Source organism: Actinoplanes sp. NPDC048967 (assembly GCF_040649415.1).
In the GTDB taxonomy this organism is placed as follows: domain Bacteria; phylum Actinomycetota; class Actinomycetes; order Mycobacteriales; family Micromonosporaceae; genus Actinoplanes.
This window is the reverse complement of record NZ_JBEZFL010000010.1, coordinates 114,497-172,167: the sequence shown is the minus strand read 5'-3', so window position 1 is coordinate 172,167 and position 57,671 is coordinate 114,497. Positions and strand designations below refer to the sequence as shown.

Below are 57,671 nucleotides of genomic sequence, written 5' to 3'. Positions count from 1 at the left end.
CCAGCAGCCGAGTGACCCGGCTCAGCGCGGCCGGGGCGTGACCAGCCCGGCGTCGTAGGCGGCGATCACCAGGTGGGCGCGGTCGCGGGCGGCCAGCTTGGTCAGCAGGTGCGACACGTGCGTCTTCACCGTCTTGATCGAGATGGTCAGCCGCGCGGCGATCTGGTCGTTGGACAGCCCGCGCCCGATCAGCGTCAGCACCTCGGTCTCGCGGGCGGTGAGCGGCCGGGGCACCGGCGCCCGGGGTGTGCGGGGGACCGCGACGTAGTGCTCGACGAGCCGGGTCAGGATGGACGGGGCGAACAGCGACTCGCCGGCGTGGGTCCGGCGGATCGCGGTGATCAGCTCCTCCGGCCGGGCGTCCTTGAGCAGAAAGCCGGAGGCGCCGGCGTGCAGCGCCTCGTGGACGTACTCGTCCAGCTCGAACATGCTCAGCACGACCACCCGGGTCGCCGCCAGCTCCGGGGCGGCACAGATGCGCCGGGTCGCTTGCAGGCCGTCGAGCCGGGGCATCCGGACGTCCATCAGCACCACGTCGGGCCGGGTGCGCCGGGCCACCTCCAGCGCCTCGGCGCCGTCACCGGCCTGGCCGACCACCGCCAGGTCCGGCGCGCTGCCGATGATCATCGCGAGGCTGTGCCGCAGCAACGGCTGGTCGTCGACGAGCAGCACCCGTACGGCGCTCATCCGGGCTCCCGGTCGGGGATCCGCGCGACCACCCGGAACCCCTGCTCGACCGGCCCGGCGTGCAGGGTGCCGCCGAGACCGGTGACCCGTTCCCGGACGCCGGTCAGCCCGTGCCCGGAGCCGGGTGTGCCGGGCCATGGTCCGTCCGGCCCGCTGTCGTGCACGCTCGCCACCACGGTGTCGCCGTCGCGGTACACGTGCACCCGCACGTCGCTGAGACCGGCGTGACGGGCCACGTTGTGCAGGGCCTCCCGCACGGTCCGGCAGATCGCCACCTGGACGCCCGGCGAGACCGGGCCCAGCGGTGCGAGCGTCAGGCGCGCCCGCACCCCGGTGGCCCCGGCGTCGGACACGATCGCGGGCAGCCGGCTGAGATCGTCGGTCGGCAGCCGCGGCCCGGCGTCGCCGGCGGTGCGCAGGACGGTGAGCATCCGGCGCAACTCGGCGGTGGCCTCGCGGCCGGCGGACTCGATGTCGGACAGCGCCTCCCGGGCCTCGCCGGGGTCGCCCGAGAGCCGGGCCGCGGCGGCCCGCACGGTGATCAGGCCCAGGCCGTGCGAGACGATGTCGTGCAGGTCCCCGGCCAGGCGCAGGCGCTCGGCCAGCACCGCCTCCGAAGCCGCCCAGCGGGTCAGCCGGGCCTCGTAGGCCACGCGGTCGGTGTGGCTGCGCCAGCTCGCCCAGGCCGCCAGGACCACTGCGCCCACGGCGATCAGTGACGGCATCACCACGGCCGGCACGCCGTCCGCCCCGACCAGCAGCAGCATCAGCACCAGCGCGAGCAGAGTCGCCCCGGTGACCGGCCGGACCCGGGACCGGCGGGCGGGTCGCTGCCGTACCTCCTGCACTCCCGCACCCTACGTGCGGTCCGCGCGGCCGGCGTCGGACCACGGTCCGATATCGCGGTCCCGACCACGGTCCGATGTGGCCGGCCCGGCGGGCGCCTTGACTGGCGGGGTGATCACCATCGAGCACGTCCACAAACGGCGCGGCCGGACCACGATCCTCACCGACGTCGGCTTCACGGCCCGCCCCGGCCGGGTCACCGGCTTCCTCGGGCCCAACGGCGCCGGCAAGTCCTCCACCCTGCGCATCCTGCTCGGCCTGGACCGCGCCCAGCAGGGCACGGCGCTGGTCGCCGGGCGGCCGTACGGGCAGTGGCGGCGGCCGCTGACGGTCGTCGGCGCGCTGCTCGACGGCAGCGGGGCGCACCGCTCGCGGACCGGCCGCGCGCACCTGCGCTGGGTGGCCGCCAGCAACGGCCTGCCGCGCTCGCGGGTCGACGAGGTGCTCGAGCTGGTCGACCTGACCGTGGTGGCGGGCCAACGGGTCGGCACGTACTCGCTGGGCCTGGGCCGGCGGCTGGGGCTGGCGGCGGCGCTGCTCGGGGACCCGGCGGTCCTGGTGCTCGACGAGCCGGTGAACGGGCTGGACGCGGGCGGCATCCGGTGGATGCGGGAGTTCCTGCGCCGGCGGGCCGCCGAGGGCGCGACGGTGCTGCTCTCCAGCCACCTGATGGGTGAGCTCGCCGAGACGGTCGACGACGTCGTGGTCATCGACCGGGGCCGGATCATCGCCGCCGGGACCCTGGCCGGGGTCACCGGCGACCATCCGACCCTGGAGGACGCCTACTTCGCGCTCACCTCGACCGGGACGCGGGGCCGGTGGTGAGGGCCGAACTGCTGAAGCTGGCCGGGCTGCCGTCGGTGTGGGTGGCGGTCGCGCTGAGCCTGCTCCTGCCGCCGGTCGTGGTGCTGCTCAACGCGCGGGCGGCGAGCTCGCCCGACACCGGTTTCCTGGAGCTGACCGCCGGGGTGCTCGGGCCGCTGGTACTGGGCACGGTCGCCGCCGGCAGCGAGTACCGGGGTGGGCAGATCGCGACGAGCCTGGTCTGTGTGCCGTCACGGATGCGTCTGCTGGCCGCCAAGACCGGGGCGCTGGTGCTGAGCGTGGCGGTGACGGCGGCGGTCGGCGCGGTGGTGACGCCGGCGGTGGCCGGGGTGCTCACCGGCGGGACCGGGCCGCGGATCGCCGGGGTCGTCGTCTACTGGGTGCTGGACGCGCTGCTGGCGTACGGGATCACCCTGCTGACCCGCAGCGGCGTCCTGCCGCTCACGGTCCTGATAGTGAACTCCACCGTCGTCTCGGTCAGTTTCCTGCTCACCAGGCTCACCCCGCTGGCGGCCTACCTTCCGGACCTGGCCGGTGCGCAGATGTTCATCGAGCCCCACGACGTCGGGACCGATCTGACCCCGGTGACGGCCGGCCTGGTCATGGGCGCCTGGGTCGCCGTCCTGCTCGGGGTCGCCGCGTACGTCTTCCACCGGCGCGACGCGTGAACACGGCCCGCGCCGAGCTGCTGAAGCTGGCGACGCTGCCCGCCCTGGCCCTGACCGTGGTCCTGACCTGGGCCGTGACCACGCTGATCGCGTTGGTCGCCCCGGACGGCCCGGATCCGATCCCGGTGGTCCGTGCGGGCTTCCTGGTCCTCGGCGTGCTCGCCGCCACCTCCGAGTACGACGGCGGCCACATCCACACCACGCTGCTCTGCACGCCCCGCCGGGGCCGGCTGCAGTTCACCAGGACGCTCGTCCTCACCCTGGCCACCGTCCCGGTCGCGGTCGTGACCGTGCTCATCGCCGGCACCGGCGATCCGGTCCACCTCGTCCTGACCACCGTGCTGGCGGCGGCCGTGGGCACCCTGCTGCGGCACGCCCCGGCGGCGGTCGTGGTCCTGCTCGGCTACTACTACGTGCTGGGGCCGTTCGTCCGGGACCGCGTCGACGACAGCATGTGGCTCCCGGCCGGATGGACGGTGGTCGCGGTGCTCGCCGCCACGGTCGCGGTCGTCCGCCGGGACGCCTGACCCCCTGATCGTGGTCGGACGGGAGCCGCGTGGCGGGGGAGACTTCCGCACCCGGTTTGCGTCACGATGGGGGAGGCGGAAGGAGGCCCGGCGATGTCGCTGGTGCACGGAACAGTCGCCCCGGGTTACGAGAAGGTCCGGGAGGTCTTCGCCGCCGAGCTGGCCCGGCTCGGGGAGGTCGGCGCCCAGCTCGCCGTGTACCGGCACGGCAAGCAGGTCGTCGATCTCTGGACCATCGACCCGGAAGCGCTGATGGGCCTGCTGTCGGTGACCAAGGGCGCCGCCTTCCTGGTGGTGGCGCTGCTCGCGCAGGACGGCGTCATCGACGTCAACCGCTCGGTCCGGCACTACTGGCCGCAGTTCACCCCCGACGTGACCGTGCGTGAGCTGCTCGGGCACCGGGCCGGGCTGATCGGGGTGGACGGCGGCTTCGGGCCGGCCGAGCTCGCCGACGACCGGATCATCGCCGAGCGGCTGGCCAAGCAGCGGCCGTACTGGCCGCGCGGCTCCGGGTACGGCTACCACGCGCTGGTGATCGGGGCCCTCGTCGGGGAGATCGTGCGCCGGGTGACCGGCCGCTCCCTGCAGCAGACGTACGAGCACCGCGTCCGCGTCCCGTACGACATCGACCTGTTCCTCGGTCTGCCCGCGGAGCTGGAGCCGCGCTTCCGCCCGCTCGCCCCGCCGGTCGGGCGTGAGCCGGGACCGGATCCGGGCAGCCTGACCGGCATCGCGCTGAACCTGCACGCCGACCCGCCGACCGACCTGACCGTCTTCGCCAACAGCCGGATGGTCCGGGCCCACGGTCAGGCCTCGGCCGGCGGTGTCGGCACCGCCCGCGGCGTCGCGCGGTTGTATGCTGCGGCCGTGTCGGGCCTCAACGGCAGGGAACCGCTGCTGCGCCCGGCGACCACCGCCGATTTCGGCACCGCCGGCGGCACCGCGCCCGACCTGTTGTCCGGCGGCTCCGGTGCCCAGTTCGGCCTCGGCTTCGAGGCCATGTCGACCCCCTATCCGTTTCTCGGCCCGGCCGCGTTCGGCCACTTCGGCGCGGCCGGCTCGCTCGGCTTCGCGGATCCGCGCAGCGGACTCGCGTACGGCTACGCCCGTGACCGCCTCGCCCAGCCCCACGGTGGTGGTGCGGTGGAGAACGACCAGTTCGTGACGGCTGTCGTTCAGGCCGCCGACGCCTGATCGCCGTCTGTCGCCCGCCCGCCCGATACCCCGTACTCTCATGATCCACAGCGGCGCCGCCGGCTCGGCGGGCGCCGATGAGATGGAGGAACCCAAGTGCGGACCCTTGCCCGTACCGCCGCGGCCCTGCTGGCGGTCACGACCTTCGCCGGTCTCACGGCCTGCTCCCCGCCCGAGAAGGAGAGCGCTTCCAGCGGCACCGGCGCGGCCACCGCCGCCAGCGCCGCCGACCTCGGTGGCATGGACGTGCTCGTCGCCGCGGCCAAGAAGGAGGGCCAGCTCAACGTCATCGCGCTGCCGCCGGACTGGGCCAACTACGGCGAGATCATCAAGGCCTTCGGCACCAAGTACGGCATCAAGGTCAACTCAGCCCAGCCGGACGCGTCCAGCCAGGACGAGATCAACGCCGCGGACCAGCTCAAGGGCCAGGACAAGGCGCCCGACGTGTTCGACCTGGGCAGTGCCGTCGCGACCGCCAACGTGGCCAAGTTCGCCCCGTACAAGGTGGCGACCTGGGCCGACATCCCGGACGCGCTCAAGGAGGCCGGCGGCACCTGGACCAACGACTACGGCGGCTACATGTCGATCGGCTACGACAGCGCCAAGGTGCCCGCCCCGGCGAGCGTGGCCGATCTGCTCAAGCCCGAGTACAAGGGCAAGGTCGCGCTCAACGGCGACCCGACCCAGGCCGGGGCCGCGTTCGCCGGCGTCGCGATGGCCGCGCTCGGCAACGGCGGCTCCGCCGACGACATCAAGCCCGGCGTCGACTTCTTCGGCAAACTGAAGAAGGCCGGCAATTTCCTGCCGGTCGACCCGACCCCGGCCACCGTCGAGTCCGGCCAGACGCCGGTCGTCATCGACTGGGACTACCTCAACGTCGCGCAGGGCGCCAAGCTCAGCGGCAAGATCCAGTGGAAGACCGTGGTGCCGGCCGGTGCGGTGCTCGGCTCGTACTACGTGCAGGCCATCAGCAAGGACGCCCCGCACCCGGCGGCCGCCCGGCTGTGGGAGGAGTTCCTGTACTCCGACGAGGGCCAGAACCTGTGGCTCAAGGGCGGCGCCCGGCCGGTGCGCGCCGACGCGATGGTCAAGGCGGGCACGATCGACGCCACCGCGTTCGCGGCCCTGCCCAAGGTTGAGGGCACCCCGGTCTTCCAGACCGAGGCGCAGACCACCAAGGCCAAGGAGTACCTGGCGGCCAACTGGGCCAAGGCCATCGGCTGAGCATGGCCACCGTCCTCGACGGCCCGGAACTGGCGGCACCCGTGCCGCCGGTCCGGGCCCCCCGGGGCCGGCTGCGCCTGAACCAGCTGCGCAGCCTGCTCGGCACTCTGCCGTTCTTCGCCTACGTCACCGTCTTCCTGGTCATCCCCACCCTGGTGGTGGCGATCGGGGCGTTCGCCGGTGACGGCGGCTTCACCCTGGCCAACGTGAGCGCGCTGGGTGACTCCTACGTGCTGGACGCGTTCGGGCGCAGCATCCTGCTGTCGGCGGTCACCGCGCTCATCGGCGCGGTGCTCGGGGCGGTGCTGGCGTACGCGCTGGCCACCGCCCGGCCCGGCGGGCTGCTGCGCCGCGTCGTCACCGCGGCGTCCGGGGTGCTGGCCCAGTTCGGCGGCGTCACCCTGGCGTTCGCCTTCATCGCCACCATCGGCCTGTCCGGTTTCGTCACCGTGTTCCTGCGCGACAACCTCGGCGTCGACATCTACTCCGGCGGCGTCTGGCTCTTCGAGCTGCCGGGCCTCGTGCTGGTCTACACGTACTTCCAGATCCCGCTCATGGTGATCGTCTTCCTGCCCGCGCTCGACGGGATCCGGCCGCAGTGGCGCGAGGCGACCGAGAGCCTCGGCGGTTCCACCTGGCAGTACTGGACCAAGGTGGCGGGACCGTTGCTGGCGCCCGCGTTCCTCGGTTCCACGCTCCTGCTGTTCGCCAACGCGTTCTCCGCGTACGCGACCGCGGCGGCCCTGGTCAGCCAGGGCAACCCGATCGTGCCGCTGCAGATCCGCAGCGCCCTGACCAGCGAGGTCGTCCTGGGCCAGCAGAACCTCGGCAAGGCGATGGCGCTGGGCATGGTCGTGGTGGTGGCCGTGGTGATGACCCTGTACGCCCTGCTGCAGAAGCGGACCGCACGATGGCTGGGCTGAGGGCGCGCCGGGCCCGCCGGCAGTCCGCGTTCCGCTGGACGGTCCTGGCCGTCATGGGGATCTTCTTCCTGCTGCCGCTCGCGGCGATGGTGGAGTTCACCACCCGCGGGGACAGCGGCACCTGGTCGTTGCTCGCCGACTGGCCGAAGCTCAGCGAGACCTACCCCGACCTGGCCGACGGGATCGTCGCGTCCCTGGGCCAGGCCCTGCTCACCGCCCTGCTCATGCTGGTGCTGCTGGTGCCGACGGCGATCTGGGTCCGGCTGCGGCTGCCCGGCCTGCGCCCGCTGGTCGAGTTCATCTGCCTGCTGCCGCTGACCATCCCGGCGATCGTGCTGGTCGTCGGCCTGGCCCCGGTGTACGCGTGGGTCAACTACTTCCTCGGCGGCTCGTCGCTGACGCTCACGTTCGCGTACACGATCCTGGTCCTGCCCTACGCCTACCGGGCGATCGACGCCGGCCTGTCGGCGATCGACGTCAGGACGCTGGCCGAGGCCGCCCGCGGGCTGGGCGCGAGCTGGTTCACCGTGATGGCCCGGGTGGTGCTGCCGAACATCCGCTCGGCCGTGCTGTCCGCCGCGTTCCTCACGGTGGCCCTGGTGCTGGGCGAGTTCACCATCGCCTCGCTGCTGAACCGCACCAACCTGCAGGTCGCGATCAACCTGCTCGGCAAGAGCAGCGCGACCATGTCGGTGGCCGTGTCGCTGGCCGCGCTCATCCTCGCGTTCGTGCTGCTGCTGCTCCTGTCCCTGTTCGGCGATCGCAGAAAGGCGTCCCGATGAACGGTGTCGCCGTCCACCTCAACGACCTGCGCCGCACCTTCGGCGCCGTGCACGCCCTGGACGGGCTGGATCTGCACATCGAGCCCGGCGAACTGATCGCCCTGCTCGGCCCGTCCGGCTGCGGCAAGACCACCGCGCTGCGCATCCTGGCCGGGCTGGAGGACGCGGACAGCGGCCGGGTGCTGGTCGGCGGCAAGGACATCACCGGCCTGCCGGCCAACCGGCGGGACATGGGCATGGTGTTCCAGGCGTACAGCCTCTTCCCGCACCTGACCGCGCTGGAGAACGTCCAGTTCGGTCTCAAGCTGCGCCGGCGCGCCGGCGGTGACCGGGCCGCGGCGATGCTGGACCTGGTCGGCATCAGCGAGCACGCCGGCCGCTACCCGCACCAGCTCTCCGGTGGCCAGCAGCAGCGGGTGGCGCTGGCCCGGGCACTGGCCATCGAGCCGCAGGTGCTGCTGCTCGACGAGCCGCTGTCCGCACTGGACGCCAAGGTCCGGGTGCAGCTGCGCGACGAGATCCGCCGGATCCAGACCGAGGTCGGCACCACCACCCTGTTCGTCACCCACGACCAGGAGGAGGCGCTGGCCATCGCCGACCGGGTCGGGGTGATGCGCTCCGGCCGGCTGGAGCAGCTCGCCGCGCCGGCCGAGGTGTACCTGCGCCCGGCGAGCGCGTTCGTCGCGGACTTCGTCGGGCTCAGCAACCGGCTGCCCGGCCACGTCGACGGCGACACGGTCACCGTGCTCGGCACCCGGCTGCCCCTGGTCAAGCCGGCCACCGGCGGTCCGCAGGTGACCGCCCTGGTGCGCCCGGAGGCGGTCGGCGTCGTGCCCGACCCGGACGGCCCGGCCCGGGTGCTGTCCACGGCGTTCCTCGGCCCGACCAGCCGGGTCACCGTCGAGGCCGGCGACAGCATCGTGGTGGCCCAGGTCAGCGGGGAGCTGCTGGCTTCGCTCAGTGCCGGCAGCCCGGTCCGGCTGGAGCTGCGTCCCGTGCCGGTGTCCCTCGACGACTGAGACGATGGCGATCACGCCGCGCGCCTTGCTCTACTGACATGTGCGCACCTACTACCGCGGGCCCGACGCCGCCGTCACCGACGAACTGCTCATCTGGCAGGCGGGGACGACGAAGGTCTTCGTGGTGGCCGAGCTGCGCCAGGTCGCCCGGGTGCGCCAGGACGGCGGCCGGCTCGGCCGGGTGGTCGCCGCGGTCCTGCTCGCCGTCGCCGGTGCCGGCTGGACGCGACTCGCGCTGCCGGGCCGATGGTACGTCGCGATCGGCGCGCTCCTGGCCGCCCTGGTGCTGGCGGGCTGGCCGTCGCACACCCGGTCCTGGGCGCTGCGGGCGGCGTACCGCGGTGACGCCGAGGTGACGGTCTACCGCTCGGCCGACCCGCGCGTGTTCAACCAGGTGAGCCGGGCGCTGCAACGCGCGATCGAGGACGCCCGCCTCTGACGTTCTTGTCCCGCGGCCGGGTCGTGCCGGTCCGGCGGGGCGGCCGGGTGCGAAGATCAGCGGATGCGTGAAGTGGTCGACGGGGTCTTCGAGGTCGGTATCGGGTACGTCAACGTGCATCTGGTGGTGACCGACGACGGGGTGGTGCTCGTCGACACCGGGCTGCCGCGCCGGTCCGTGAAGATCGCCCAGGTGCTGCACGGGATGCGCCGTGCGATCGGTGACGTGCACACGGTGCTGCTCACCCATCACCATCCGGACCACTCCGGCGGCCTCGCCGAGGTGCGTCGCCGGTCCGGCGCGCGGATCGTCGCCCATCAGGCCGACGTGCCGTACGTGACGGGCGCCGAGCGGGCCGTGTACAGCCATCCGCTCCTGAAGCTGTCCTCGCTGCTGATGGGCACTCCGGAACCCGCCCCGGTCGACGACGTCGTGACCACCGACGGCTACTCACCGCTGCCCGGCTTCACCGCCGTGCACACGCCCGGTCACACCGCCGGACACCTGTCGTTCCTGCTCGACCGCTCCGGCGGCATCCTCTTCGCCGGGGACGCCGCGGCCGGCAAGCGCGGCGGCCGGGTCGGCCGCACGCCCAAGATGGTCACGGCGGATCTCGACGAGCAGGCCCGGAGCGTGGCCAAGCTGGCCGGGCTGGAGTTCGAGCACGCGGTCTTCGGGCACGGGCGGGCCATCTCCGGCCGGGCGGTGGACCGGTTCCGCGAGTTCGCCGCCGTCTGATCGACCGGTGACGCACAGCGCGCCGGCCGGAACCCCGTGGTTTCCGGCCGGCGCGTCCCGTACTGGTCAGCGGGCGCCGATCAGCTCCGGGGTCTGCTCGTCCCGCGCCGGGCTGTCACCGGTGCCGGTCGCCGGTCCGCCGGCCGCGTGCCGGCCGCGTCCCCGCAGCAGGCGCGGCGCCCACCAGTTGGCCGGGCCGAGCAGCGTCATCAGCGACGGCAGCACGACCGCCCGGATCAGCGTCGCGTCCAGCAGGATCGCCGCGGCCAGGCCGACGCCGAGCTGCTTCATGTCGATGGTGGACAGGGTCGCGAAGATCGAGAAGACCGCGACCATCACGATGGCGGCGCTGGTGACCACGCCCGCCGAGCCGGTGATGCCCTCGGCCACCGCCTCGCGGTTGGGCACCCCGCGCAGCACCGCCTCGCGGATCCGGCTCACCACGAAGACGTGGTAGTCCATCGACAGCCCGAACAGCACCACGAACAGGAACAGCGGCAGCCAGGTGACGATGGCGCCCATCGAGGTGAAGCCCAGCACGCCCTCGGCCCAGGTGTGCTGGAAGACCAGCACCAGCAGGCCGTACGCGGCGCCGGCGGAGAGCAGGTTGAGCAGGATGGAGGTCAGCGCCACCACCACCGAACGGAACGTCCACGCCATCACCAGGAACGTCAGCAGCAGGACGAAGCCGACGACGACGGGCAGCTTGTCCCACACGTGGGCGGCGTAGTCCTCGCTCTCGGCGACGCCACCGCCGACCGCGTACGAGGCGCCGCTGAGCCCGCCCAGGGCGGCCGGCACCAGGGTTTCCCGCAGCCGGTGCAGTGACTGCTCGGCCTCGTTGCTGCGCGAGGAGAACGGCGTGGCGATCTCCAGCACGGTCACCCGGGAATCGGGGGACACCTCGATCTCCGGTCCGGTCTGCTCCGGCGCGGCGAACAGCCGGTCGCCCTCGGTGCTCGCGGCCAGCTGGGTCAGGGCCGCCTTGACGGCGGGCGCCTGCTCGGCGGAGGCCCGCACGGCCACGAGGTGGGTGGTGCCGTTGCTCGGGTACGCGGCCGCCAGCCGGTCGTACGCCTGCATCGCCGGCGTGGTGCGCGGCAGGTCCTCGGTGCCGGGGAACTTGAGCTGCATGCCGAGCGCGGGGGCGGCCAGGGCGAGCAGCAGCCCGACGCTGATCAGCAGGGTCGGCAGCGGGCGGCGCAGGGCCGGGCGCAGGACGAGCGACCAGAAGCGGCTGGGCTGCACGAGGCCGTCGGCTCCGGTGCGGCGGGCGGTGAGGCGCCACAGCAGCGGCACCCGCGGCCGGTCGACCCAGCGGCCCAGCTTGGCCAGCAGGGCGGGCAGCACGGTCAACGAGCCGATGACGGCGACGGCGACCACCAGGATGGAACCCACGGCCAGCGAGGAGAAGATGGCGTCCTGGGCCAGGAAGAGCCCGGCCATGGCGATGACGACGGCCGTGCCGGAGACGACGACCGCGTGCCCGGAGGTCTCGGCGGCGATCTCCACCGCGTCGACGTGGCCGCGGCCCTTGGCGCGTTCCTCGCGTTCGCGGCGGACGTAGAACAGCGAGTAGTCGATGCCGACCGCCATGCCGATCAGCAGGATGACGCTGGAGGTGGAGTCGTTGGCCGGCACCAGGTGTGAGGCCAGGGTGGACAAGCCGATCGCGGCGGCCACCGAGGACAGGGCCAGCAGCACCGGGATGCCCGCGGCGATCAGCGCGCCGAACGCGACGATCAGGATGGCCAGGGTCACCGGCAGGCTGAGGATCTCGGCCCGCTTGAAGTCGGCGCCCAGGGTGTCGTCGAGGGCCTTGTTGATCGACGGCCCGCCGACCTGCTCGACGCGCAGGGCCGGGTGTTGCTCCTGGACCCGCGCGGTGGCCGTACGCAGCGGCTCCACCCGCTCGGCGGCGGTCTCCGGGTCACCGCTCATGGTGATCGGCAGCAGCAGCGCGGTGCCGTCGACGGCCTTGACCGGCGCGCCGACCTCCGCGACGCCCGGGACGGTCCGCAGCTGGGCCGCCGCGGCGGTGGCCGCGGCCCCGGCGGCTTTCTGGTCCAGCGGGCCGGAACGCGAGGTGATCAGGACATTGTCGACGGCCGGCTCGTCGGGGAACTTACCCTCCTCGATCATCACGCCGGCGCGTCCTGACTCGCCGACGGCCTGGTCCTGTGCCGTGGCTTCCTGCAGGCCGGCCGCGTTGCCCCCGACGAAGCAGACCGCGACGAACACGACCCACAGCGCCACCGCCCGCCATGGGTGCTCGGCACTCCACCGGGCCACCCGAACCGTCACCGGTCGCTTGCTCATCGCTGGTTCCCCCTGCGTCGATTCCTGTGTCGAACCTGAACCTAGGCAGAGGGGGAGCTGGGAACATCCGGGTCGGACCCGCGCCGGACCCGGAGCCGGCCGGACGCCCGGCTCGGGTCGCCCCGGGTCACCGGAATGCGGCGAAACGGCGGTACCGGACGCCGGTCGGGGTCAGGGCTCAGTCCGGGGGAGGAGCCGGCCGCCGGTGACCCCGAGGCGGCCTCAGGGTTTGCCCGGGGCCGCGGGCCGCGCCGCGGACCAGCCGATGGCCGGGGCGATGTGTCGGGTAATTGTCTCGAGGATGCGGGCGTTGTAGGCGACGCCGAGCTGGTTGGGCACGGTGAACAGCACGGTGTCGGCCGCCTGGACGGCCGCGTCGGCCGCGAGTTCCTCCGCGATGCGGTCGGGCTCCCCGGCGTACGTGCGCCCGAAGCGCGACCGCACCCCCTCCAGCAGGCCCACCTGGTCGTCGTGGGCCTGCTCGCCGAAGTAGATCCGGTCGATCTCCTCGGTGATCGGCAGCACGCTGCGCGACACGGACACCCGCGGCTCCCAGTCGTGGCCCTGCTCGCGCCACGCCTGCCGGTACAGCTCGATCTGCTCGGCCTGGAGCTGGTCGAACGGCACCCCGGTGTCCTCGGACAGCAGGGTGGAGCTCTGCAGGTTCATGCCGGCGCGGGCGGCCCACTGCGCGGTGGCCCGGGTGCCCGAGCCCCACCAGATCCGCCGGCGCAGACCCGGTGACTGCGGCTGCACGGCCAGGCCACCACTGAAGCCGGTCCGGGCCGGGTCGGTCCGGGCCACCTTGCCGCCGTCGATGGCGGTCAGGAAGATCTCGGTCTTCTGCCGGGCGGCGTCGGCGGCGTTCTGCCCCTCGGCCGGCCGGTAGCCGAACACCTCGGCGCCGCGCAGCACGGTTTCCGGCGATCCCCGGCTCACGCCCAGCTGCAACCGGCCGCCGCTGATCAGGTCGGCCGCCGCGGCCTCCTCGGCCATGTAGAGCGGGTTCTCGTAGCGCATGTCGATGACGCCGGTGCCGATCTCGATCCGCGACGTACGCGCGCCGATCGCCGCCAGCAGCGGGAACGGCGAGGCCAGCTGCCGTTCGAAGTGGTGCACCCGGACGAACGCGCCGTCCACGCCGAGCTCCTCGGCCGCCTCGGCCAGCTCGATGGTCTGCAGCAGGGCGTCGGCGCCGCTGCGGGTCTGCGACCCGGCCGCGTCCCGCCAGTGCCCGAAGGACAGGAAACCGATCTTCTTCACCCCGGTGCGAACCACCCGCGATGGCGCCGGATTCCCGATGCCGGGGTTTCAGCGCAGCAGCCGGACCAGGGTGTCGGCCAGTACGGCGGCCGTCTGCTCGGCCGGGGCGGACGGCAGCACGACGTGGCTGAGCACCAGCCGGACGATGGACTCGGCGGCGGCGGCCACGGTGGCCTCGCCGGCTTCCGGGACGTGTGCGGACGCCCAGTCCCGGACGACCGCGCTCGCCGTCGTCAGCACCAGCTCGGAGCGGGTGGTCAGGTACGGCAGCAGGCCGTCGTCGCCGTCCGTACCGGTCAGGATGGCCTTGACCAGCGGGTTGTCGGCGGCTTCGGTGAGCGTGCGCAGGATGGCGGCCTCGCCCGCGGCCCGGATGTCGCCGCCGTGGGCGAGCAGCTCGGCCCGGACCGCGTCGACGAACCGGCTCACCTCTCGGGCGGTCAGGGCCTCGGCGACCCCGGCCTTGTTGCCGAACTCGTTGTAGACGGTCTGCCGGCTCACCCCGACCGCGTCGGCGACGTCGGCCATCTTCACCGCCGCCCAGCCCTGCGACACGGCGGCCGCCCGGGCGGCGTCCACGATCGCCTCGCGCAGCTGCCGGCTCTTTTCCTTGCGGTAACTCATCGCGGCAAATCTTAGACGTGGGGCACAGTCATGTCCAAAATATTGACACGAGAGCAGCTCGTGTAAAGGATGACGGCATGGCTTCCACCGTCGCCGCCTCCGCCTGGCGGGACACCAAGCGCCCGCTGTGGCCGCTCGCCCTGGTGATCCCCGCGCTGCCGTTCGTCTCGCTCGCCGTGGCCGCCCGCTGGGACACCGGCTGGGCCTGGCTGCTCACCCCGGTCGTCGTCTTCGGCCTGATCCCCGCCGTCGACCTGCTCATCGGCGAGGACCGGGCCAACCCGCCCGAGGACCTGGTGCCGGCGCTGCAACGCTCGCCCTACTACCGCTGGATCACCTACCTCTACCTGCCCGCCCAGTACGCCGCGCTGATCGTGGCCGGCGCTGTGTGGACGCGCGGACCGGGCCTGGTCGGCGGCCTCGGCCTGGTGCTGACCATCGGCATCGTCAACGGCGTGGCCATCAACACGGCTCACGAACTGGGCCACAAGCGCGAGCACGTGGAACGCTGGCTCTCCAAGATCGCTCTGGCGCCGACCGGCTACGGCCACTTCTTCGTCGAGCACAACCGGGGACACCACGTGCGGGTCGCCACCCCGGAGGATCCGGCCAGTTCGCGGCTCGGGGAGAGTTTCTGGCGGTTCTGGCCGCGTACGGTGCTGGGCAGCCTGCGCTCGGCGTGGCGGCTGGAGACCCAGCGCTTCCGGATCCGCTCGCACAGTCCGTGGACGCCGCGCAACGACGTCCTCAACGCGTGGGCGATGACGGTCGTGCTGGTCGTCGCGCTCACTGTCGCGTACGGTCCGGGCGTCCTGCCGTTCCTGCTCGCCCAGGCCGTCGTCGGCTTCTCGCTGCTGGAGGCGGTCAACTACCTGGAGCACTACGGCCTGCGCCGGCAGCGCAACCCGGCCGGGCGCTACGAGAAGGTCGACCCGCGGCACAGCTGGAACAGCGACCGCCTGGTCACCAACGTCTTCCTGTTCCAGTTGCAGCGCCACAGCGACCACCACGCCAACCCGCTGCGCCGCTACCAGGTGCTGCGCAGCTTCGACGTGTCCCCGCAACTGCCGGCGGGCTACGCCACGATGCTGGTCGCGGCGCTGGTGCCCCCGGTGTGGCGGCGTCTGATGGACCGCCGGGTGCTGGCCCACTACGGCGGCGACGCGAGCCTGGCCAACACCGGCCCGCGCGGTCAGGCGAGCGCGTAGTAGTCCTCGGTGATCACCGGCCGGAAGCCGAGCGACGTGTAGAGGTTCAGGGCCCGGTCGTTGTCGGTGGCCACCTCCAGGTGGACGACAGCAGCGCCGTCGCCCTGGGCCGTACGGCACATGCGGTGCAGTACGTCCCGCCCGATGCCGCGTCCCTGGAGGTCGGGGTGGATGACAAAGCCGTAGATGCCGGCCCGGTCGCCTTCGCGACTGACCCGGGCGGTGCCGACCACCCGGTCGTCCCGTTCGACCACGAGGGCACGGGGATCGTGGCCGGCGGACTCCGGCGGCTCCCAGCCGAAGCCCAGGCGCAGCAGCTCCCGGACGGCGTCCGTGTCGGCGGGAGTCGCCGGGCGGACGGTGACCCGCGGGTCGGCGGGCACCTCGGCCGGCTCGGCGAGCAGCTGGAGAGCATGCTCGGAGTGGTCGAGGCGGCCGCCGCGCCGCCGCACGAGCGACAGTCCCGCCGCCGAGTGCCGGGGCACGACCAGCAGCACGGACTCGGCCCGGCGTCGCCGGCACAGCTCCAGCGCGGCGTCCAGCAGCGCGGTGCCGATGCCGCGGCGCCGCGCGGCGGGATCGACCATGCCGGCCAGCTCGATGGTGGGTGCGCTGTGCGCGTAGAGGCCCAGGAAGCCGAGCAGCCGCTCGCCGTCCCACCACAGCACGTCCTCGACGTCCTGCCCGGTGCGGTGGCGCAGCGCGTCCCACTCCAGTTTGAGCCGGCCGCCGTCGGCTGAGACGACCCGGCGTTCCAGGTCCTCGATGGCGCTGAGAGCTGCCGGCGCCAGCCCGCGAGAAAGGTCGATCACGGTTCCACCCGATCACGCCGGTCAACCGGATTTCGTCGTCACGATCCGGAGTGGACGTGGGTCGCCCACAGCGCCGGCCGGTCCGGGTAACGGCGGCGCAGCTCGCGGACCGCGTGGTGCAGGGCCACGGGCGCGGCGTCTGCGGTACCGGCTGCGGAGATGCCGTCGTAGACCGGGCCGGTGACGCGGCCGGCGACGGCGTCCCGTACCGGCCACAGGGTGCCGATCACGTGCCGGTAGCCGGCCAGCTGGAAGGCCGACGCCAGGTGGATGGCCTCGTCGGCGAGGGCTTCGCCCGCGTCGGCGGTGGAGCAGGCGGAGAGGAACGCGAGCTCACCGGTGAGCCGCAGCCGGGTCACGTCGAGCACGCTCAGCGGCCGGCCCCGGCCGTCGGTGACCTCCAGTGCGGCGGCCGACGGGTGCCGCGGGTCCGGGTTGGTGGCGTGGCAGGCGAAATGGACCCGGGCGTGCCGCGGCAGCTCCGCGAGGATCCGGTCCCGGTGCGCGTCGGCCGGCGCCAGGACTGTCGTCCCGGCCGGCCGCAACCCCGCGATCAGTGCGGTCTCCGCTTCCGATCCGGGCAGATCCGACCCGCCACGGGTACGCGGCATCGGCACCACCAGCGTCGACGCGTCCCCATCGGTCTCGGCCCCGCGCGCGTACGCGAGCGCCCGCACCGTCGGGGTGTAGGACGACACCACCCGGTCCAGGACCGTGCGGTGCCCGCCCGGCTCAGGCCGTCCGGCGGCGTGCAGTGGCAGCAGGCCCAGCACGCCGGTCGCCGACCACCACAGCCGCGGCCAGTCGTCCACCGGGGCGCCGGTGATGCCGAGCTCCGTGAGCACCGGCTCGGCCACGTGGTCCCACAGCCAGGCCAGCACCGTCCTGGTCACCTCGTGCGCCCCGGTGCGGATCGCCTGGTGGTACTCCCGGGTCAGCCGGCCCACCTCGTACGCGCTGACGGCCGGCAACGGCACGGACCGGATCTCCCGCGCGGTCACCAGCAGGGCGTACGAGCCCAGATCGCTGACGCAGACCATCACCACCACACCCGGCCCGCACTGCCGGCGCAGACCGGCGACGCTCGACGGGTACAGGAAGTCGCGGAAGCCGGGCAGCTGCCGGATCGCCGCGATGGTCGTGTCGAGCTCGCGGACCTGGGTGCGGCGCACCGCCACCAGCCGGGCCACGTCAGCCGGGCCCGGCCGGGCCGCCGGATCCGGCCGGGGCGCGACGCCGGAGTCGACGGCGGCCCGCAGGTCCTCGTACCGGCCGGCCAGCTCGGGATGGCGGCGCCGCAGCTCGGTCAGGTCGGTCCGCGAGTCCAGCAGCCGGGCGAGCAACGTGGCGCGTCCGCTCTCCAGCAGGACGGCCGCCGTGCCGGGCCGGTCGAGTTCCGCCGCGCAGGCCGCCGCGTCGGAGGCGATGCCGGCGAACTGCGCGAGCTGGTCCTCCTGGCTGGTCCGGTCCAGCTCCGGCGCGGACACCGACACCAGATCCCGCACCGCGGCCGTCAGCCCGCGCAGGCCCTCCCGCGGATCACCGGCCCGGGCCGCGAGCCGTCCCCAGGCGGCGGCCGCCCGGACCCGCATCGAGGGCGTGGCCGTGCGCACGCGGGCGGCCGACCGGAACGCGGCGACAGCCTCCCTGACACCGGCCGCGTCCATCGTCGGCCCGTGGTACGTCTCCAGAGCGTCGCCCAGGGCGTACCAGGCGACGGCCCGGTCGGGGTGACCGTCCGGCAGCAGCTCGAGGGCCCGCCGGGCCGCGTTGATCGCCTCCAGCAGCACGTCCGGATCGCCGGTGCGTTCGTGCAGGCTCTCGACCGTGACGCTCAGGTTCACCAGGCGGGTGGCCAGATCCGGGTGGTCAACCGGCGTCAGCTCGGCCGCCCGGCGCAGGTGCCGGGCCGCCTCCGCCAGCGCCGGGACTCCGGCTCCCGCCGTGTAGGCCAGGTGCAGGGCGGCCGCCAGACCGTCGAGGAACATCGGCCGCTGCTGGTGGCCCTCCGGGATGCCGGCCAGCGCGGACCGGGCGGCCTCGACCGCCTCGGTCAGCACGGCCGGGTCGCGATGACAGGCGAAGTGCGCCTGGAGAGCGTTGTTCAGACCGTGGAAAGCCATGGCCTGCCCGGCTTCGCGGCCGGCACCGGGCACCGCGGCGGCCGAGCGGGCCGCTTCCACCGCGGCGTCGAGGCCGGCCCGGGAGCCGGTACGGCCGAAGTGCGCCTGGAGGGCGGCGCTGAGGTTGAGCAGGTAACGGGTGCGGTCGCGCGGCCCGGCACCGGTCGCCTCCACCGCTTGCCGCTGGGCCTCGATCGCGGCGTCCAGGTCGGCCAGTGAGCCCGCCCGCACGTAACGGTCCTGCAGCACGTTGCCCAGGTTCGACAGGTACCCGGCCCGCCCGGGATGTCCGGGCGGCGCGGACGCCAGCGCCTCGCGGGCCCGCCGTACGGCTTCGCCGGTGAGCTCCCGGTCGCCGGTGCGGTCGGCCAGGTCGGCCAGGGCCAGCCCGAGATTGCTCAGGTAGCCCGGCCGGTCGGGGTGGCCGTCCGGGGTGAGCCGCACTGCCTGCCGGGCCCGCTCGACCGCCTCGGTGAGATCGGCCAGGTCGTCCACGGCCGAGCACCGGGCCCGCAACGCCAGCGACAGGTTGGACAGCACGCCGGGCCGGGCGATGTCCTCGGGCGGGGTCACCGCGAGCGCTGTCCGCGCGGCGTCGACGGCGTCGGTGATGTCCTGCGGCCGGGCGTACCGCTGGTACCGGGTGAGCAGGGCGAGACCCAGGTTGGTGGCGGCCGGGCCGAGGCTGTGCGGCCAGTCGGTGGCGGCCCGTACCGCCTGGCGGCCGGCTGCCACCGCCTCGTCGAGGTCGGTCGCGGACCCAGCGTGCTCGGCGCGGGCGAGCAGCGCCGCACTGAGATTGGACCAGTACACCCGCTGGTCGGGATGGGCCGGTCCCGTGCCGTCGACGGCCTGCCGGGCGGTCTCCACAGCCCGGTGCAGCCCTTCCGCCGCACCGGACCACTCGGCCGAGATCCGCAGGGTGACACTGACCGTGGACAGCAGGGCGGGAAGGTCGGCGTGGTCGTCCGGGGTCCGGGCGACGGTGTCCTCGGCCAGCCGCAGTGCCGCGGTCAGCGCCCCGGCCCGGATCTCACCGTGGTCGGCCAGGGTCAGCAGAGCGTCGAGCAGGCCCGACACGGCGGTGGGCCGGTCCGGGCTGCCCGGCGGCAATCGGGCCACGACCGTTTCGCACAGCGACACCGCCCGGCGCAGACTGTTCAGGTCGCCGAGCCTGCCGCGCGCCTTCAACGCCAGGGCGAGATTCGGTGCCAGCGCGGTGAACCCGCCGGCCGGGTCGGCCTCCTCCACCATGCCGAACGCCGCCAGCGCCGCCGTCAGCCGGGCCGGATCGGCCGAGCGCTCGTAGTCCGCGAACAGCATCACGCCGAGGTTGGTGTGCACCGCCGGGAACAGCGAGGACCCGGGCGGGATGAGGGTGGCCGCCTCCTCGACGGCGGCGACGGCGTCGTCGAGCAGCCGGGACTCGCCGGTCAGTTCGTAGCCGGTGCGCAGGGCCGAAGCCAGGTTGGACAGCCGCAGCGCGCGCGTCGGGGGGCCGGCCGCCCGTTCGACGGCGGCCCGGTGGGCGCCGGCCGACTCCCGGGCGGCGCCGGCGTCGCCGCACCGGTCGGCGCGGTCGCGCAGGAGGAGCCCGAGCGTGGCGAACGTGGTGCCGTCCTCATCGGACCCGGTGGCCCGGCGGGCGACGGCGATCGCGCGATCCAGCTGGTCCAGCTCGCCGGTGGCCCCGAAGCGGGAGCCGAGCACCAGCGCGTGGTTGGACAGCAGGTCGGCCGAGGCGGCCTCGAGTGAGACCGCCGTGCACACGACGTCCGCCTCGGTGAGCAGGTCGACATCGCCGGTCTGCTCGTAGGCGTGCAGCAGGGCGCCGGCCAGGTTCGTCGCGACCACCGCGCGACGGCGATCGCCGGCCGGGAGTGCGGTCAGGGCCAGCCGGAGCAGCAAGGTCCCGGACAACCGCTGCCGCTCCGGTACGTCCACAGCAACGTCGACCCAGGCCGCGGGCGAGCGCAACTCCTCGGCCGCCGCAGCGTCGTCGGTGATCAGTGACAGCACCCGCCGCGCCCGGCCACCCCCGTCGGACAGAACCGCGCAGGCGATCGCGGTCACCGGATCGATGTACCCGACGTCCTCCGCGGAGCCGGCCGATGCCCGGCACAGGTACAGATCTCCGACGACGGTCAGCACCTCGCGCAGCGACGCCTCGTCGGCGCCGATCGGCGGGCCCAGTGTGTGACGCACGAGCTTCGCGGCCGCCTCGACCAGCGGGACGGCCAGCACCGCGGCGCGATCCCCGGTGTCGGTGTACCGCTGCACGGCCTGCCGCAGACCCGCGACCAGCTGCTGGAGAGCCGCCGCGTCCGGCCGGTCGCCATCGTCCATGCCGGGACGGTACCGCCGCCGGGCGCGGAGTTTGCCGCCCGGACGGGTGAATCAGGACGGTCGCGGACGGGCCACCGTGGATACAGTGCGGGGCGATGGAACCGGTAGAACCGCGGCGTGAGCCCGCACCGATCGATCCGGTGGACCGGCAGGACGCCCGGCGGGCCCTGGCCGACCTGCCCCGGTGGTCGCTGACCGGGGCGCAGTGGGCCGAGGTCGGCGAAACGCTGCAGCAGATGGTCTCGGCTCTGGTCGGGGCCGACGGCGGCGACTTCGCCGCGGCGACGGCGGAGCTGGAGGCGCTGAGCCCGTTGCGGGTCGTCCCGATCGCGCCGGATGCGGAGCCGGTCGGGCCGGTGCCCAAGTCGTTGCGGTTGCGGCTGCTGCGGCTCGTCCACCTGCTCGACGGAGCCGGCCCACCGCCCGGGCCGCCCGTCGCCGAGCGCTCCGCGGCGCCGCCGCCGGCCGGCGGCGCCGCACCACAGCGGCAGGAACTGGTGGTGCACGTCTTCGCTCCGCTGGACGGACCGTGGTCGGAGCCCGCCTACCAGCAGCTCCTGGCTCTGTGGGGGGACGCCGTCGAGCGCTCGGGGACGACAGCGGCGATCGACGGGCTGCCGCTCGATCCGCCCACGGCCGGCCCGCTCGTGCCCCGCACGCGGACGATCGCGGCCCGGCAACGTCCGGACCGGCTGGTGCAGGCGGTCCTGCGCCGGGAGCAGGACGCGCTCATCCTTTCGATCGCCTGGTCGGCCGGGGCGGACGGACCGGGCTGGGACGGCCCGGACGTCCAGTGGTCGGCGATCGCCGCGCGGGGCACCGACCTGATGCTCGGAGTTGTCCTGATCTTCCTCGGAACGTATCCGGGGGCCGACGAGGAGCCGCCGTCGGCCCCCGGTGAGCTGTGGACCGGCGGCCGGACCCGGCTGGGCTCCTGTTCCGTCTGGGAGCTGCCGCCGTTCGACGACGCGGGCCGGGCCGAACGGCGACTGCTGATCCTGGCGCCGCCCCGCGACGAGTCCCACCTCAGCCTGCTCGCCTGGTCCCGGGGCGATACGGCGGTCACCCCGTTCCTGCGGTATCTGCTGGACGCGGCCGCGTACCGCTACCAGCTGCGCGTGCACCAGGCCGTCGCGGCCGGGGTCCTGACCGGGGACGAGAAGGCACTGGCCGTCACGCAGACGCTGCTGCGGGACCTGCGGCTCACCGTGGAGATCGCCCGGTCGAACATGGCCCAGGCCCGGGCGGCCCTGGACCGTGCCGGTCCCGCGGACGTGCTGTTCGACGACGACCTCGAGACCGCGGACTGGGTGCAGAGGCGGCTCGACGACGACATCAGCTATCTCGAGAACGCCCGTGAGCGGGCCCGGCTGGCCGGTCCGGCTCACGGCTCGGCCGGCCCGCCCACCTTCGGACTGGTCACGGCTATGGAGGAAGAGTTCGCCGCGATGCGGACGATGATCGACGACGCCGAGGTCGTGCCGGTCGCCGGTGACTCCGCGAGCTACGTCCGCGGGACGATCCCCAGCATCGTGCCCGGACGCCCGCACCAGGTGGTGCTGACGCTGCTCGGCGGTACCGCCACCGACGCCGCCGCGACCGGGGCCACCCATCTGCTGCGCAGCTTCTCCTCCGTGGACCAGGTGCTCATGGTCGGCATCGCCGCCGGCATCCCGCGCCCCGAGCTGCCCGACCGGCACGTCAGGCTGGGCGACATCGTGGTGTCCACCTGGGGTGTCGCCGAGTACGACCACGTCGTCGACCGGCCGGACGGCACCTCCCCGCGGCAGGGTTTCCCCCGCCCGTCCCCGCTGCTCGGGCCGCGGGCCAGGATGCTGCGCGCCGAGGAGCACCGGCGACTCCGGCCCTGGGTGCCCCACCTCGAACGGCTGATCGCGGAGCTCCCGGAATTCGATCGCCCGGATCCGGCCACGGACGTGCTGTACGCCTCCGACGACGAGGACGCCGAGCCGGTGGAGCACCCGGTGACCGCCGATCGCCTCCCCGGACTGCCGAAGGTCCACCTGGGACGGATCGGCTCCGGCGACCGGTCGGTCCGCAACGCGGCGCTGCGCGACAAGCTCGCGCGGGACCACACCATCATCGCGCTGGAGATGGAGGGCTCCGGGATCGGCTCGGCGACCTTCGCCGGTGGCCGGCACTGGCTGATCGTCCGGGGCATCAGCGACTACGCCGACCGGCGCATGACCCTGGCGTGGCGGCGGTACGCGGCTGCGGTCGCCGCCGCGTACACCCGGGCGTTGCTGGAGAGCTGCCCGCCCGTCGAACCGCACGGCGGGCGGACCGGCGGGGAGCCTCCCGGTGCCTGACGACCCCCGTGCCGCGGCGCGCCGAGCACGGGGCGACGACGAGGGAATCGCTCTGCTGGAGGAGCTGGCCGGCGAAGCGGATGCCCCGGCCACGGCCTTCGCGGAGCTCGGGGCCGCCTGGTACCGGCGATACGACCGTACCGGTGATCCGATGTCGATGGCCCGGGCCGAGCTGACGATGAGGGAGGCCCTGCGCCGGCAGGCTCCGGCGCCCGCCCCGGTGATGTGGCTGTCGAACCTCGGGATGCTCCTGGTCCGGCGGGCCGAGCGCTTCCGCGACGCGACCGTGCTCGACGAGGCCGTCACGCTGCTGCGCGAGGCCACCCAGGCCGACCCCGGACGGTTCGCCGGCCACGCCAACCTCGGCCTCGCGCTGCTGCGCCGGCTCGAGAACCGCCGCGACCTGTCGTCGCTGGACGAGGCGCTGGCCGCACACCGGAAGGCGCTCGAGCTCACCGACGATCCGGGCCGGCGGGCGCGCGTGCTGGCCAACCTCGCGAACATGCATCAGGCCGCCTTCGAGCAGACGGGCGAGGTCGGGCAGCTGGACGCCGCGGTCGAGCACCACCGGGCCGCGGTCGAGACCGTGCCGGAGGACGACCCCGCGCTGCCGGGCTGCTGTGCCGGTCTGGCCCGGGTCCTGGTCGACCGGTCGACGGGTACGGGTGACCACACGGTGCTGCTGGAATCGCTGCGGCTGCTGGACCGGGCCCTGTCCGGCACCCCGGAGGACGACCCCGACCGGCCGCTTTACCTCGCCCAGCAGGCGATCGCCTACCGTGTCGCCTTCGCGCGCACAGGCGACACCGGTGCCCTCGACGCCGCTGTCACGCGCTGGCGTGAGGCTCTGCGGCTGCTCCCGGACGACCACGCCGACCGGTTGGTGCACCGGGCCAACCTCGCCACCGCGCTGCGCAACCGCTACGAGTTCGCCGGTGACGCCGCGGCCCTCGACGAGTCGGTGCGGCTGCTGCGTGCGGTCGTACGGGAAACGGCAGCCGACGACCCGGAGCTGACCGACCACCGGGCCGCGCTGGCCAACAGCCTGCACCGCGGCGGCGTCGCGGCGGCCGACCCGGCCTTGCTGCGCGAAGCGGCGGATCTGTTGCACCTCGCCGAGCAGGCGTCGGCCGGATCGCCGTTCCGCCGGGCCCGGCACCGCGCCAACCGCGGATCCGTGCTGCTGGCGACCGCCCAGCTCACCGCCGCCGAAGAGGATCTGTACGCGGCCCGCGAGGTGCTGACCGAGGTCCTCGACCGGGCCGGGCCGGACGAGCCGGTGCTGGCCGAGGGCCTGCGCAACCTGGCCGCCGTCCACCAGCTCCTCGGGGACCAGCCGGCAGCGGTGGCCGCCTTCGCCCGGCTGATCGGCACCGCGCCGGCGCCGGTGCTGTCCCGGGCGCTCGCGGCCCAGCAGCTCGGGCACCTGCTGGCCCGGGACGGTGACGCGCAGGGCGCGCTCGCCGCGTTCGGTACGGCGGTGAGCCTGCTGGACCTCGTCGCCTGGGTCGGGCTCGGCCGCGACGACCAGGAACGCCTCCTGGCCCAGTTCGGCGGCCTGGCCTCGGCCGCCGCCGCCTGCGCGCTGTCGCTCGGACAGTCGGACACCGCCGTCGAGGTGCTGGAGCAGGGCCGGGGAGTGCTCTACGCGCAGGCCCTGAGCCTCCGGTCCGGCGGCGACGTGGCCCGGGACCGCGCGCCCGAGCTGACCGAGCGGCTCACCGCTCTGCACGCGCTGCTCGACCCGGCCGCTCCCCCGGAACCGGGCCCGGTGCCGTGGAGCCGCCAGGAGGCCGCCGTCGCCCGGGACCGCCTGATCGACGAGATCCGCGAGGTCGACGCGACCTTCCTGCGTCCACCGGGCCTCGCCGAGCTGCGTGATCTGGTGGGGGAGCGGTGCGTCGCGATCGTCAACGTCAGCCCGTACCGGTGCGACGCGATCCTGCTGACCGGGGGCCGTACGCACGTCGTACCGCTGAGCGGTCTGGGCCTCGACGACGTCCGGGCGCACGCCCGGTCCCTCCTCGCGGAGCCCGCGGCGGCCCTGACCGGGCTGCTCCCCTGGCTGTGGGACACCACGGTGGGCCCGATCCTCGACCGGATGACCGAGCTGGGCCTCGCTCCCGACGGCGGAACCCCGAGCGTGTGGTGGTTGCCGACCGGGCCGATGTCCTACCTGCCGCTGCACGCGGTGGCCCGGCACCGGGTGGTGAGTTCGTACACGCCGACGCTGCGGGCGCTCGACGCCGGCGACACCGTGCCGGGCGGTCCGGCCGTGGTGGTCGCGATGCCGGAGACCGCCGGCCACCCCGCGCTCCCGCGGGCGGTCCCGGAGAGCGAGGCTGTCCGGGACATCCTCGGTCCGGAGACGATCGTCGTGTCCCGCGGCGAGGCCACCCGGATGCGGGTCGCCGAGCTGCTGCGGGAGGCGTCCGTGGTCCATTTCGCCTGTCACGCCACCACGGACCACGAGCGGCCCTCCGACAGCCACCTGGTGCTCGCCGACGGCCGGCTGCGCGTCCGGGACCTGATCGCCCTCCGCCCGCCGGCTGGGGGCCGGACGTTGGCGTACCTGTCGGCCTGCTCCACGGCGACCACCGGCGCCCGGCTGCCGGACGAGAACATCCACCTCGCCTCCGCCCTGCGGCTGGCCGGGTTCGCCGGCGTCGTCGCCACCCTCTGGCCGGTGCCCGACATCGTGGCCGCCCGCGCCACCACCGCCACCTTCGGTGCGCTCAGCACCCTCCCCAGCCCCGACGCAGTCCACGCCTGCGTCCGGCAGCTCCACGACCGGTACCCCCGGCGCCCCGCGATGTGGGCCGGACTCGTTCATGTCGGTCCCGGCGGGACCGGCATGGTTCGCCCGTAGCGGGGGTAACCGCAAGCCGCGCCGGACAGAGGGGAGCCCACCGTGTCGATGATGCGGACCAAACCGATCGAGGTCGTCCTGGCCCAGAGCGGCGACCAGGCCGAGGAGGGCCGCGAGGGCGACGGACGGCTGCGCCGGCGGCTGGGGCCGCTGGACCTGATGGGCTTCGGGATCGGCATCGTCATCGGTACGGGCATCTTCACGCTGACCGGCATCGAGGCCCGCGACCACGCCGGCCCGGCCGTCATCGTGGCGTTCGCGCTGGCCGGGGTGGCCAGCCTGCTCGCCGCCCTCTGCTACGCCGAACTGGCGTCGAGCGTGCCGACCGCGGGCAGCGCCTACACCTACGCGTACGCGACCATGGGCGAGGTCGTCGCCTGGATCATCGGCTGGGACCTGGTGCTGGAGTTCGCCCTGGGCGCCGCCGTGGTCGCCCGCGGCTGGTCCGGCTACCTGGCCGAGCTCTTCGACCTGCCCGGCGCCTTCTTCGGCGAGGACAGCGTCGTCAACCTGGGCGCGGTCGCGATCGTGCTGCTGCTGGGCGCGGTCGCCACGATCGGCATCCGCCAGTCGTCACGCGTCACCAACCTGCTGGTCGTCGTCAAGGTGGCGATCTGCGTCTTCGTGGTGATCGCCGGCGCCTTCTTCATCAAGGCGGCCAACCTGACCCCGTTCGTCCCGCCGTCGCAACCGGTCGAGGACGACGCGTCGGGCCTGACCCGCCCGCTGTCCCAGCTGCTGTTCGGCCTCGACCCGTCGGCGTTCGGGGTGGCCGGGGTGCTGACCGCGGCGGCGGTGGTGTTCTTCGCGTACACCGGCTTCGAGGCCGTGGCCAACCTGGGCGAGGAAACCCGCAACCCCCGCCGCGACCTCCCGCTGGGCCTGTTCGGCACGCTGGGCGTGTCGGCCCTGCTGTACGTCGCGGTGTCGTTCGTGGTGGTCGGCATGGTCGACTACCGCCAGATCGACCGCGGCGCCCCGATCGCCTCGGCCTTCGACGCGGTCGGCGCGGGCTGGGCCTCGTCCCTGGTCTCGATCGCGGCGGTGGCCGGCCTGACCAGCGTCATCCTGGTCGACATCGTGGCGATCGGCCGGATCGGCTTCGCGATGTCCCGCGACCGCCTGCTGCCGCCCAAGGTGGGGGCGGTCCACCCCCGCTGGGGTACGCCGTACCGGACGACCATCGCGGTGACCGTGGGGATCGCGCTGCTGGCGGGCTTCGTGCCGCTGTCGTCGCTGGCGAACCTGGTGAGCATCGGGACGCTGTTCGCGTTCGTGGTGGTGTCGGTGGCCGTGCCGGTGCTGCGGCGGACGAGGCCGCAGCTGTCCCGGCCGTTCCGGGTGCCCCTGTCCCCGGTCCTGCCGATGGTTTCGGCGTTGGCTTGTCTGTACCTGATGACGAACCTGTCGGTGGAGACGTGGCTGCGGTTCCTGGCCTGGCTGGGGATCGGGATGGTGGTCTATCTGACGTACGGGCGACGCAACAGCCGGGCCGCGGAACGCGAGGCGCAGGGGGCGGGGTCGGCCCGCTGAGCCGACCTTGACCCGGCAAGGAGCCCCGACCGGTGAGGTCGGGGCTCCTGCTCGTCGGTCCGGCCTACACGTTGCTGAATCTGAGGCGGAGGTGGTCGATGCGGTCGAGCCTGGGCTGCGGCATGACGAGGGAGTCGACGTAGGTGTAGGTCCGGTCTCCGGTCCCGCTGACCCACGCGCCCGCCGAGGGCTCGTAGGCGAACGTCTTCATCGTCACGCCGTCCGTGCCGATCACGTCCACGTACAGGCGGAGCGTGCACCCCACGAACACCCACGGATTGTGGATGTCGGCGTGCGTCTGCACCACCAGACCGTTGGTGCTGCTGCCGTCACTCTGTTCGATCTTCGCCAGGAACGCGAACGCCGATCCATTGATCTTGCAGAATGTCTCGGGCCAGTTCGCACTTCCGTTCGCCGACCACTCGCCGGCGTCCAGCGCGGAGTACTTCAGGAAGCTGGAATGGTGACCGCCGGCCGGCGCCGGGTCCGGCGTGGCGGCCGCGGCCGGGGTGGCCGATGCAACCCCGCCGAGGCAGATCGCCGCGACCAGGGCCGTGCGAATCGGGCGGCGGACGAATGCATTGTTGTGCTTGAGCCTGATGGTCATGCCTACCTCCAAGTGATCGACGGCCGACGGCCGCACGACGCCGGATCCGTTCGGGATCTCGGTCCGGTTCCAGAATGGAGACGGCGGCGGTCCTGAGGTATTCGCAGAAGTCCGTAGACTTGAGCTCCGGAGCTGGTCATTCTGGACCGGTGAAGCCTCTGCCGGTCCGGGCCTACGAGCGGATTCTCGATCTGGTGACCGGGATGCTCGACAGCGAGGTGGCCGGCCCGCCGTGGCCACGGCTCGCGACGGCACTCCGGGACACCGTCGGAGGCACCGCCGTGGTGATGGTGACCGATGGACCCGTCGATCCCGGTACGAGCCCGGTGCTGGCCTGGACGCGGTCACCTCGGCTGGTCAAGGCCACCGAACGGGTCCGGATCTTCCGCCCCACCCACCCGCTGACGCCGGTCTTCGCGGCCGGCGAGCGGGCACCGGTACGGGTCACCGACGTCATCGGCGCGGCCGCCTGGCGGCGCAATCCGAATTACCTGCTGGCGCAGCGCGAGGTGGACGGCAGCACCTACCACCTGGGTATTCCCGTCTCGCCGGCCCGCACGGCCCTGGTGGTCAGATCGACGCTGGATTTCACCGGCCGGGACGTCGATCTCGCCCACCGATTGATGCCGCTGCTGAACCGGCTCGACCGCCATCTCACCGAATTGCACGGTCTGCGCGCCGCGATGGACACGGGACAGTCCGCCGACCACCCGAGCGTCACGCCACGGGAGCTGACCATTCTGGGTCTCATGGCGCGGGGAATGACCGCGGCCGCGATCGGACGCCGCCTCGGTATCCGGCCGGCAACCGTCACCAAACACCAGGAGAATCTGTATCGGAAGCTCGACACCCATGACCGGCTGACCACAGTGCTGTACGCCCAGCGCTGCGGCATCCTCCCCTTGCCGGGCCGGCCGGACCGACCGGAGGGAAGTCGTTGACGTCGCCGGCTCAGGGCCGGAAAGTCCGACGATAAGTCTCCGGCGGTACGCCGAGCTGTTGATGGAAATGGCGCCGCAGCGTCGTCGCCGTGCCCATCCCGGTCCGTGACGCGATCTGCTCGACGCTCAGCTCCGAGGTCTCCAGCAGCTCCTGCGCCAACCGCACCCGCTGGGTCAGCAGCCACCGCAACGGACTCACCCCCGTCACCGCGTGGAAGTGCCGCGCCAGATTCCGTGAGCTCATCCCCGCCCGGCGGGCCAGCTCCCGCACCGTCAACGGCGAAGCAACGCGTTCCAGCGCCCAGGGCAGCAGCTCCGCCAGCGCGTGGTCCGGCCCGTGGCCCACCGCGGCCGGGATGAACTGGGCCTGGCCGCCCTGCCGGTGCGGGGGCACCACCAGGGTGCGGGCCAGGGCGTTGGCCACCGCCGTACCGTGGTCGGTCCGGACCAGGTGCAGGCAGAGGTCCATGCCGGCCGCTTTGCCGGCCGAGGTCAGCACGTCGCCGTCGTCGATGTAGAGCACGTCCGGGTCGACGTCGACCGCCGGGTAGCGGTCGCGCAGCAGCGCCGTGTGCGCCCAGTGGGTGGTCGCGCGGCGGCCGTTCAGCAGGCCCGCCTCGGCCAGGATGAACGCGCCCGTGCACAGCGACGCCACCCGGGCTCCGGCTTCGTGGGCCGCGCGGACGGCGGCGACCAGGGCCGGCGGCGGCGGGTCGGCGGCGTCGCGGCAGGACGGGACGATCACCGTGTCGGCTCGGGCCAGGGCCTCCAGGCCGTGCTGGATGCCGGCTCTGAGCCAGCCGCCGACGGCTGCGCCGTCGTCGCCGCAGACGGTGAAGTCGTACCAGGGAGCGGTCAGGTCGCGGTCCACGCCGAAGACCTCGCACGCCGCGGCGAGCTCGAACAGCGGCGTGCCGTCGGTGACGGCCAGGGCGACGGAGTGCATGTCCGAAACTGTACGGGGTATGGCGTTGCGGACACTGGCCGTACCGGATCACCTCGGCCAGGCTGATCACCATGAGTGAGCGGATCGCTGTGCTGGGCGCCGGGGGTCACACCGGCGGGTTCGTCGTCGCCGAGCTGCGGCGGCGGGGGATGACGCCGATTCCCTGCGGTCGGGCCACCGACCTGGACCGGGCGTTCCGGGACGCCGACGCGGTGATCAACTGTGCCGGTCCGTTCGCCACGACCGCCGCGCCGACGATCGGGGCCGCGATCCGGGCCGGGATTCCGTACCTCGATGTCACCGCCGAGCTCGAGGTCGTCGCGGACACCTTCGCCGCCTTCCCGGGTGCGGGCATCCCGATCGTCCCGGCGGTCGCCTTCTACGGTGGCCTGGGCGATCTACTCGCGACCGCGGCGGTGGGGGACCGGCCGGGCGCCGATCACCTGACCATCGCTTACGCCCTCAGCAGCTGGCGCCCCACCCCCGGCACCCGGGCGACGGGCCGGGTCTCCGCGCAGCGCCGCGACGGCCGGCGCGTCACCTACACCGGCCGCCGGCTGCGGCACCGCACCGGAGACGCGCCCCGCACCGAGTGGACCTTCCCGGCGCCCGTCGGCACCCGGCCGGTGGTGGGCGAGTTCACGACGGCCGACAGTGCCGTGATCCCGACCCACCTGGACGTCCCCGAGATCTCCACGGTGATGACCAGCAACGCGGTCGACGACCTGCTGGCCGCCGATCCGTCGGGGCCCGTGGCGATCGACGAGCACGGGCGGTCGGCGCAGACCTTCCTGGTCGAGGTCGTCGCCCGCTCGGGTGGCGAGGAGCGCCGGGCGGTGGCGAGTGGCCGCGACATCTACGCGGTCACCGCACCGCTGGTCGTGGCCGCGGCCGCGCGGATCCTGGCCGGGGAGGGGAATGCCGCGGGAGTGGCTTCGGCGGGCGCGCGGTTCGACGCCCGGGACTTCCTGAGCGCGCTCAGCCCGGGGCATCTGACACTCGGCTGACATACTCGCCGTGTGAGAGGCGCTGAAGCGTACGTCCGCAACGCTGAGCACATGTGGCGTAGTTTCCAGAACGTGGTCGCCGCTCCCGAGGGTGTTTTCGGCGTGGCCGTCGCGGGCGGCGCCCGCTACCTCATCCGCCGGCCGTTGGCGTCCGAGTCGGTTGCCGGGTTGGTGCGGGCACTGCCGCCGGGTGGGCGGGTGATCGTGGAGGACCCGTACGGCGCACCACCCGTGGTGGTGCCGGGCACCACGGTGCTGCGGATGCCGGTCATGAACCGCGCACCCGCTGATGTGGAGGAGAGTCACCGCCCGGACACCACAGTGGGCGCGGTGAACGACTCGGCGGCGCTGGCCGAGGCCGAACGGGTCATGGTCGACGGCTTCCCGTTCCCGCACCTCCAGCCGTGGCAGGCGGGGCAGGCGTTGCCGGCCAGAGTGCTGCGGCTGCCGGGATGGAAGGTGTGGCTCGCTCGCCGCGGCGGCGTGGCCGCCGCGGCGTGCTACACGTTCGACGACGGCACCGCGGTGGGCGTCTACTGGCTGGCCACCCTCGCGGAACACCGATCCACCGGCCTCGGCTCGGTGGTCATGAACGCCGCCCTGGCCGCACACCGCGGCAGAACCGCCACGCTGGTGGCCACCGAGGCCGGCATTCCGCTCTACCGCCGGTTGAACTTCACGGTCACCTCCACCGCGACCTGGTACATCCGCGGCTCTTGAGGCCGCGGCAACGGCAACAGCCGGCCACGCCGCCTACAGCGAACGCACAGAGAGCTCACCGGTCGCTGACAACCTGCCGGGCAACAGTGGGGTCATCACCGCTCACTGATGAGGCGAGGCGCGCCATGACCGATCTGCTGACCCGGCCCCCGTACACCGAGGACGCCACGTCCACCGGCACCATCCCGCCGGCTCCGCCGCTGCCGCCGGACATCATCGGTCAACACGGCGGGGGAGACCGGCATTGGCCGCGGCGGGTCGCCGGCGGCGCCGCGGTGCTCGCGCTGATCGCCGGCGGCGGTACGGCGGGAGGCTTCGTCGCCGAGCACTACGCCGACCGGGCCTCGGCCACCACCGCCGCCACGGCGACCACCGCCACCGCAGTGGCCGTGAACGAGAACAACAGTCTCGCCCCGATCGCCGCGAAGGTGGCACCCAGCATCGTCACCGTCCTCATCGACGGCGCGGACGAGTCGGCGCTCGGCTCCGGGGTCGTGCTCGGTGCCGACGGGCTGATCCTGACCAACAACCACGTCATCGCCTCCGGGGGCACGGTCAGCGTGCGGCTCGCCGACGGCCGTACCGTGCCGGCCCGGGTTGTCGCCGCCGACAGCACCCACGACCTGGCGCTGGTGCAGGCGACCGGGGTGTCGGGACTGACCCCGGCCACGTTCGGGGCGGACGACAGCGTGGCCGTCGGCGACACCGTGCTCGCCTTCGGCGCACCGCTGGGGCTGGAGGGCACCGTCACCTCCGGCATCGTCAGTGCCCTCGACCGTGAGGTCGGCACCGGCACCGAACAGCTGACCGGCCTGCTGCAGACCGACGCGCCGATCAACGAGGGCAACTCCGGCGGCGCCCTGGTCGACACCTCCGGCAACGTCATCGGCATCAACGTCGCCATCGCCACGGCCAGTGACCAGAGCACCGGCAGCGTCGGCGTCGGTTTCGCCATCCCGGCCGGCACCGTCACGAGCGTGGTGCGGCAGCTGCAGACCCGGGCCGCCTCTTGACCTGAAGCCGGGTGCAGGTTGTCGACTGCGGGGATGACCTTCACCGCAGCAGAACTCGCCTACCTGGCCGGCCAGCCGCTCGGCCGCCTGGCGACCGCCCAGCCCGACGGCACCCTGCAGGTCAGCCCGGTCGGCTTCCGCTGGAACAGCGACCTGGCGACCATCGACATCAGCGGCTGGCACATGGCCGCCAGCCGCAAGTACCGCAACGTCGCGGACAACGGGCGGGTCGCCTTCGTGGTCGACGACCTGCCCTCGACGGACCCGTGGCGGGTGCGCTGCCTGGAGATCCGGGGCGTCGCCGAGGCGGTCCGGCCGGCCGCGGGCGAGGCGATCATCCGGATCCACCCGCGCCGCGTCATCAGCTTCGGCATCGACGACCCGGACAGCGAGCCGCACGCCCTGGTCCCGAGCAAGCGGGACGTGGCCGGCCGGTAGCCGGCCGGGCGAGCGCGATCGCCGGCGACGGGATCCCGCCGCCGGCGATCACTCAGCCGGCCAGGTGGCCGTACCTGTCCTCCAGCTCACGCCAGGTGCCCTGGGCCACCGCGCGGCCGCCGATCAGCACGACCACCTTGTCGGCGCGGGACAGTGCCGCACGCTTCGAGGTCGAACCGACCACCGTGACGCCGTGCTCGCGCAGGGCCCGCCACAGCTCCAGCTCCGTCGTGACGTCCAGCGCGGACGACACGTCGTCGGCGATCAGCAGCTCCGTGCGCGGCGCCAGGGCCCGGGCCAGCGCCAGCCGTTGCAGCTGGCCGCCGGAGAGCCGGGTGCCCTTGTGGCCGATCAGCAGCTGCAGGCCACCGCCGGCCGCCGCCAGGTCGTGCTCCAGCTGCGCGGTGCTCACCGCGTCGGCGGCGTCCACCTCGTGGCCGAGCTGGATGTTGTCCGCGACCGTGCCGGACAGCACCCGGGGCAGCTGGGCCACGTAACCGACCTGGTTGGGCCGCAGGAACACCTCCGGCTCGTCCACCGGCCGGCCGTTCCAGGTCAGCGACCCGGTGTGGTGCACGATCCCGGCCAGGGCCCGCAGCAGCGACGACTTGCCGGCGCCGACCGGGCCCACGACCAGCACCAGCTGGCCGCGCTCGACGACCAGGTCGATGTCCTGGGCGCCGACCGTGCCGTTCTCGTGCACCGCGCTGAAGCCGGACAGCGCCAAGGTGCGCAACGGGTTGCGCGGCGGAGCCGGCGGCGCGTCCGCGGTGCCCTGCGCGATGTCCACGCCCGGCACCGCCGACGAATACTCCGCCACCCCGGCCATCGCCACCGTGCGGCGCGTCCACACCCGGGCCGACGGGAAGTGCGACACCAGCGAGGCCGTGGTCCACGCGAACCACCGGGCCGCGCCCAGGGTCGCCACCGCGATCAGCGTCGCCGCCGCCGACAGGTTGCCGGCCAGGTACATCGCCCAGGCGGCGATCGGCAGCAGGCCGCTGACGACCGACGGCGTGGAACGGGCCCACACCTGGATCGAGATCTCCCGGCGCTGCCGGTCGCTGCGGGACGCGTCCAGCCCGGCCAGGTGCTCCAGCACCGAGGTGGTCGCGCCGGCCAGTTTCACCGTGCGCGCCGCCGACAGCGAGGACACCAGCGCGGTCGCGAACGCCGCGCGGGCCGCCACCGTGTGCCGGGCCGCGCGTTCCAGCCGCGGTCCGAACAGCGTCGCGGCCAGGCCGGAGATCACCATCGTGCCGACGAAGAACGCGGCCGGCACGAACGAGCGGGAGGCCGCCGTCATCGTCACGATCATGACCAGGCTGACGCTGGTGTCGATCAGGTTGTCGGCCAGCATGACGACGCGTTCGGTGTCGCCGCCCTGGGCCACGACCTCGGCCGGGGTGTACTTGCTGACCCGGCGCGGGCCGATCTGGCCGTGCACCAGCCGCATGCTGATCCGCAGCATCTGCCGGACCCACCACTCGGGGAACCAGGCGCCGGTGTAGTACAGCGCCGGGATCGCCACGATCAGCCCCGCGGTGATGCCGATCGCCGGCCACATCGGGTCCCCGATGCCGTCGACGACCTGCGACCACAGCAGCGGCAGGATCGCGCCGTCCAGGCCGAGCAGCACCAGGACGAGGAACAGCGAGATCGCGGCGAGACCGTAGCGCGGGTCGTTCATGGTCAGCCGGGCGATCTCGCGCATGGTGCGCGCGCGGGGGGCCGGCGGCAGCGGCGGCGGATCGGCCAGCGGCAGCGTGTTACCCAGCTCGGTGCGCAGCGGCTCCTCCGGCTCGCGTTCGAGCAGGGCCACCCCGCCGGACGCGCGCGCGGGCGCCGTGACGTTGGAGCTGGCGAGCAGCTCGGCGAAGCGCTGCGATTCGAGCAGCGGTCCGGCCTCCAGCACCTGGCCGTCGGCGAGCACCACGACCTCGTCGCAGCGCCGCACCGAGGACAGCCGGTGCGCGACGATGACGCCGATCCGGCCCTCGAGCAGCCGGTCGGTGGCGCGCTGCACCCAGGCCTCGGTGACCGGGTCCATCCGGGCGGTGGCCTCGTCCAGGATCACCACGTGCGGGTCCCGGACCAGGATCCGGGCGAACGCGACCAGCTGCTCCTGGCCGGCGGAGAGCACGTAGCCGCCCTCGCCGAGCCGGGTGTCGATGCCGTCGGGCAGCGCGCCGGCCCACGAGGTCAGGCCCAGCTCCTCCAGCGCGGTGCCGGCCCGCGGCAGCAGCTCCGGGTCGAACAGAGCGATGTTCTCGGCCAGCGTGCCGGCCAGGATCTCGGTGCGTTGCGGGACGATCGCCGTCCACCGGCGCAGCCCCTCGACGTCCAGGTCGACGATGTCGGTGCCGCCGAGGAAGACGGTGCCGCGGGGCACGTCGACGGCCCGGGTGAGCACCTTGGCCAGCGTCGACTTGCCCGAGCCGGTGCGCCCGATCAGCGCGTAGGACCGGCCGCGGGCGAAGGACAGGTTGATGCCGCGCAGCGCCGGCGGGCGCCCGGAGTCGGCCTCGCCGTAGCGGAAGGTCAGATCCCGGACGTGCAGGTCGCCGTCGACCGGCGGCAGCCCGGCGGTCGGCTCCTGCGGTACGGCGCGCAGCGACTGCACCCGGCTCCAGGCGCCGAGCGCGTTCTGCAGCTCCGGCACCATCCGGGTGACGTGTTCCAGCGTGCCGCCGAAGCCGAGCGCGAGCAGCCACACCGCGGTGAGCCGGGCACCGTCGACGTGCCCGGCGGTCAGGGCCCAGGCGCCCACGATCACGAGCGCCGCGATCAGCACCCGGGTGATCGCCCCGGCGCTGAGGGTCACCCGCGACGACGTGGTCCACACCTTGCGGCCGCGGATCAGCACCTCGCGGGCGCGCTGGGCGTAGAGCCGGCGGACGTACGGGGCGGCCAGGCTGGTGCGGACGTCGTCCTGGCCGTGGACGGACTCCTCCATCACCGCGGCCAGGTCGGACCAGGCCTCCTCCTCGCGCACCCGCAGCGGCGAGATGCGCTGGACCGGTTTGGTCAGCACCGCCACCAGCAGGAACGAGACGAGCAGCATGCCGAGGCCGGCGGGCCACCAGGCGAAGAAGGCGGTGACGATGGAGAGCACCGCCACGGCGAGGGACTGGGCCAGCCGTACGCCGCTGCCGCGCAGCTCGGAGCCGACCTGGTAGACATCGCTGTCGATGCGGTCGAGCAGCTCGCCGACCGGGGTGTTCTCCAGGGCCGGCAGTTCCTGGCCGAAGGCGACCCGGCACAGGCCGCGCCGCACGGTGGCCGCCCAGTCGGCGGTCAGCCCGGCGACGACCAGGCCGACGATGACGTCGCTGAGCACGGACGCCACCAGGGCGACAGCGAGCAGGGTGAACAGCGGCACGGACCGGTTGACCAGGACCGCGCCGGCGAGGCCGAGGGCGCCGGCCTGCCCGGCCGCGCCCAGCACGATGAGGACCGCCACGAAACCGGTGCGCCGGGGCGAAGTCGCCCATAAGTCGCGGAGCAGGCGCATCGAAAGTCCTCACGGATAGGGGAAGGCGGTGTCTCCATCCTGCGGGGCGCCCGGGTGCGGACTCAACGCAATTACGTGGCCGCGGGGTATCACGTGCGTCACCATGGCGGGGATGTCGAAAATCCGCTACCGGCTTCTACACCTGGGTGACGGCGCCCGCCGGAGGCGCCCCGGCACTGGGAGCAGACGATGACACGGACCGCCGGACCGCTCGACACCGAGTTCACAGCCGTGCTGGAGAAGAGCGGCGCGGACAACGGCTGGACGTACGTGATCATGCCGGGCTCGGCCGAGCTCTTCGGCACCCGCGGCCTGGTCAAGGTGCGCGGCACCGTCGACGGCGAGCCGTTCACCAGCTCGTTCATGGCGCTGGGCGACGGCCGGCACAAACTGCCGGTGAAGACGGCCCTGCGCCGCCGGATCGGCAAGGAGGCCGGCGCCAGCGTGACCGTGCACCTGCTGGAGCGCCTGAACTGACCGCCGGGCTCAGGCCGCGTGCAGGGTGAGCAGGGTGATCTCGCTCGGTGCGAAGATGCGGAACGGCGGCCCCCAGAAGCCGGTGCCGCGCGAGGTGTAGAGCTGGGTGCGCTCGCCGTGCCGGCTCAGGCCCTGCAGCACCGGCTGGTCCAACCGGACCAGGTAGTGGAACGGCCACATCTGCCCGCCGTGGGTGTGGCCGGACAGCTGCAGTTCGACACCGTGCGCCACGGCCCCGGTGATCTGCTGCGGCTGGTGGGCCAGCAGCAGCACCGGCAGGTCCGGGTCGGCGCCGGCCAGGGCGGCCTCGTGGTCCATGTGGTGTCCGGGCACGCCCGAGCCCGCGGCCGTACGGTCGTCGACCCCGGCCACCACCAGGCTGTCTCCGTTGCGGGTCACCACGACGTGCCGGTTGTGCAGCGCCTCCCAGCCCAGCGCGGCCATGTGCTCGACCCAGCGCTGGGCGCCGCTGAAGTACTCGTGGTTGCCGGTCACGTACACCCGGGCCAGCCGGGCGCGGACGTCGCCGAGCGGGGCCGCCTGCTCGCGGCGCTGGGCCACCTCACCGTCCGCGATGTCGCCGGTGTGCGCGACCACGTCGGGCTCCAGCGAGTTGACCACGTCGACGACACCACGCGACCAGCGGGCCCGGTCGATCGGGCCGTAGTGCGTGTCGGTCAGCAGCACGACCTTGAGGCCGTCGAGCCCCTGGCCGAGGCGGGGGATGCGCACGTCGATGCGGCGGACCCGGGAGACGCGCATCGCTTCGGCGTACCCCCAGAGGAGCAGGACCGTCGCGACCACCGCGACCGACGCCGTGACGATCCGCGACCGGGCCGGGTCGGCCACGCCGGCCAGGGCGAGCACCGCCCGCAGCACGGTGCCGAGCAGCGACCAGACGAACAGCACCCAGACGACGCCGAGCATGGTGTCGGCGGCCCGGGCGGCGCCGTCGCGGTGGTGCCGGCCGTGCCCGCTGAACATCAGGAACGGGAAGGCCACGGCGGCGACAGCGAACAGGACGGTGCCGGCGGCAAAGACGGCGCCGGGCCACCGGTTGCCGGACCACGCCAGGGTCCACCAGGGCACGCCGAACAGCAGCAGGAGCACGGCGGTAACGATCAGGCCGAATCGCAGGGCGCGGCCGGGCCGGCGACGCGGCTCGGTCTCGACGGCCTCACCGACGGACACAGGCTCACTCAAGGAATTACGCTCCGTCGGGATCCGCAGCTCCGGACCACGTCACCGGCGGACGTGGCCCCGCTGCCGCGTTCGGACGTGGTTGAACAGACCCAAGCCTATAGCGCGGCCCACCACGAGCCCCCACGGCGGCGCGGGCGTACAAACGGCGCGGACGTGAGAAAGCGTGGCGCTCCGAGGGGAGGCCACGCCGAAAGCTATCTCATCTGCCATCACCACCTTCGTCCTTGACGGCTGCGATGGCCGTCGAAGGCGGTGCTTGATGCGAAACGTCTATGACGTTGACGACTTCGGGATCGTCGGTACGAGGCGCGTGGTTCTCGACCTCGAACTCAACAGAAAGCTGGATCTTGCCCGCGGCAAACGCAATCTTCGACCTGCCGTTGCGTCCCTTGAGTTGGCTCACCGTGTACCAGACGAGGGATGAAACGCAAGCGAGAACTGCGAAGAGGGCCGCGACAAGAATCGCGGACACCTCCACCTTTGGCTGTCCTAGCGGCTAATACTGAATTGCATCGCGGACACGACCTTCCGTCTGGGCGCGTGGATGACATTGGGTAGCAGCTCCGCTTGCCCAAAGCCCTGCACATACCCCCGATCCGGTCCGCACGCCCGGCTCGGGCGGGCTGCGTCGCGAAACCCCATGCGGTGAGCCATGGGCTTCCCCTTCGCCGTGCGCCGTCCTGCCCTCGGTGCGTGTGCTCTCTTTCTCAGGCGAGGATATCAAAAGGGTCAAGGTATGACCGTGGTCGATGTCCGGAGTTGACCGTGAGTCCGCCACCGGCAGGCCGCTGTTCGCGGCGCCGATCTGGGGCGGGCACAAACGTGAAGGAATTGTCAGTCGGGCCGGAATTGGCCGGTGGACGGTCAGGGCGGCGGGGGCGGGGTGCCGATGCCGCGGATCAGTGCGGCCGGGACCAGCAGATCCGCCCGGTCCCGGGTGGCCGCGATCACCGTGGCGTTGCGTTCGTCGGTGCCGGTCGCCCAGCGGGCCGCGTCGTGCTCGTTCTTGCCGAAGCGCCGGTGCCGGTCGATCAGCCGGTCCAGCCGTGACTGCTGGTCCAGGTCGGCGTACCAGACCTCGTCGAGCAGGGGCCGGACCTGTTCCCAGCCGCCGGTCCCGACCAGCAGGTAGTTGCCCTCCGAGACGATCAGCCGGGTCGCGCGGGACACCCCGATGGTGCCGGCGACCGGTTGTTCGATGACGCGTTCGAAGCCCGGCGCGTAGATCATCTCGTCGGTGTCCTCGCGCAGGCGGCGCAGCAGGGCCGCGTAGCCCAGCGGGTCGAACGTGTCCGGCGCGCCCTTGCGGTCGCGGTTGCCGAGCCGTTCGAGCTCCACGTCGGCCAGGTGGAAGCCGTCCATCGGGACGTGCGCGACCCATTCCGGGCCGGCCGTCTTCGCCAGGGCCGCGACCAGTTCCTCGGCCAGCGTGGTCTTGCCCGCGCCCGGTGCGCCGGCGATGCCCAGGATCGCCCGGCGGCCGTCGCGGACCAGCGCCCGGGCCCGGTCGACGAGCCCTTCGAACGTGACGGTCATGGAAGTACGGTACGGGCTAGAGCCCCAGCCGCAAGGCGGTGACACCGGCCGGGGAGAGCGGTCTGGTCATGGCCCGTACCAGGTCGCTGTGGATGACGCCGGGCAGCTGGGTGCCGAGCGCGCACAGCGCCGGATAGTGGTCGAGGACGTCGCGGTGGCTCAGCGCGCCGACCCCGATCAGCAGGCCGTTGACCGCCGACGGGGTCCGGGCCAGTTCCGCGCACAGCTCCATGCGCCACACCGGGTCGTCGACGTGCGTGGCGAACTCGCGGGCGATCCGGTTGCTCGCCGAGTACGTCTCGTCGGGTGCGGCGTGGCGACCGGAAGGGGCCAGCACCGGCGCCATCCGGACCACGACGCCCAGGTGCAGCGCCAGTTCCGGCACGGTGAGCACCTCGAGGCCGAACGAGCAGGTGTCGCAGAGCGGCTGGAAGGTCTCGGCGTGCACCACCATGGCGGGCCGCGGGCAGTCGGCCGCCGGGCTGCAGACGGTGTCCATGATGATCTCGGCGAGCCGGCCGGCCTCGTCGAACCGGCCGATGCCGAAGTACGCCGTCGGTGACTCCCGGTAGCGGGTCAGGGCGGCCTGTTCGCTGCCGTAGCCGTCGGGGTCGATCCCGATGCGGGGTACGCCGTGCTGTGCTCGGAGTTGGATGAGCCGGAACATCCTGTTCACTCCCCGGGGTCTTGAGGACGCTGCAACCGGGGGTACGCAACAGGATGTCCGGCGGTTCACTCCTTACGCTGGGTATAAGAAAACTGGCGCCGGGCGCGGTGTCCCGTCAGCAGGAAGCAGTCGAATGTGACTGCGTGTAACGCGTACGTCGCGGCGGTGAGCGCCAGCAGCATGCCTGCCAGCACCAGGGCCAGCCGCGCGTCGAGCACCCGCCAGGCGGTGGGCAGCGCGGCGACGCCGAGGACGAGCCCGGCCTCGAGGGTGGCCTCGGTGAGTCGTCGCGTACGGTCCGGTTTCATGCTCACACCTTCGCCGTGACGGCGGGTGTTCCGCTTCCCTCCGCAGCCGGATCGCGGCTATGACTTTCGGCAGAGGGGCCGGCCCGCGCCGGATCTCTCCACGCCGGCCAGAGTGACCGTCGCCGATATGTCGATCGGGGGTCCCGCAGTCGTGCTGGACATCGGGGGAAACCGCGCCGTAACGTGGCCTGAGCGGCCAGGACGTGCCGTGGACCAGGCCCGGGGCCGAGTTGCGCGAACCCCGAAGCTTGCCGGGATGGCGACCGATAATGGTCATGTCCGTCAGGTGTGGGAGGAACGAACGGTGACCGTTGCGGCGCCGCCGGCATGGGAGTCCATGCCGGCGCTGATGTATCACTCCGTGTCCGCCGTCGGCGGCCCGCTGAGTGATCTCGCCGTGCCCCGCAGCCGCCTGGCCCAGCAGCTCGGCGCGCTCACCGAGGCCGGCTACCGCCTCGTCGGGCTGTCCGAGGCGCTCGACGAGCTGGAGCGCGGCAGCACCGACAAGCTGATCGCGGTCACCTTCGACGACGGCTACCGCGACTTCCTCACCGCCGGCGTGCCCGTGCTGGCCGAGGCCGGCGCCCGCGCCACCCTCTACGCCTCCGTCGGTCACCTCGGGGCCCCGGCCGGCTGGCTGGGCCGCTGGGCGCCCGACTTCGGCCGGCTGCTCACCTGGGACGAGCTCGCCGAGGTGGCCGACGCCGGCGTCGAGATCGGCAACCACAGCCTGCTGCACCACCCGCTCGACGTGCTCAGCGCCGCCCAGCTGCGCGAGGAGACCCTGCGCAGCAAGGAAGAGCTCGAGCAGCGGCTGCAGCGGCGGGTGCGCAGCTTCGCGTACCCGCACGGCTACAACGGCGCCAAGGTCCGGGCGGCGGTGCTGGCCGCCGGGCACGACAACGCCACCGAGGTCGGCCGGCGGCTGCACCGGCCGGGGGAGCGGCGCTTCGCCGTACCCCGGTTGCAGCCGACCCCGGCCATGACCGGCGCCGACCTCGTCGCCCTGGTCGCCGGCGGCGGTTCGCCGCTGGTCCCGCGGCTCAAGCAGCTCGCCCAGCCCGGCTGGCGGGCCGTGCGCCGCCTCGCCCGGGCGACCGGCCGGAACCTCACGTGACGCCGGCGCACCGGGCCGCGCGCGGGCTGACCCGCCGGCACCTCGTCGGTGGTCTCGCCGCGCTCGCCGCCGTGCCGGCCGCCGTCCTCGCCGTGCGCGCGATCGGCAGCGACGAGACCCCGGCCGAGGCCACCAGCTCACCGGGCCGGGCCGCGTCGGCGAAGCCCAGCACGAGCCCCACGCCGGCGGTGGTCACCAAGGGCGGCGGACCGGTGCCGTTCCGGCCCGGCAAGGCGATGCTCGGCGCCTACCTGGGGCTGGAGGGCAGGTCACTGACCGAGAGCCTGGCGCTGCGCCGCAACCAGCTCGGCCGCGACGAGCGCATCGTGCATGTCTTCTACGACTTCACCGACACATTGCCGCAGGCGGTCGAGGGCCTGCCGGCCAAGGCCACCCCGATGGTGTCCTGGCGCGGCTGCCCGCTCACCGACATCAACTCCGGGGCGAGTGACGCGGTCATCGCCCGGGCCGCGCGCCGGCTCAAGCACCAGGACCGGCCGGTGCTGCTGCGCTGGGGCTGGGAGATGAACGGCGACTGGTACAAGTGGAGTGCCGCGCGCAACGGCAAGGACGGCCAGGCGTACGTGACCGCGTGGCGGCGCCTGCACCGCATCTTCGCCGAGGAGAAGGCCACCAACGTGTCCTGGGTGTGGAGCCCGAACTGGAACTCCGACCCGGCCGCGGAGTGGAACACCTTCGCGGCGCTCTACCCCGGCGACGAGTACGTCGACTGGGTCGGGGTCTCCGGCTACAACCTGCACCGCGAGACCCCGGACAAGCTGTTCGCCGGGATCTACCGGGCCTACGCCGCCCGCAAGCCGATCATGATCACCGAGGTGGGCTCGGTGGACCGGGGCGGCCGCACCAAGGCCGACTGGATCACGCTCTTCGCGCGCTGGGTGGAGGCGCACCCGGGGGTGGGCGCGGTGACCTGGTTCGACACCGACACCCACCCCGGGTACGAGGAGAAGTGGCGCATCGACACCGACGCCGAGTCGCTGGCGGCGTACAAGGCGATGGCGGCGAGCGCGCGGTTCAGCGGCTAGCCTTCTCGGCCGCCTCGATCGCGTTGCGGAACAGCATCGCCACGGTGGTCGGGCCCACGCCGCCGACCCGCGGGGTGATCGCCCCGGCGACCCGCGCGACCTCCTCGGCCACGTCCGGCAGCAGCCGCCGGCCCTCGTAGCGCACCCCGGCGCCGACGACGGTCGCGCCCGGCTTCACGTGCTCGGGCTGGATGATGCCGGGCACACCGGCCGCGGCGATGAGAATCTCGGCCCGCTGGGTGTAACGCTGCCAGTCCGGCACGCCGGTGTGCACGACCGTCACGGCGGCGTTCGCGGTCGGCCGCTTCTGCGCGAGCATCATGGCCAGCGGGCGGCCGATGGTCGCGCCCCGGCCCAGGATGACCACCTCACGGCCGGCGACCGGCACGTCGTGGTACGCCAGCAGCGCCTCGATGCCGGCCGGGGTGCACGGCCGGGGCCCGGGCAGGCCCACCGACAGCCGGCCCAGGTTGAGCGGGTGCATGCCGTCGACGTCCTTGTCCGGGTCGACGGTCAGCAGCGCGGCGTCGTAGTCGATGTGTGCGGGCGGCGGGTACTGGATCAGCAGGGCGTGCACGGCCGGGTCGGCGTTGAGCTGGTCGATCGCCCGCAGCAGGTCGTCCTGCGTCGCGTCCGCGCCCAGGTGCACGTGCGGCGAGACGAAGCCCAGCTCGGCGGCCTGGCGCTGCTTGATCCGGATGTATCCGGCGCTGGCGTCGTCGTCGCCGACCAGCACGGTCGCCAGCGACGGCTGGACGCCGGCCTCGCGCAGCTTCGTCACGCGCTGCGCGACGTCGGCCAGAACCTCGTCGGCCACCGGCTTGCCGGGCAGCAGCCTTGCTTCATGCTCTACGGACATACAGCTTCCACTCCGGCGTGGGCACCCAGGCGGACGGCCCCCACGGCGAGCTCCCCGATGGTGGTCCCCATCCTCGATGCCGCCAGTCGCGTGTCCGCGTCAGTCTACGGCGCTGATGTAGAGGGTGCGGTAGGCGGTGGTGTCCCCGAACCGGTAGAGGCTCACCCGCATCCGCTGCGCTCCGGGCAGGCTCAGCGCTTCGCTCCAGGTCCCGTCCCCGGTGACCGGGACCGTGCGCTTGACCGTCGCGGCCCCCGACGGGCCGGTCACACTGAGCGAGTACGGCCCGTCCGAGGCGACCAGCCCGGTCGCCGACACCCGCACCGTACGGTTCCCGGCCGCGTTGACCGGACCCGGCGGTGTCGCCGACAGCGCGGTCACGACGGTGTCGTGCGTGGCCCGCGACGTGGTGAACGACAGCCAGCTCGCCCCAGCCAGCACGGCTGCGACCGCCACCAGCGGCAGGAACTGGCGTAGCAGACGCCGGCGCCGGGCCTTCTCCTCGGCGGCGGCGCGCTGCTCGTCCGCCTCCAGCACCGCGGGCACGATCGACATCACCACCGTGTTGGCCTCGGCCATGCCGTTCAGCGGAAGCCGTACGGTGTGGTCGCCGACGCCGATCCGCACCAGCTTCTCGCCGACCGGCCGGGGTTGCGGCTCCGCGCTGTCCGCCGCGCGCACCCGGCGCGGCGGCAGCAGCCAGGTGGCGAGCACCGCCGCCAGCGTCACCCCGACGGTGGCCACGGTCCAGGCGAGCCGGTCGATGCGCAGGCCCACGACGTGGATGGCCAGCCCGGCGACGATCAGCACGCCCATGCTCAGCGCGGGGGTCAGCACCGTACGCTCGACCGCGGTCAGCGCCCGGCGGCGGAACAGCACCCCCAGCAACGCCATCCCGGGCAGGACGAAACCGAGCAGCAGCCCGCCGGCGATGGCCAGGGCCTGCGGCGCGAACAGGACCGCGGCACCGGCGGCGACGGCCAGTCCGGCCACGACCCGGGAAAGCAGAATGCTCACTGGACCCCCGTCCGATAGATGCGGACAGTGCCGTTGTCGTAGAGCCGGTCCATCCCGGCCAGCGAGTCGAACTTGCCGAGCTGCCCGACGGTCAGCGGCGAGGTGATCTGCCCGGAGCGCGGGTCGCTCTCGAAGTACGCGCCGCTCTCCGGCAACTGGGTGCTCAGCCGCCGGTCCACCACCAGGTACTGCACATGGACGCGCTGCACCAGGTCGTCCTGCTCCAGCCCCCACACGTCGGCGTAGTACAGGGACCCCACTTCGCGTACGGGGTCCTGGCGGCCGTACGTGGAAGCCAGCGAGACCGACGTCGCGTCGCCGCCGACCCGGTTGCCCGGGCCCAGCGTGGTGCGCTGCCAGTCGGCCGAGGCCACCCCGTACGCGTCGACCGACCGCTCGTACCCGCCGGCCAGGTACGGCCCCGGCAGGATGGAGGCGATCGGCGGCCAGCCGCCGGCCCGCGCCCCGATCATCAGCAGCGTGATCATCGCCGAACCGGCCGCGACCCGGCTGTACAGGTTCCAGCCGCCCGGCATGACCACGTCGATGGCGGGCGCGGCGGCCCGCCAGCGGTGCCCGAACTCGTCCTTGGCCGGGATCAGCTGCACGCCCCGGACCAGCCCGATCGCGGCCAGGATGGAGATCGGGATGTAGGTGAACGTGGACAGCCGCCCGGCGATCTCCGGACCGTTCTGCCCCAGGAACCGCACCCCGTTGCCGGCGAAGAACACCATCCCGCCGACGACCGCGGCCCACCGCCACCAGTCCCGGTCCCGGCGGTGCACCATGTCGCGGGTGACCGCGAGATAGAGCACCAGCAGCCCGAGCAGGCCGGCGCCCTGCACCACGAGCTGACCCACGGAGACGGGCGCGCTGGTCGAGGCCGGGTCGCTCTCGGCGGACAAGAGCTGCGACACGGTACGCACAACCTGGTCGACCGGCTCCTCCAGATAACCGAGGACGTCGGTGGCGACCAGCAGGATCCACGCCGCCACCACGACCGCGGCGGCCCCCGGCATGGCCAGCGCCGACCACCGGCGCGGCTGATCCACGACCAGCTCGGCCACGGCCAGCAGCAGCAGCGTGGCGACCAGGGCGAGCGCGGTGACGTGGTGGCTGACGGTGGTCAGGGCCATCGACACCACGGCCAGCGCGGCGAACATCCGGCCGCCCTCGGCCCGCCACCGGCGTACCGCCCAGATGGTGAGCATGAAGAAGGGCAGGGCGGCGGTCTGGTACAGGAACATCGAGTTGAAGAAGAGGTAGTGCAGGGCGGTCGCGTACGTGGCGCAGGCGACGCCGGCGACGGCCGGGGAGTTGCTGGCCCGCAGCACCACCGCGAACAGCACGCCCACGAACACCAGGTGCGCGATACCGGCGACGATGACGCCGGCGGCCGTGACCGGCAGCCCGGTCATCTCGGCCACGGCGGCCCCGAGCTCGGCGAGACCGGGAAAGTGCTCGGCGGGCGGCAGGGCCGGGTTGGGCCGGAACAGCTCCCCGGACTGCACGATGATCGTGGTGGCCAGCCAGTGCTGCAGCTCGTCGGGGAACCGGAACTGGTCCGGGCTGTACATCCACTTGAGCAGATACTGGTGCAGGGCCAGCCCCATGACGAGCAGGAACGACTCGGCGACCCCGGCCATCCGGCGGCTGAGCAGCCGGACGACGACCGGCGTGAAAACCACGACCTGCCCGACCCAGTACGCGAACTGGGCGTTGCCGGTGCTGACCCGCCCGCCGGCGTAGGCCAGGGCGACCATGAGCACGCCGAGGGCGGAGATGGTCAGGACGGCGGGGGCGTGGCCCAGGTCCAGGGGCTCACGGCGGGCGCGGGCGGGTTTGGGCGTGCGGCCGGGATCGGGCGGGGGAGCGACCTCGGTGCGCTGACCATCACGCCGGCCGGGAACGACGGGGATGACGGCGGTGACGACATCGGTCGGCGGGGCGACGCTGGCGGTCGAGCCGCCGACCGGGATGACGACGGTGTCGTCGGGCCCCCGCAGCGCGATGACCACGGTCTCGTCGCCGGGGTTGGTCTTCGGGGCCTCCGGCAGGGTGAGGATGACCGTGTCTTCGACGGTCGGCTCGATGCGCAGAACGACCGTGTCCTCGAGGTGCGGTCCCTCCTGCTCCGGCTCCTCCTGTGCGGTTCCGGCCTGGTCCGGCTCGCTCTGGTCCGGCTCGCTCTGGTCCGGCTCGGCCTGGTCCGGCTCGGTCCGGATCGGGGCGGCCTGGTCCGGGCTGTTGCCGGTCAGGGTCCCGGAGGGCAGGACCAGCACCGCAGTCGCCTCGGGATCGCTCAGTTCTGGTGTGGTCTCACCCTCAACATCAGCTTCAGGTTCGCGCTCGGACGGAACCTCGACCTCAACCTCAGCTTGAGAGTTCGTGTCATCTTCCGCGCCTTCGACCTGCTTGTTGTCCGGTTCGGTCGCAGCGTCTGCGGTCTCCGGAGTGGGATGTGACTCGCTTTCCGCGGCGGTCTCAACGGGAGCGGCGGCTTCCGGTGCTCGGGCATTTTGGGCCGCGCTCGGCTGCGCCGGCTCGGCCGCTTCCACCGCCGGAGAGGCGTCCGGACCGGTCTCCCTGGGCGGCTCGGTGTCCGTCGCTTCCGCCGGCGAGGCGTTCAGGACGATTTCCGTGGGCGGCTCGGTGTCCGTGCCGGGTCCGGCCTCGGACGCCAATCCTGCCGGGAGTGCCGTTGCCGGCTCCGCCGTGACCGAGCCCACGGGGCCGCGATCGGCGTCGGCCGTCAGGCCGGGCGCGGCCGTCGCGGCGGGCTCGGTGTCGGCCGCGACGGCGGGCTGAGGCGCGGTGTCGGCCGCGGCTGCGGGTTCCGCCGGGGAGTCGCCGGATACTGCGGACTCCGGTTCCGCGCCGGCTGTGGTTGCGGATTCCGCTTCCGCGCCGCCTGTGGTTGCGGATTCCGGTGGGGCGTCGCCCGTGGCGGTCGGTTCCGCTTCGGCGTGGCCGGCGGCTGCGGGCTCCGCTTCGGCGTCGCGGATGGCTGCGGGCTCCGCGTCGACGCGGGCGGTGGCTGCGGGCTCCGCTTCGGCGTCGCCGCTGGCTGGGGGTTCTGGTTCTGCGCCGGCTGCGGTTGCGGGTTTAGGTTGGTTGTCAGCCGCGGCTGCCGGTGCGGTTTCGACGTCGCTCGCGGCGGTCGGGCCGGCAGCAGCCGTGGCTGCGCCCGCTGACACGGTTTCGGCTCCGGCGGAAGCGTCCCCGACAACGCCGCCGGGCGCCGCGGCGACGTCGCCCGCGGGCACCTGAGCACCGGTCGCGTCCGGCGCTTCCGGCTCGTCCGCGACCTCGGGCCACGGCTCCTCGATGCTCGGCTCATTGCTCGCCGTCGCCACCACCGCGTCGTCGTCCCGGGTCGGAGCGGGAGCCGTCACCGCGGCGGGGATCACGACCTTGGGCACCCCCGACGTGGTCTGGATGTCAGCCACCGCCGGTCCGGACGCGTCGGCACCGGACGGCGCCGCCGGGCGTACCCGGGCCGTCCCGCGCGCCGGCCGCGCCCCGCCGCCTTCCTGGCCGGGCCGGCTCTGCCCCGGCCGGTTCTGGCCCTGGGTCGGCCGGTCCGAGACGGCCTGATCCGAGCGGGGCTGCTCGGAAGAGGGCTGGTCGTGCTGCGGCCGATCCTGCGTCCGGGTCGGTTCGGGCGCGCGCTGGTCGGCCGCGCGCTGGTCCGCCATGTGCTGGGCCTCCGTGGCGTCGGGGGACTCGTACTGCTGGATGGACGTCATCGGGGTCGCCGGGCGCAGCACCGGCCCGTTGTCCGGTTCGCCGGGTTCCGGGGTCGGGTGCGCGCTCAGCATGCGGCGGCCACCCCGGTCGGTCGAGCCGGGGTGGCGTACGCATTTCCGACCGATCGCCACATCTGCTTCCTCCTGACCGAGAATGCCCGGTCCGGGGGGAAGTTTCCGGTGAACGGCTGAGTCGCCACGATCAGCGGCCGCTCCGGGCCTTGGCCCGGGCCGCCCGGCGGCCCTTCAGGTAGGCGCGCGGTCCCGCCAGCATGCCCTTGCGGTTCGCCGTCAGCAGTTCCCGCGGGAAGTCCTCGCGCAGCGTCGACACCCGCAGGCTGTCCTTGCTGGTCAGGTCGCGCAGGGCGCCCGGGGCCAGCTTGAGCAGCGGCCAGAGCAGGCCGGGCCGCTTGAGCAGCAGGCTGGTGTACGCGGCGGTCAGCCCGGCGCCGTAGCCGACCATCTGCTTGTGCAGTCCTTCGAGGTCGCGCCGGTGGTAGTGGTGGGTGACCGCCGTGGGCTGGTAGACGATCGTGCCGCCGCTGATCAGTACCTGGGTGAACGCCAGGGTGTCCTCGGAGCCCATCGCCGGGGTGCCGGCGCCCAGGGCGGTGTCCCAGCCGCCGATGCTCTCGATGACGCCGGCCCGGAACGTCATGTTGGCGCCGGTGCCGAACGGCGGCAGCGGGTACAGCGGGCTCTGGATGTGCGCGGTCGCCGGGCTGAACACGTCGGGCCGGAAACCGCGGCCCTTGCTGTGCCCGCCGAACTGCTCGAACCACAGCTGGGCCCGGGTCTCCAGTTCGGCCGGGACGATCACGCCGGAGACCACGTCGGCCTCCGGGTGCTCGACCAGTGCGCGGGCGACCTCGGCCAGCCAGTTGACGTCGGCGTACTCGTCGTCGTCGATCCAGGCCATGATCTCGCCCGGCGCGGCCGCAACCGCGGCGTTGCGGGCGAAGGACAGGCCGGCCCGCGGCTCCTTCAGGTAGGTGACCGGGCCGCGGCGGGCCGCCGAGCGGACGACCTCGGCGGTCGCGTCGGTGACCGGCGCGTTGTCGACGACCAGGATCTTGAAGTCGGGGTAGGCCTGCGCGAGCAGGCTGTCCAGGCATCGGGCCAGGGCGCCGGGCCGTTCCCGGGTGCAGACCACCACGGTGATCGGCGGGGCGTCGGCCAGCACCGCGCGGCGGCGGGCCAGGAACGCCGGCTCGGTCGCCGGCGTGATGCCGTCGATCGGCAGCGCGGACAGGCCCAGCTCGGCGAGCCGGGGCGCCAGGGCGGTGCCGAGCTCGGCACGGATCGCGGCCGCCAGGTCGGCGGGCCGCAGACCCTGCTCCGGTACGTCGGTGAGCACAGTCCCCAGCGGTTCGGTGAACAGCCGGACCAGTACCCAGGCCTGGAGCACGCGCCGGCCGTCCGGGCCCACCGCGGCGACCGCCGGCAGCGGGTCGGACAGTTCCAGGTCGAGCACCGTGGCGGGCAGCACCTCGCCGCTGGGCTCGAACGCGGGCGCGGTGATCATCTCGTCGGTGCGCTGCGCCGGCACCCACACTTTGCCGTTCACGCCGGCCCCGTTCACCCCGGCGGTCATCGGGTCGCTCCGGCCGTGACCGTGCGGCGGGCGGCGACGGTCTCGACGACCCCGCCGACCCCGGCCGCGGCGACGCCGGCCAGCACCCCGCCGGCCTTGAGCGCGTAGTGGGCGCCCCGGCCACGGGTGGCCGCGACGAGGTTGCGGACCACCGCCCGCGGTAGTGAGCGCAGGTAGTCGCGTTCCGAGCCGAGGCTCTCCGAGCCGTCCAGCAGACCGGCCATGGCGACCTTGCCCCGTCCCTCGGCGTAGCAGCGGCGCAGGAAGAAGCCGAAGGTCGAGCTGCTCGCGGGCACCTCGTGGCGGATCAGTGCGGCGGGCACGTACATCCAGCGGCCGCCGGCCAGCGCGCTCATCCGCAGGCACAGCTCGGTGTCCTCGGGCCGGTTCTGGCTGCCGAGCTTGCCGAAGCCGGTCCGGAAGCCGCCGACCGACAGGAACGTGTCGCGGCGCACGATCATGCTGGCCGACCACACGTTGCGCACCGGCGCGGTGGTCGTCGGCATCCCCGCGTACGAGCCGCCGACCGCCCAGAGGAACTCCTCGGGCATCCAGTTCGGCTTCGGGCCCTCCCAGGCCGGGTCGATGCCGCCGCCCGCGCCGACCACCGCCGGGTCCGCCGCCAGCGGCTCGACCAGGAGCTCCAGCCACTGCGGGCAGGCCACCGTGTCGTCGTCGAGGAACGCGATCAGCGAGGTGCTGGTGTGGAACGCCCCGGTGTTGCGGTTGCCGGACACGCCCTGGGCGTACAGGTTCTCCAGGACGGTCACGCCGGCCAGGTCGCGCCGGGCCCGGCGGAACAGCGCCGGGTTGTGGTCGACCACGACGACGATCTCGGCCGGGGCGTACGTCTGCGACCGGGCCGAGGCGATGGTGCGCACCAGGGCGTTCCAGCGCTGCTCGGTGTGGGTCGGGATGACGATGCTGACGGCGGGGCGGGGGGTGGGTTCCACGCGGGGGCTCCTCGGGACAGGTGGGGGACGCGGACTGGGGGCGGGAGAGCTCAGTCCTCGCGGGTGGCGCGCGACTGCAGCGCCTTGATGTCGTCGGTGCGGCGGGTGCCGACGTCCTCGCGGCGCAGGCCCCGGTTGAGGTGCGCGACGTGCTGGCGGGGGTCACCGGCCGGGGCGACGCCGGCGACCGGCGGGCGGTTGACGACCTTGTTCAGCGCGTGCACCGGCGCGGTGTTGGCCGGGGTGGCGGTCGGGTGCTGGTGCAGGATGACGCCGGTGCCCTGGCTGCCGTTGCGGCGCTGACGGCGCATCCGGCCGTACTCGCTGAAGATGGTGCGCAGCACCCGGAAGCCGTCCCGGAACGTGTTCAGGTTGCTCTGGCCGTGGATGCGGGCGTGCTCGACGCTGCCGACCTCGCCGACCTTCATCCCGTCGGCGGCGGCCCGAATGTTGATCATGGTTTCGATCTCGAACCCGTCGCCCCAGAGCTTGCTGCCGTCGGTGGGCCGCGGCAGGGCCGGGTCGGGCAGGGCCAGGGTCGGCACGACCCGGCGCCAGAAGGCGTTGTAGCCGTAGCAGAGGTCGGTGAACCGGGTCTTGAACAGGACGTTCACCACCAGGTTGAGGCCGTCGTTGCCGAGCTTGCGCAGCTTGGTGATGTCGTGGCTGTGCCCGCCCTTGTCGAAGCGCGAGCCCTTGACGAAGTCGGCGCCGGCCACCAGCTCGGCGACGAAGCTCGGGATCTCGGCCGGGTCGGTCGAGCCGTCGGCGTCGATCATCACGATGATGTCGCCCGTGCAGGCGGCGAAGCCGCAGGCCAGGGCGTTGCCCTTACCGGTACGGGTCTGCTGCACGATCACCACGTCCGGGCGCAGCTCGCGGGCCACGGCGACCGTGCGGTCCCGGGATCCGCCGTCGACCACGATCACCTCGTCGATGCCGTCGGGCAGTTTGGCGAACACGTGCGGCAGGTTCCGCTCCTCGTTCAAGGTCGGAATCACGACGCTTACGGTCGGTGACGGCTGCCCGTTACTCGGCGTGTTTCCCGAGGTCGTGGAAAGCTGCATGTCGGTCCCTTCGGGGGCGGCAGTTGCGACGTAATCGGCGGTTTCCGGGGAGGGAAACGCAGGTCGCTCGCTTCTGCCGCCAAATCTAGCAACACGCTACGTAGCGTCAACTAACCAAAGGGCCAGGGTGACGATGCCCGTGCGGTGAACCCTGACCAATCGAATGACCTGGGGTTATTCACATGGGCAACAAGATCGTACGCAAGCCCCAGTCGTCACAACCAGTAACGGACACCAGGGCAGTGCAGGCCGGAGAGAGGCGTCGCGGCGCCATTGCGGGCCATTCGATGGATCCGGGGCAGCGAAGGGGGCATAGTCCAAATGTCGGATAACGCCGAGTGATCCGAATCACTCTCGGTAATGTGACGCGCTGTAATTCCTCGGGTGCAAACGGGTTAGATCTGGGGCGGGGCGGTGCCCGGGGCGATCGATGGATAAATTGTCCCGGTGACGTCCGAGCCGGCTCCGCGCCGTACCGCACGGTCGTCGACACCGTGGGTGATCCGGTGACGGCGACCGACGCGCTGTGTGTCTGCGGCCATCAGCGATCCGCCCACGAGCACCATCGCGCCGGCACCGAATGCACCTTCTGCGGCCCCGAGGTGTGCCCGCGTTACCGCCGTCGTCGCTGGTGGCGCCGGCGCGCCTGACCGGGGATCCAGGAGCACCGCGGGGGAGTGGTCGGGCCCCGGGCGGGTACCTACCCTGCTCACGGTGTGGACACCGGGTCGCGAAAACCTACTGTCCCTGTAGGCTAACTTCTACTTCGCGGGGCGCCGCGCACCTCGCCGGGTGGCGCCGCCGCACCGTACGAGGAGGTAGCCCCTATGCCGCTCCCGGACTTCCTGATCGCCGGCGTTCCCAAAGCGGGCACCACGGCCCTGCACGCCGCGCTGGTCCGGCATCCTCAGCTCTACCTGTCCAAGGTCAAGGAGCCGAAGTTCTTCCTCTCCGACGGGCCGCCGCCCAGGCTCGGCGGGCCGGGCGACGTGCAGACCTACCAGGAGCACGTGTGGCGCCGCGCCGACTACGAGGCGCTGTTCGCGCCCGCGCCGCCGGGCACGCTGCGGGGCGAGGCCACCCCCTTCTACCTGTACGACCTGGACGCCCATGACCGCATCCAGGCCCTGGTCCCGGAGGCCAAGCTGATCCTGCTGCTGCGCGACCCGGTGGACCGGGCCCACTCCAACTGGACCCACCTGTGGAACGCGGGCCTGGAGCCGGAGGCCGACTTCCTCACCGCCTGCCGGGCCGAGGAGCAGCGCAGGGCGGACGGCTGGGCCGACTTCTGGCACTACATCAGCCTCGGGCTCTACGGCCGCCAGGTGCAGCACCTCTACAAGGTGTTCGCGCGCGAGCAGATCCTGCTGCTGCGGTACCGCGAGCTCAAGGACGCGCCCGCCGCCACCCTGGACCGGGTCTGCGACTTCCTCGGCGTGCCGGCCGGCGTGCTGCGCGAGATCCCCCGGGAGAACGTGAACCGCCACGTCGTCGAGGACAACGGCGTCAACCGGGTGCTGCGCGGACTGCTGCGGGCCGGCGGGCGGTTCGGCCACCGGTTCCCCGTACCGCTGCGCCTGGCCGCCCGCGGCCCGATCCTGACCGTCCTGCACCGCAAGCAGGGCACCCGGCCGGTGACCACCCCGCAGGAGCGTGCCGCGCTGCTGCCCCTGTTCGTCGACGACATAGCGCTGCTGCAGGACGTGACGGGCGAGAGCTACGACGACTGGCTCTCCGTGGACCGACACGCCCGCGCCCGGTGACCTGCCGGGGAATCCCTATATTCCCCATAGATGATGCAAACTTGACCCGATACTCTTCGCTGTGTCGCTGACGCCACGAAACGGAGCCGCCTTGTCCATCGGAACTCAGGCCCTGCCGCTGCCTCGCTGGGAAGACGCCACGGTGGTGGTGGAGCCGCCCGGTGACGAGCCGGGAGCGTGGGCCGGCGCGCCGTCCTCGATCGTCGCGGACGGTGAGGTCTATTTGGCGTACAGGTTGCGCCTGCCGATCGGTGAGGGCCGGGGCATCGCCAACGTCGTCGCCCGTTCGGCCGACGGCCTGCACTTCACGGTCGTGGCCGAGGTGGGCAAGGACGCCTTCGGTGCCGAGTCGCTGGAACGCCCGGCGCTGGTCCGCACCCCGCAGGGCCGGTGGCGGCTCTACGTCAGTGCCGCCACCCCCGGGACCAAGCACTGGCGCGTCGACCTGCTCGAGGCCGACACCGCGGCGGGGCTGGCCACTGCCACCCCGCGCACGGTCCTGGCCGGCGACGAGACGGTCGGCGTCAAGGATCCGGTGCTGCACCTCGACGAGGCCGGCTGGCACCTCTGGGCGTCGGTGCACCCGCTCGAGTCGTGGGACGACGCCGACCGGATGACCACGGAATACGCGACCAGTCCCGACGGCGTGCACTGGAGCTGGCGTGGCACGGCGCTGGCCGGTCGGGCGGGCCGGTGGGACGCCCGCGGCGTGCGCGTCTCGTCGGTGTCGGTCGACGGCGACTCCATCGTGGCGGCGTACGACGGCCGGGCCACCGCGGGGGAGAACTGGGAGGAGCGCACCGGCACGGCTCGCGGTGTGCGCCTGCCGGACGGCAGCTTCGGCGAGCTGACCGCGGAGGACGGCGAGCCGGTGGGCAGCCCGTACGCCCCCAACGGCCTGCGCTACCTGAGCCTGGTGACGATGCCCGACGGCCGCCGGCGCATCTACTACGAGGCGACCCGCCAGGACGGCGCCCACGACCTGCGCACCGAACTCGCCTACTGAGACTGTGAGAGACGGGTCACGAACGCCGGGCCCGGCTCGCCGCTCATGATCGACCTGCCCTAGCGTCGATCACATAACGCCCGGTCTCCGGGGCCCGCCACCATCACCGGCGGATCAGTACCGAGAGACCGTCCATGGCGGAGCCCGTCCCACGAGGACGCGCTCCGCCATGTCTGTCGTGCCGGTGTCTGCGGACCCCGGCGGCCAGCACCGCGCGCAAGGGTGCGAGGTGCTCGGTGTCCGGCGGCAGGTCGAGCCCGTTCAGCAGGGCGAGCGCCGCGTCCGGCTCCAGGTCGCCGTAGCTGTCGTGGTAGCCGCCCAGCAGGGCCTGGAGCACCGCCGGCGCCAGCTCCGGCACGATCGCGGCGGCCTGCAGCACGTCGTGTTTGCGGTCCCACGGCACCGGGCCGGAATGGTCCAGGACCCTGGCCGCCCGGCGGTGCAGCGGCCCGGTGGCGAGCTCGCGCAGCCGTCCCTGCTCCCGCAGCTCGCGGACGTCGTCGCCGATGACGGCGGCGAAGGCGAACTCGACGGTCGCGCGGTCCTCGAACCAGTCGACCCACAGCGAGTACGGCACCTGGGCGAGCGGTTCGGTCCTCTCCAGGCGCTGCCGGTAGCCGGCCCAGAAGGCCGCGGTCACCGCCGGGTCGTCCTGCTCGGCCAGGAAGACGTTCAACGCGAAGGTCACCCAGTACTCGTCGACCAGATCGAGTAGGCCGAGCCCGTTCCGCAGCCGGTCCAGCGGGGCCGGCTCGTCGTCGGAGAGGACCGCCTCGGCCCATTCATGGGCCAGCTCGTTGTCGGTCAGCTCCCGGTCACCGGAATGATCCGTCTCCAGCCAGCGGCCCGGGGCCAGGGGAGTGATCCCGTGCTCCGCCAGCCACTGCAGGGTGCCGACCGCCTCGGGAGTACGCATCCGGCGAGTATGGCCAGGCGCCGTCGGCCGGACCACCGGATATCCGCCGGACAGCGCGTCATGCTGAGCCGCCGACTGACTACATTGCGTGATGTCGTCCCGGGGCGGCGCCAGATATAACCGGGCTGCACCCCTGAAGTGACGCAGGGTGACGAGATGGTCAGTGATCCGTACCACTGCGACTATTCGGACATCAGTGGTTCCGATCCGTCTCTGCTGGTCAGGGCCCCCGCGTCCGGCTTTCCTGTCGTCCGTCCGGACGCTGCCCGATTCCGTGCTGCTGGGCGAATCCTGTGAGGCGAGATAGACCTGATGGGGTGCCTGTGCCGTGACCCCGCACGTTCGGGCAGGCGGGCATGGCCGCCCGGTCAGCGGCACCGCAGCTCAGCGGTCAGTTGACCCTGCGTAGCGCTGCGGTAGATTTGGTGACAGAAGCGAGCGAGTCAGGCTTCTCCCCCAAAAGCCTCATACGCTGCGCAACTGTCACCCCGAAGGAACCGACATGCCGCTCCCCGCGACCCAGGCCACCACCAAGAGTGATGACATGCGGTCACAGTCGGTGAAGGGCCGCGCTCCCAAGCCGCCGGTGCGGCCGCGGCCCAGCACGGCTCCCTCGTGGTGACCCGCACCGCCACCGCCCCGCTCCCGATCCCCCGCACCCGGAAGGCCCCGCCGACATGCTGGATTTCAAGGACCTCGCCCCGACCATCACCCGCCAGCGCATGGTCGTCGAGGGGTACCCGACGTTCGTGATCACCGACGAGCACATCAAGGACTACTTGAAGAAGCTCTCGGACGTGACCGACATGATCACGATCATCGAGCCGGTCACCCACGTCAGCGACCTGTACGGCTGGGCCGGCTGGATCCACTGGGAGACCTCCGGCGCGCACTTCTACTCCTGGGAACGCCCGATCTCGTTCTTCAGCGTGGACATCTACACCTGCAAGGCCTTCGACCCGCAGACGGTCATCAACTTCACCAAGGAGTACTTCCGCACCACCGAGCTCGTCGCCAAGGAGTTCTGAGCATGGGCCCGACGACGACCGCCCGCTACGACCTGGACCCGGCCGCGGCGCGGCGTATCACCGCGGAGTTCCTGGCCGCGCACCCCACGAGCGGCCGGTTCGTGACGGCGGTCGTCGGGCCGGACAGCGACCTGGCCGGAGTCGGCCGGGCCCTGGAACGCCAGGTCTTCTCCGAGACCTTCGGCAACGACGCCACGGTGATGGCCGCCGAGTACGGCCCGTACGAGGCGCGCAGCCTGTTCTTCGTGGTCATCGACCGTAAGCGCGGCGTGCCGGCCGGCGTGGCCCGGATGATCGAGAGCCGCGGCGCCGGGGTCAAGACCGTCGACGACGCCCCGCCGCACGTCGGCGCGGACGTCGCCACCATCCTGGCCGCGCACGGCATGACCGGCGAGAAGGTGTGGGACTGCGCCACCCTCGCGGTCCTCCCGCAGTACCGCGGCCGCCGGTCGGCGCTGCTGGTCAGCACGATGATCTACCGCACCTTCCTGGTCATGGGCCGGCGCCACGGCGTACGGCACGCGGTGTCGATGCTCGACAAGGGCGCGTACCGCAATCTCAAGCTCATCGGCGTGCCGATGCGGACGCTGGCGGACTCGGGACCGTTCGAGTACCTCGGCTCGGCCGAGAACCGCGCCGTCCACATGGACTTCCCGGCCATCGAGGCCGCCGTGCGGGAACAGGCCGCGCGGATGCGCCGAGCCGCCCGGCCCGGCCTGGCCGCGCTGCGCCGCGACGGCGTGCGCAAGCTGCTCACCAAGCGGGTCGCGGCCGGCGTCTCGCTGCGCATCGGTACGGGCCGGGACGTCGACGACCACATCGTCGTCGTGCCGGGTGAGCAGGGCGTGTTCCACCTCGACCCGATCACCTGATGCCCGCG

49 protein-coding genes (1 of these 49 cut by a window edge) are annotated in these 57,671 nt (G+C 73.0%); 27 read left to right on the top strand and 22 right to left on the bottom strand.

Annotated elements, in window-relative coordinates; genetic code table 11:
- Positions 1–15 carry the 3' portion of a MarR family transcriptional regulator gene (locus AB0C12_RS35375; protein ID WP_360554544.1) on the top strand. The gene continues 486 nt to the left of window position 1, outside the view, so the window shows 15 of its 501 coding nt (coding positions 487–501); its start codon lies off the left edge, out of view; it ends in the stop codon at positions 13–15.
- Between the two features lie 6 nt (positions 16–21).
- On the opposite strand, the gene AB0C12_RS35370 is transcribed toward AB0C12_RS35375, so the two are convergent.
- Both AB0C12_RS35370 and AB0C12_RS35365 read right to left on the bottom strand, forming a co-directional pair.
- Positions 22–687: a response regulator transcription factor gene (locus AB0C12_RS35370; protein WP_360554543.1), complete on the bottom strand. Its 666-nt coding sequence runs from the start codon at positions 685–687 to the stop codon at positions 22–24.
- Complete coding sequence (locus tag AB0C12_RS35365) at positions 684–1,535, bottom strand: histidine kinase (RefSeq protein ID WP_360554541.1); 852 nt, start codon at positions 1,533–1,535, stop codon at positions 684–686. The genes AB0C12_RS35370 and AB0C12_RS35365 overlap by 4 nt, the downstream gene beginning before the upstream one ends.
- Positions 1,536–1,644: 109 nt before the next feature.
- Between AB0C12_RS35365 and AB0C12_RS35360 the strand changes: the two genes are divergently transcribed.
- From AB0C12_RS35360 to AB0C12_RS35315, 10 genes are all read left to right on the top strand, one after another.
- A complete protein-coding gene (locus AB0C12_RS35360) occupies positions 1,645–2,358 on the top strand; it encodes an ATP-binding cassette domain-containing protein (protein WP_360554539.1) in 714 nt (237 codons plus the stop codon).
- Positions 2,355–3,026 carry an ABC transporter permease gene (locus AB0C12_RS35355; RefSeq protein ID WP_360554538.1) on the top strand — a complete coding sequence of 224 codons (672 nt, stop codon included), beginning with the start codon at positions 2,355–2,357 and terminating at the stop codon, positions 3,024–3,026. Before AB0C12_RS35360 ends, AB0C12_RS35355 begins: the two co-directional genes overlap by 4 nt.
- Positions 3,023–3,553, top strand: a complete 531-nt coding sequence (locus AB0C12_RS35350) for a hypothetical protein (RefSeq protein ID WP_360554536.1) — start codon at positions 3,023–3,025, stop codon at positions 3,551–3,553. Before AB0C12_RS35355 ends, AB0C12_RS35350 begins: the two co-directional genes overlap by 4 nt.
- Positions 3,554–3,646: 93 nt before the next feature.
- Complete coding sequence (locus tag AB0C12_RS35345; protein ID WP_360554535.1) at positions 3,647–4,747, top strand: serine hydrolase domain-containing protein; 1,101 nt, start codon at positions 3,647–3,649, stop codon at positions 4,745–4,747.
- Between the two features lie 96 nt (positions 4,748–4,843).
- Positions 4,844–5,971 carry an ABC transporter substrate-binding protein gene (locus AB0C12_RS35340; protein WP_360554533.1) on the top strand — a complete coding sequence of 376 codons (1,128 nt, stop codon included), beginning with the start codon at positions 4,844–4,846 and terminating at the stop codon, positions 5,969–5,971.
- Positions 5,972–5,973: 2 nt separating this feature from the next.
- Complete coding sequence (locus tag AB0C12_RS35335) at positions 5,974–6,894, top strand: ABC transporter permease subunit (RefSeq protein WP_360554531.1); 921 nt, start codon at positions 5,974–5,976, stop codon at positions 6,892–6,894.
- Positions 6,882–7,676, top strand: a complete 795-nt coding sequence (locus AB0C12_RS35330; RefSeq protein WP_360554529.1) for an ABC transporter permease subunit — start codon at positions 6,882–6,884, stop codon at positions 7,674–7,676. The genes AB0C12_RS35335 and AB0C12_RS35330 overlap by 13 nt, the downstream gene beginning before the upstream one ends.
- Positions 7,673–8,695, top strand: a complete 1,023-nt coding sequence (locus AB0C12_RS35325; RefSeq protein WP_360554528.1) for an ABC transporter ATP-binding protein — start codon at positions 7,673–7,675, stop codon at positions 8,693–8,695. Before AB0C12_RS35330 ends, AB0C12_RS35325 begins: the two co-directional genes overlap by 4 nt.
- A gap of 40 nt (positions 8,696–8,735) precedes the next feature.
- On the top strand, positions 8,736–9,134 hold the full coding sequence (locus AB0C12_RS35320; RefSeq protein ID WP_360554526.1) for a DUF6232 family protein: 399 nt from the start codon (positions 8,736–8,738) through the stop codon (positions 9,132–9,134).
- A gap of 63 nt (positions 9,135–9,197) precedes the next feature.
- Entirely contained in the window at positions 9,198–9,872 is a 675-nt protein-coding gene (locus AB0C12_RS35315) for an MBL fold metallo-hydrolase (protein ID WP_360554524.1), read from the top strand.
- 66 nt (positions 9,873–9,938) lie between these two features.
- Here the strand turns inward: AB0C12_RS35315 and AB0C12_RS35310 are convergent, their stop codons facing one another.
- From AB0C12_RS35310 to AB0C12_RS35300, 3 genes are all read right to left on the bottom strand, one after another.
- On the bottom strand, positions 9,939–12,191 hold the full coding sequence (locus tag AB0C12_RS35310; RefSeq protein ID WP_360554522.1) for an MMPL family transporter: 2,253 nt from the start codon (positions 12,189–12,191) through the stop codon (positions 9,939–9,941).
- A 222-nt stretch (positions 12,192–12,413) separates the two neighbouring features.
- Complete coding sequence (locus tag AB0C12_RS35305) at positions 12,414–13,454, bottom strand: LLM class flavin-dependent oxidoreductase (protein ID WP_360554520.1); 1,041 nt, start codon at positions 13,452–13,454, stop codon at positions 12,414–12,416.
- Between the two features lie 48 nt (positions 13,455–13,502).
- Complete coding sequence (locus AB0C12_RS35300) at positions 13,503–14,078, bottom strand: TetR family transcriptional regulator (protein ID WP_360554519.1); 576 nt, start codon at positions 14,076–14,078, stop codon at positions 13,503–13,505.
- Between the two features lie 77 nt (positions 14,079–14,155).
- On the opposite strand from AB0C12_RS35300, the gene AB0C12_RS35295 reads away from it, so the two are divergent.
- Complete coding sequence (locus AB0C12_RS35295) at positions 14,156–15,286, top strand: alkane 1-monooxygenase (protein WP_360554517.1); 1,131 nt, start codon at positions 14,156–14,158, stop codon at positions 15,284–15,286.
- Here the strand turns inward: AB0C12_RS35295 and AB0C12_RS35290 are convergent.
- Together AB0C12_RS35290 and AB0C12_RS35285 are read right to left on the bottom strand one after the other, a co-directional pair.
- Positions 15,271–16,098 (bottom strand): GNAT family N-acetyltransferase, encoded by an 828-nt coding sequence (locus tag AB0C12_RS35290; RefSeq protein WP_360554515.1) that lies wholly within the window; start codon positions 16,096–16,098, stop codon positions 15,271–15,273. The genes AB0C12_RS35295 and AB0C12_RS35290 overlap by 16 nt on opposite strands.
- A gap of 38 nt (positions 16,099–16,136) precedes the next feature.
- Positions 16,137–20,567 (bottom strand): CHAT domain-containing protein, encoded by a 4,431-nt coding sequence (locus AB0C12_RS35285; protein ID WP_360554513.1) that lies wholly within the window; start codon positions 20,565–20,567, stop codon positions 16,137–16,139.
- Between the two features lie 95 nt (positions 20,568–20,662).
- Between AB0C12_RS35285 and AB0C12_RS35280 the strand changes: the two genes are divergently transcribed.
- Genes AB0C12_RS35280 through AB0C12_RS35270 form a run of 3 tightly spaced genes read left to right on the top strand, consistent with a single transcriptional unit; the run spans position 20,663 to position 27,299 of the window.
- Positions 20,663–22,897, top strand: a complete 2,235-nt coding sequence (locus AB0C12_RS35280) for a CATRA conflict system CASPASE/TPR repeat-associated protein (protein ID WP_360554512.1) — start codon at positions 20,663–20,665, stop codon at positions 22,895–22,897.
- Positions 22,890–25,766, top strand: coding sequence for a CHAT domain-containing protein (locus AB0C12_RS35275; protein ID WP_360554511.1), 2,877 nt, complete (start codon positions 22,890–22,892; stop codon positions 25,764–25,766). The genes AB0C12_RS35280 and AB0C12_RS35275 overlap by 8 nt, the downstream gene beginning before the upstream one ends.
- A gap of 51 nt (positions 25,767–25,817) precedes the next feature.
- Positions 25,818–27,299: an amino acid permease gene (locus tag AB0C12_RS35270; RefSeq protein ID WP_360554510.1), complete on the top strand. Its 1,482-nt coding sequence runs from the start codon at positions 25,818–25,820 to the stop codon at positions 27,297–27,299.
- Positions 27,300–27,363: 64 nt separating this feature from the next.
- Here the strand turns inward: AB0C12_RS35270 and AB0C12_RS35265 are convergent, their stop codons facing one another.
- Positions 27,364–27,906, bottom strand: coding sequence for a hypothetical protein (locus AB0C12_RS35265; RefSeq protein ID WP_360554508.1), 543 nt, complete (start codon positions 27,904–27,906; stop codon positions 27,364–27,366).
- Between the two features lie 149 nt (positions 27,907–28,055).
- Between AB0C12_RS35265 and AB0C12_RS35260 the strand changes: the two genes are divergently transcribed.
- Positions 28,056–28,847, top strand: coding sequence for a helix-turn-helix domain-containing protein (locus tag AB0C12_RS35260; protein WP_360554506.1), 792 nt, complete (start codon positions 28,056–28,058; stop codon positions 28,845–28,847).
- Positions 28,848–28,857: 10 nt separating this feature from the next.
- On the opposite strand, the gene AB0C12_RS35255 is transcribed toward AB0C12_RS35260, so the two are convergent.
- Positions 28,858–29,793: a helix-turn-helix domain-containing protein gene (locus AB0C12_RS35255; protein ID WP_360554504.1), complete on the bottom strand. Its 936-nt coding sequence runs from the start codon at positions 29,791–29,793 to the stop codon at positions 28,858–28,860.
- Between the two features lie 71 nt (positions 29,794–29,864).
- On the opposite strand from AB0C12_RS35255, the gene AB0C12_RS35250 reads away from it, so the two are divergent.
- The 4 genes from AB0C12_RS35250 (at position 29,865) to AB0C12_RS35235 (ending at position 32,971) form a co-directional block, all read left to right on the top strand.
- Complete coding sequence (locus AB0C12_RS35250) at positions 29,865–30,800, top strand: saccharopine dehydrogenase (RefSeq protein WP_360554502.1); 936 nt, start codon at positions 29,865–29,867, stop codon at positions 30,798–30,800.
- A 12-nt stretch (positions 30,801–30,812) separates the two neighbouring features.
- The gene (locus tag AB0C12_RS35245) at positions 30,813–31,520 is read left to right on the top strand and encodes a GNAT family N-acetyltransferase (RefSeq protein ID WP_360554501.1); all 708 of its coding nucleotides are present in this window, start codon (positions 30,813–30,815) and stop codon (positions 31,518–31,520) included.
- 125 nt (positions 31,521–31,645) lie between these two features.
- A complete protein-coding gene (locus AB0C12_RS35240) occupies positions 31,646–32,533 on the top strand; it encodes a trypsin-like peptidase domain-containing protein (protein ID WP_360554499.1) in 888 nt (295 codons plus the stop codon).
- A 33-nt stretch (positions 32,534–32,566) separates the two neighbouring features.
- Positions 32,567–32,971 carry a PPOX class F420-dependent oxidoreductase gene (locus tag AB0C12_RS35235; protein WP_360554498.1) on the top strand — a complete coding sequence of 135 codons (405 nt, stop codon included), beginning with the start codon at positions 32,567–32,569 and terminating at the stop codon, positions 32,969–32,971.
- A gap of 52 nt (positions 32,972–33,023) precedes the next feature.
- Here the strand turns inward: AB0C12_RS35235 and AB0C12_RS35230 are convergent, their stop codons facing one another.
- Entirely contained in the window at positions 33,024–36,485 is a 3,462-nt protein-coding gene (locus tag AB0C12_RS35230) for an ABC transporter ATP-binding protein/permease (RefSeq protein WP_360554496.1), read from the bottom strand.
- A 189-nt stretch (positions 36,486–36,674) separates the two neighbouring features.
- Here AB0C12_RS35230 and AB0C12_RS35225 point away from each other — a divergent pair, with 189 nt between their 5' ends.
- A complete protein-coding gene (locus AB0C12_RS35225; RefSeq protein ID WP_360554495.1) occupies positions 36,675–36,962 on the top strand; it encodes a DUF1905 domain-containing protein in 288 nt (95 codons plus the stop codon).
- 9 nt (positions 36,963–36,971) lie between these two features.
- Here AB0C12_RS35225 and AB0C12_RS35220 read toward each other — a convergent pair whose 3' ends face one another.
- The 5 genes from AB0C12_RS35220 to AB0C12_RS35200 all read right to left on the bottom strand — a co-directional run bounded on the left by AB0C12_RS35220 (position 36,972) and on the right by AB0C12_RS35200 (position 40,676).
- Complete coding sequence (locus AB0C12_RS35220) at positions 36,972–38,165, bottom strand: metallophosphoesterase (protein ID WP_360554493.1); 1,194 nt, start codon at positions 38,163–38,165, stop codon at positions 36,972–36,974.
- A gap of 199 nt (positions 38,166–38,364) precedes the next feature.
- Positions 38,365–38,637, bottom strand: a complete 273-nt coding sequence (locus AB0C12_RS35215) for a hypothetical protein (RefSeq protein ID WP_360554491.1) — start codon at positions 38,635–38,637, stop codon at positions 38,365–38,367.
- A gap of 392 nt (positions 38,638–39,029) precedes the next feature.
- Positions 39,030–39,701 (bottom strand): nucleoside/nucleotide kinase family protein, encoded by a 672-nt coding sequence (locus AB0C12_RS35210; RefSeq protein ID WP_360554490.1) that lies wholly within the window; start codon positions 39,699–39,701, stop codon positions 39,030–39,032.
- A 16-nt stretch (positions 39,702–39,717) separates the two neighbouring features.
- A complete protein-coding gene (locus AB0C12_RS35205) occupies positions 39,718–40,368 on the bottom strand; it encodes a hypothetical protein (RefSeq protein ID WP_360554489.1) in 651 nt (216 codons plus the stop codon).
- A 65-nt stretch (positions 40,369–40,433) separates the two neighbouring features.
- Positions 40,434–40,676, bottom strand: a complete 243-nt coding sequence (locus tag AB0C12_RS35200; RefSeq protein WP_360554488.1) for a hypothetical protein — start codon at positions 40,674–40,676, stop codon at positions 40,434–40,436.
- 304 nt (positions 40,677–40,980) lie between these two features.
- Here AB0C12_RS35200 and AB0C12_RS35195 point away from each other — a divergent pair, with 304 nt between their 5' ends.
- Positions 40,981–41,793: a polysaccharide deacetylase family protein gene (locus AB0C12_RS35195; protein ID WP_360554487.1), complete on the top strand. Its 813-nt coding sequence runs from the start codon at positions 40,981–40,983 to the stop codon at positions 41,791–41,793.
- The gene (locus tag AB0C12_RS35190; protein WP_360554486.1) at positions 41,790–42,839 is read left to right on the top strand and encodes a glycosyl hydrolase; all 1,050 of its coding nucleotides are present in this window, start codon (positions 41,790–41,792) and stop codon (positions 42,837–42,839) included. The genes AB0C12_RS35195 and AB0C12_RS35190 overlap by 4 nt, the downstream gene beginning before the upstream one ends.
- Here AB0C12_RS35190 and AB0C12_RS35185 read toward each other — a convergent pair.
- From AB0C12_RS35185 to AB0C12_RS35160, 6 genes are all read right to left on the bottom strand, one after another.
- Positions 42,829–43,698: a tetrahydrofolate dehydrogenase/cyclohydrolase catalytic domain-containing protein gene (locus AB0C12_RS35185; RefSeq protein WP_360554484.1), complete on the bottom strand. Its 870-nt coding sequence runs from the start codon at positions 43,696–43,698 to the stop codon at positions 42,829–42,831. The genes AB0C12_RS35190 and AB0C12_RS35185 overlap by 11 nt on opposite strands.
- Positions 43,699–43,797: 99 nt before the next feature.
- On the bottom strand, positions 43,798–44,715 hold the full coding sequence (locus AB0C12_RS35180; RefSeq protein WP_360554482.1) for a hypothetical protein: 918 nt from the start codon (positions 44,713–44,715) through the stop codon (positions 43,798–43,800).
- Positions 44,712–48,536: a hypothetical protein gene (locus AB0C12_RS35175; RefSeq protein WP_360554481.1), complete on the bottom strand. Its 3,825-nt coding sequence runs from the start codon at positions 48,534–48,536 to the stop codon at positions 44,712–44,714. Before AB0C12_RS35175 ends, AB0C12_RS35180 begins: the two co-directional genes overlap by 4 nt.
- 130 nt (positions 48,537–48,666) lie before the next feature.
- Positions 48,667–50,058, bottom strand: a complete 1,392-nt coding sequence (locus tag AB0C12_RS35170) for a glycosyltransferase family 2 protein (RefSeq protein WP_360554480.1) — start codon at positions 50,056–50,058, stop codon at positions 48,667–48,669.
- Positions 50,055–51,011: a glycosyltransferase gene (locus AB0C12_RS35165; protein WP_360554479.1), complete on the bottom strand. Its 957-nt coding sequence runs from the start codon at positions 51,009–51,011 to the stop codon at positions 50,055–50,057. The genes AB0C12_RS35170 and AB0C12_RS35165 overlap by 4 nt, the downstream gene beginning before the upstream one ends.
- 50 nt (positions 51,012–51,061) lie before the next feature.
- On the bottom strand, positions 51,062–52,078 hold the full coding sequence (locus AB0C12_RS35160; protein ID WP_360554478.1) for a glycosyltransferase family 2 protein: 1,017 nt from the start codon (positions 52,076–52,078) through the stop codon (positions 51,062–51,064).
- 827 nt (positions 52,079–52,905) lie between these two features.
- On the opposite strand from AB0C12_RS35160, the gene AB0C12_RS35155 reads away from it, so the two are divergent.
- Together AB0C12_RS35155 and AB0C12_RS35150 are read left to right on the top strand one after the other, a co-directional pair.
- Complete coding sequence (locus AB0C12_RS35155; RefSeq protein WP_360554477.1) at positions 52,906–53,841, top strand: sulfotransferase domain-containing protein; 936 nt, start codon at positions 52,906–52,908, stop codon at positions 53,839–53,841.
- Positions 53,842–53,932: 91 nt separating this feature from the next.
- Entirely contained in the window at positions 53,933–54,847 is a 915-nt protein-coding gene (locus AB0C12_RS35150; protein WP_360554475.1) for a hypothetical protein, read from the top strand.
- A gap of 103 nt (positions 54,848–54,950) precedes the next feature.
- Here AB0C12_RS35150 and AB0C12_RS35145 read toward each other — a convergent pair whose 3' ends face one another.
- The gene (locus AB0C12_RS35145; protein WP_360554473.1) at positions 54,951–55,763 is read right to left on the bottom strand and encodes a hypothetical protein; all 813 of its coding nucleotides are present in this window, start codon (positions 55,761–55,763) and stop codon (positions 54,951–54,953) included.
- Between the two features lie 677 nt (positions 55,764–56,440).
- Between AB0C12_RS35145 and AB0C12_RS35140 the strand changes: the two genes are divergently transcribed.
- The gene (locus tag AB0C12_RS35140; protein ID WP_360554471.1) at positions 56,441–56,791 is read left to right on the top strand and encodes an S-adenosylmethionine decarboxylase; all 351 of its coding nucleotides are present in this window, start codon (positions 56,441–56,443) and stop codon (positions 56,789–56,791) included.
- A 2-nt stretch (positions 56,792–56,793) separates the two neighbouring features.
- Complete coding sequence (locus AB0C12_RS35135) at positions 56,794–57,663, top strand: hypothetical protein (protein ID WP_360554470.1); 870 nt, start codon at positions 56,794–56,796, stop codon at positions 57,661–57,663.
- The last annotated feature ends 8 nt before the right edge of the window (positions 57,664–57,671 follow it).

Bases quoted from the DNA above. Each gene is read 5' to 3' on its own strand.
- AB0C12_RS35370 (WP_360554543.1), bottom strand. From the start codon at position 687: ATGAGCGCCGTACGGGTGCTGCTCGTCGACGACCAGCCGTTGCTGCGG.
- AB0C12_RS35345 (WP_360554535.1), top strand. From the start codon at position 3,647: ATGTCGCTGGTGCACGGAACAGTCGCCCCGGGTTACGAGAAGGTCCGG.
- AB0C12_RS35335 (WP_360554531.1), top strand. From the start codon at position 5,974: ATGGCCACCGTCCTCGACGGCCCGGAACTGGCGGCACCCGTGCCGCCG.
- AB0C12_RS35330 (WP_360554529.1), top strand. From the start codon at position 6,882: ATGGCTGGGCTGAGGGCGCGCCGGGCCCGCCGGCAGTCCGCGTTCCGC.
- AB0C12_RS35325 (WP_360554528.1), top strand. From the start codon at position 7,673: ATGAACGGTGTCGCCGTCCACCTCAACGACCTGCGCCGCACCTTCGGC.
- AB0C12_RS35315 (WP_360554524.1), top strand. From the start codon at position 9,198: ATGCGTGAAGTGGTCGACGGGGTCTTCGAGGTCGGTATCGGGTACGTC.
- AB0C12_RS35310 (WP_360554522.1), bottom strand. From the start codon at position 12,191: ATGAGCAAGCGACCGGTGACGGTTCGGGTGGCCCGGTGGAGTGCCGAG.
- AB0C12_RS35300 (WP_360554519.1), bottom strand. From the start codon at position 14,078: ATGAGTTACCGCAAGGAAAAGAGCCGGCAGCTGCGCGAGGCGATCGTG.
- AB0C12_RS35295 (WP_360554517.1), top strand. From the start codon at position 14,156: ATGGCTTCCACCGTCGCCGCCTCCGCCTGGCGGGACACCAAGCGCCCG.
- AB0C12_RS35285 (WP_360554513.1), bottom strand. From the start codon at position 20,567: ATGGACGATGGCGACCGGCCGGACGCGGCGGCTCTCCAGCAGCTGGTC.
- AB0C12_RS35280 (WP_360554512.1), top strand. From the start codon at position 20,663: ATGGAACCGGTAGAACCGCGGCGTGAGCCCGCACCGATCGATCCGGTG.
- AB0C12_RS35270 (WP_360554510.1), top strand. From the start codon at position 25,818: ATGCGGACCAAACCGATCGAGGTCGTCCTGGCCCAGAGCGGCGACCAG.
- AB0C12_RS35265 (WP_360554508.1), bottom strand. From the start codon at position 27,906: ATGACCATCAGGCTCAAGCACAACAATGCATTCGTCCGCCGCCCGATT.
- AB0C12_RS35255 (WP_360554504.1), bottom strand. From the start codon at position 29,793: ATGCACTCCGTCGCCCTGGCCGTCACCGACGGCACGCCGCTGTTCGAG.
- AB0C12_RS35250 (WP_360554502.1), top strand. From the start codon at position 29,865: ATGAGTGAGCGGATCGCTGTGCTGGGCGCCGGGGGTCACACCGGCGGG.
- AB0C12_RS35240 (WP_360554499.1), top strand. From the start codon at position 31,646: ATGACCGATCTGCTGACCCGGCCCCCGTACACCGAGGACGCCACGTCC.
- AB0C12_RS35235 (WP_360554498.1), top strand. From the start codon at position 32,567: ATGACCTTCACCGCAGCAGAACTCGCCTACCTGGCCGGCCAGCCGCTC.
- AB0C12_RS35230 (WP_360554496.1), bottom strand. From the start codon at position 36,485: ATGCGCCTGCTCCGCGACTTATGGGCGACTTCGCCCCGGCGCACCGGT.
- AB0C12_RS35225 (WP_360554495.1), top strand. From the start codon at position 36,675: ATGACACGGACCGCCGGACCGCTCGACACCGAGTTCACAGCCGTGCTG.
- AB0C12_RS35210 (WP_360554490.1), bottom strand. From the start codon at position 39,701: ATGACCGTCACGTTCGAAGGGCTCGTCGACCGGGCCCGGGCGCTGGTC.
- AB0C12_RS35205 (WP_360554489.1), bottom strand. From the start codon at position 40,368: ATGTTCCGGCTCATCCAACTCCGAGCACAGCACGGCGTACCCCGCATC.
- AB0C12_RS35200 (WP_360554488.1), bottom strand. From the start codon at position 40,676: ATGAAACCGGACCGTACGCGACGACTCACCGAGGCCACCCTCGAGGCC.
- AB0C12_RS35185 (WP_360554484.1), bottom strand. From the start codon at position 43,698: ATGTCCGTAGAGCATGAAGCAAGGCTGCTGCCCGGCAAGCCGGTGGCC.
- AB0C12_RS35175 (WP_360554481.1), bottom strand. From the start codon at position 48,536: ATGCTGAGCGCGCACCCGACCCCGGAACCCGGCGAACCGGACAACGGG.
- AB0C12_RS35170 (WP_360554480.1), bottom strand. From the start codon at position 50,058: ATGACCGCCGGGGTGAACGGGGCCGGCGTGAACGGCAAAGTGTGGGTG.
- AB0C12_RS35160 (WP_360554478.1), bottom strand. From the start codon at position 52,078: ATGCAGCTTTCCACGACCTCGGGAAACACGCCGAGTAACGGGCAGCCG.
- AB0C12_RS35155 (WP_360554477.1), top strand. From the start codon at position 52,906: ATGCCGCTCCCGGACTTCCTGATCGCCGGCGTTCCCAAAGCGGGCACC.
- AB0C12_RS35145 (WP_360554473.1), bottom strand. From the start codon at position 55,763: ATGCGTACTCCCGAGGCGGTCGGCACCCTGCAGTGGCTGGCGGAGCAC.
- AB0C12_RS35140 (WP_360554471.1), top strand. From the start codon at position 56,441: ATGCTGGATTTCAAGGACCTCGCCCCGACCATCACCCGCCAGCGCATG.
- AB0C12_RS35135 (WP_360554470.1), top strand. From the start codon at position 56,794: ATGGGCCCGACGACGACCGCCCGCTACGACCTGGACCCGGCCGCGGCG.